Here is a 50,748-nt window from a genome sequence, read left to right as displayed (position 1 = left end):
AGTGAGCCGCCCATTTTAGAGCATCTTTCGTTTCTGTCAACACCCTCGTCAATCTTTTTTTCGAGGTGGCTGGTGAAGCAAGAGACTGTCGCGTGGGCTGTGTTCTTCGCGACCAGAAGGAAAGTATAGGCTCGCTTCCCGATTCTGTGAAGGGGTTTTCGACATATTTTTGAAAAAAAGTGACGAGGTACACTCGGCACTTCTCCTCACACTAATAAGGTATGGCGATGATCAAGCGTTTCCTTCCCGTGGCGCTGTTCTTCCTGGCGGCCGGCGCCCATGCGGGCACGGATCCTTCGGTATCCCTGCACGGGAAGCGGTTCTCCACTGAATTCGCCACCACCGACGACCAGCGCGAGCTCGGGCTGATGAACCGCAAGGCCATGGACGCCGATCACAGCATGCTGTTCGTGTTCACCGACGACGAGCCGCGCGCGTTCTGGATGAAGAACACGCTCATCCCGCTGGACATTCTCTACTTCGACAAGGATCGCAAGCTGGTGGCGATGCAGCTGAACGCCCAGCCATGCCAGGCCGATCCCTGCGCGATCTATCCCAGCGGCAACCGCAGCGCGCGCTACGTGCTCGAACTCAATGGAGGCATGGCCGGCAAGCTCGGGCTCAAGCTCGGTGACGAGCTCACGGTCGACGGCAACTGGGGCAAGGTGCAGTAGTCGTCCGAGAGCGCGTGTTCGCAAGGCACGCCGACGTGATACGGGACGAGCGCGACTGGATCGAGCCGGGCGAGTTCGTCCCACTGGTCGTCGAAGGGAATGAATCGCTGCATGGCTGCTTCCTCCACGAATCGGCACGCGTTGCGCGGCCACGAGATCATGGAAGCAGACATTTGTGCCCTGGATCGGGCGAAATGGGGCCGAACCCTGTCAGCCCCCTGCCAGCCCGGCGGTCAGTCCATCTCGACCATTTCGAAGTCGTCCTTGGTCACGCCGCAGTCCGGGCAGGTCCAGGTATCCGGGATGTCCTCCCAGCGGGTGCCGGGCTCGATGCCTTCGTCCGGCAGGCCCAGGGCCTCGTCGTAAATGAAGCCGCAAACGACGCACATCCATTTGCGGGCGGTGGTTTCGGTGCTCTGGCTCATGATCGCGCGTACTGTGGTCTGACAGGAAAGTCACTCATTCTGTCACCCCCCGCCTCGGCGGCGCCACCGCGCGCCGTCACGCACCCAAGAGAGACCCCATGAATCCCCTCCCCCGATTTCCTTCCGCAGGCAAAGGCGTATACGCCATCACCGACGGCCCCCGCGACGACCTCTTCGCCGCCGTCGAAGCGGCCCTGGCCGGCGGCGCGCGGATGCTCCAGTACCGGGACAAGACCGACGACACGGCACGCCGCCGCATCGAGGCCGACGAACTCTCGCGGCTATGCGCCCTGCACGGCGCCACGTTCATCGTCAACGACGATGTCCCCCTGGCCAAAGCCACCGGCGCGGGCGTGCACCTGGGCCGGGAGGATGTCTCGATCGCCCAGGCCCGCGACGCACTGGGGCCGGACGCGATCATCGGCGTCTCCTGTTACGGCTCGGTCGACCGCGCCCGGCAGCTCGCCGCGGAGGGTGCCGACTACCTCGCCTTCGGCGCGATGTACCCCTCCCCGACCAAGCCGCACGCCCCCGTGGTGCCGCATGACGTGTTGACGCAGGTGGCATCGCTGGGGCGTCCGGTCGTGGCGATCGGCGGGCTCACCCCCGACAATGCGGGGGCCGTGATCGACGCGGGCGCCGACTACATCGCGGTCGTCTCCGCGATCTTCGCGGCCGACGACATCCAGAGCGCCACGCGCCGATTCGCCGACCTCTTCGAACCCCGCCCCGGAAGCCCTCGATGACCACCAACCACGAACTCTTCGCCCGCGCCCGCCAGCTGATGCCCGGCGGCGTGAACTCGCCGGTACGTGCCTTCAAGTCGGTGGGCGGCGAGCCGTTCTTCACCGCCCGCGCCGATGGCGCCTGGCTGTGGGACGTGGAAGGCAAGCGCTATATCGATTACGTGGGCTCCTGGGGGCCGATGATCGTCGGCCACAACCATCCGGCGGTGCGTGAGGCCGTAGAGCGCGCGGTACGCGACGGCCTTTCGTTCGGCACGCCTTGCCCGGCCGAGATCACGATGGCCGAGACCATCGTGACACTGGTGCCCTCGGTCGACAGCGTGCGCATGGTCAATTCGGGCACGGAGGCCACGATGTCAGCCATCCGTGTCGCTCGCGGCGCGACGGGCCGGAGCAAGATCGTGAAGTTCGAGGGCTGCTACCACGGCCATGGCGACAGCTTTCTCGTGAAAGCCGGCTCGGGCGCCCTGACCTTCGGCGTGCCGACATCGCCCGGCGTGCCCAAGGCCGCCGCCGACCTGACCCTCACCCTGCCCTACAACGACCTGGACGCCGCCCGCGCCTTGTTCGCCGAACACGGCAAGGACATCGCCGGCCTGATCATCGAGCCGGTGGCGGGCAACATGAACTGCATTCCGCCGGACGACGGTTATCTCCAGGCCCTGCGGACGCTGTGCACCGAACACGGCGCCCTGCTCATCTTCGACGAGGTGATGACGGGTTTTCGCGTGGCCCTCGGCGGCGCGCAGGCCCACTACGGCATCACCCCGGACCTGACCTGCTTCGGAAAGATCATCGGTGGCGGCATGCCGGTGGGCGCCTACGGCGGCCGACGCGAGCTTATGGAACAGGTGGCTCCGGCCGGCCCGATCTACCAGGCCGGCACGCTGTCGGGCAATCCCGTGGCGATGGCGGCCGGCCTGGCCATGCTCAGGCTCATCCAGGCGCCCGGCTTCCATGATGACCTGACCGCTCGCACCGAACGCCTCACCGACGGCATCGCCGCCGCTGCGACGAAGCACGGCATCCCGTTCAGCGTGAACCGGGTCGGCGCGATGTTTGGCCTGTTTTTCACCAACCAGACCGTGCGCAGCTATGCGCAGGCCACCGCCGCGGACGTCGCCGCGTTCAACCGGTTCTTCCACGGCATGCTCGAACACGGCGTCTATCTCGCGCCGTCGGCGTTCGAGGCCGGGTTCGTGTCCAGCGCGCACTCGGACGAGGTCCTCGACGAGACCATCGCCGCCGCGGACGCGGTCTTCGCCCGGCTATGACACGCGCCCCGGCGTCGGCCGGGGCGCACACGCCTTACCCGCGAGTCAGGCGACCTTGGCCTGCCGGGCCGCGAACTCGGCCAGGGTCGCCTGCAGGCGCTCGAGGCCTTCGGCGACCTCGGCGTCGGTGATGGTCAACGGCGGCACGAGGCGCAGCACGTCAGGCCCGGCCTGGAGCAACAGCAGCCCGTGGGCGGCGGCGATATCCAGGATCTCACCGGCCCTTCCGGCGTAGGTGGGCGCCAGCACCGCACCGAGCATCAAACCGCGGCCACGCACCTCCGAGAACAGCTCGAATGCGTGGTTGCATTTGTCGAGGCCCTTGCGGATGTCGTTGCCCTGGCGCTCCACATTGAGCAGCACCTCGGGCGAGGCGATCTTGCGCAAGGCCACCCGGGCCACCGCGGCGGCCATGGGGTTGCCGCCAAAGGTGGTGCCGTGCGCGCCGAACTGCATCGTCTCGGCCACTTTCGGCCCGGCCAGCATCGCGCCGATGGGAAAACCCGCGCCAAGCGCCTTCGCGACGGTGACGATATCCGGCGTGACGTGGTCGTGCGCGTGGGCGAAAAGCATGCCCGTGCGCCCCATGCCGCTCTGAATCTCGTCAAGCACCATCAACGCGCCATGCGTGTCGCACCGTTCGCGCACGGCCTGGAGGAAGCCCGGCGCCGCAGGCATCACGCCGCCCTCGCCCTGCACCGGCTCGAGCATGACGGCGGCCACGCCACCCTGGGCGAACGCGTCGTCGAGCGCGGCTACGTCGTTGAAGGGCACGTAGCGGAATCCACCCGGCAGGGGCTCGTAGCCCTCCTGGTATTTCGGCTGCGCGGTGGCGGTGACCGCCGCGAGGGTGCGGCCGTGGAACGAGCCCTTGAAGGTGACGATGACGCGCTGCTCGGGCGGCCGACCCTGGCCGGCCGCCCACTTGCGCACCAGCTTGATCGCGGCTTCGTTGGCTTCGGCGCCGGAGTTGCAGAGGAACACGCGCTCGGCGAACGGCGCGTGGGCGATGAGTTCTTCGGCCAGGCGCAACGGCGGCTCGGTGTAGAACACGTTACTCGCGTGCCAGAGCTTGTGGGCCTGGGCAACGAGCGCCTCGACGAGATCGGGATCCTGGTGGCCCAGCGCGTTCACCGCGATGCCGGCACCGAAATCGACGTAGTCGCGGCCTTCCGTATCCCATACGCGCGCGCCCTTGCCATGATCGAGCACGACGTCGCGGGGGCGATAGACGGACAGCCAGTAGCGCTTGCCCAGACCGATGAGGTCGGAGGAATCGGCGGGATGCGACGGGGACATGTGCTCACTCCAGGCCTCGGCCGCAGCGCCGGAACCCACGCTTGGGGACGGATGGAATCGCACGGTACGCTCTGCGGTCCGACATCGATCCGGGCCCGCGCCGGGCGCGGGGACGTCCATCCTATAAGGCGGGCGCGGCGCCGACAACGCGCCTGTAGCGCTCCTGCAACGCGTGATGAGCGGCCGCTACAGCCCGAAGCCGCGCTTGACCCGGCAGCTTGACCGGAAACCCTTTGCAAATCAGGCCCGCGCGGGCATGGCACGGCGATTGCTGTTTCTGGATCGAGGCTCTACGGAGCCCACGGCGTTCGCTCGTTCGACCACCCTGCCAGGCCGGACGGACGAACGGAATGCCCGGCGCCCCCGAGGCGCCGGGCGTTTCTCTCGATCGTGGGACTCAGCGGAGCTGGTCGATGGCGAGCTGGTGCTTCTTGCAGAGGCGATAGACCGTGACCCGGGACACACGCAGGCGCCGCGCGCACTCACTGATGTTGAACGCGCTGGCCCGCAGGCAATCCATGATCGCCTCGCGCTCGGCCGACGTGCGCGCGCTGCCGAGGCTGTCCCGGTCGGCACCGTGGGTATCGGCGTTGAGCTCCAGGTCGTCGGGAGTGATCAGCGCATCGTCGGCGATGACCGCCGCACGCTGCACCCGGTTCATCAGTTCGCGAACGTTGCCTGGCCAGGGAAACGCGTTCATCGCCCGCCGGGCGGCGCTGCTGAACGCGCGGGCCCGGGTGCCGTAGCTCTCGCGGAAGGCATCGAGGAAATGCTGCGCCAGAAGCTCCACGTCACCGGTGCGCTCCCGGAGCGGCGGCATGCGCAGGCGCAGCACGTTGAGCCGGTAGAAAAGATCTTCGCGGAAGCGCCCCTGGGCTACGGCTTTCTCCAGGTCGACGTGCGTCGCCGCGAGCACGCGCACGTCGACTCTGATCGATTGGCAACTGCCGATGCGTTCCACCGTGCCTTCCTGGAGCACGCGCAGCAGGTTGGTCTGGGCGTCCAGCGGCAGGTCGCCGATCTCGTCGAGGAAGACGGTGCCACCGTCGGCCGACTCGAAGTGCCCGATGCGGCGCGCGGTGGCACCGGTGAACGCGCCGCGCTCATGGCCGAACAACTCCGACTGCACCAGGCTCGCGGGCAGCGCGCCGCAATTGATCGCCGCGAACGGCTTGTCGCGCCGGGGCGACAACTGGTGCAACGCACGCGCGGCCATTTCCTTGCCGGTGCCGGTTTCACCGGTGATAAGCAGGGGCAGTTCCACCGGTGCGAACTTGCGCAGGTTCTGCGACAGCGTCCGGATAGCCGGACTGTTGCCGGTAAGCAGCGAGGGCGGGTCGGCCTCGACATCCGTCGTGCAGCCGGTGGCGCGGCGCAGCGCCTGGCGCAACGCACCCAAGGGCGCCTGACCCTCGATCACGTGGAATGCCTGGCTCAGCAGCCGCTTCAGGGCGACGTCGTCCGCCGACGCCCGCACACCGGTGAGCCCGATCCACGGAAGATCGGGATGCTGGGCCTTCAGTTCGAACAGCATTCGCGCGGCGGGTTCGGTGTCCTGACGCAGGTCGAGCACCGCGATGGCGCGTTGCCCGCAGGGGGGCGGGTCGCCGGCATCACGCGAGGGGTCCGCTACCACGGTGCGCCAGCCTGCCCGGATCAGCCCGAAATGCTCTTCGACGCTGGGCCGTCCTACCCACACGACGCAACGCCCTGCTGTTTCCCCGCGCGACATGCCCGTTCCTCATGTGTGTCAGTGGCCTGCTGCGGCCTTTCGCGGGCGATCCGGACCCGCCACCGACACCCCCTGCCGTCGGCAAGCCCCACGTTTCCACCGCGCCTTCGGGCGGCGGCGACTTCTTGCGAACTTATAACGGCGTGCCGAAAGCGGCCATACGCCAAACGGGCTAGCCGTCGTCACCTGCAACGGCTGGGGATGCCGGGGCGGCGGCGGACGCCGCCGCGACTCAACCGCGCTGGAAACGCGGGAGGATGTCGCGCAACTCGGCCAGGCGCTGCAGCGGATCGTCGAGCTCGAGCATGTGCTGGCACTCATTGGCGTCCAGCGGCAGCAATTCGCACAGGCGAAACCCCACCCAACTGGCGTCGTCGGCGCGCGCGGCCACGTCGTGGCGCCACGACGGCATCATCTGCTCGGCCAGGCGCTCGAGGATGGTGGCGAGCAGACCGAACTCGGGCGGTACCGGGAGGGTGTCTTCCGGTGCCCAGCGCTGGATGTCCCCACGCACCTGCCCGTCGGAGCGGACCCGGGTTCGCAGCACGCGGAAGCGCTCTTCGCCCTTGGCCACGATACCGAGCAAGCCGTCGTCGCGGGTATGGAAATCGGTGATGGTGGCGAGCGTGCCGACCGCGGCGGGAATCGCCGGCTGCCCTGCCTCGCGACCGTCGAGAATCATGCACACGCCGAACGGACGCCCGGTACGCGTGCATTCGCGCACCAGGTCGAGGTAACGCGGTTCGAAGATGCGCAGCTGGAGGTGACCGTCCGGGAAGAGGACGTTCGACAGGGGAAACAGCGGCAAATCGTGGGCGGGCGTGCTCGCGGCCATGCCCGCCAGTCTAACCCGCGTCGAGCGCGGCAAAGAAGCGCCGCGGCGCATTTTCGAAACCGCCGTTGGACATGAACACCACATGGTCGCCGTCGCGCGCCTCGTGCGCGAGCCAGGCCACGAGGTCGTCCACCGCGGGCACGGTGTCGCCGCGCCCGTCGAGTGCGTCGGTCACCTTGCCGGCGTCCCAGGGCAGTTCAGGTCGGTGCAGGAACACCACGCGATCGGCATCGGTCAGCGACGGTGCCAGCGCGTCGGCGTGCGCGCCCAGCCGCATCGAATTCGACCGGGGTTCGAGCGCCACCAGGATGCGACCGGCGCCCACCTTCGCGCGCAACCCCGCAAGGGTGGTGGCGATGGCGGTCGGATGGTGGGCGAAGTCGTCGTAGACCGTCACGCCACGCGCCTGGCCGATCACCTCCATGCGACGGCGGGCGCTGGCGAAACCGGCGAACGCGGGCAGCAACGCGACGGGATCCGCGCCCGCGGCGTGCGCGGCCGCGAGCGCCGCGAGCGCATTCATCACGTTGTGCCGGCCCAGGGCGTTCCAGCGCACCTCACCCAGCACCGTGCCATGGTGAGACACGCGGAAGTGCGAGCCGTCCGCGGCGAGCAGTTCGGCACGCCAGTCGCCGGTCGCGATGCCGAAGGTTTCCACCGGTGTCCACGCGCCCATCGCCAGCACCTGCGCGAGGTAGCGGTCCTCGGCGTTGACGATGAGCCGGCCGTTACCCGGCACCGTACGCACCAGGTGGTGGAACTGGCGCTGGATGGCGGCCACGTCGGGGAAGATGTCGGCGTGGTCGTATTCGAGGTTGTTGAGGATGGCGATGCGCGGCCGGTAGTGGACGAACTTCGAGCGCTTGTCGAAGAACGCCGAATCGTATTCGTCGGCCTCGATCACGAACGGCTTGCCCTGCCCGCGCCGCGCGGATACCTCGAAGTTGCCGGGCACGCCGCCGATGAGGAAACCCGGCGACTGCCCGGCCTGCTCGAGAAGATAGGCCAGCAGGCTCGTGGTGGTGGTTTTGCCGTGCGTGCCGGCCACCGCGAGCACCTCGCGGCCGCCCAGCAGCGTTTCGCCCAGCCACTGCGGGCCGGACACGTAGCGCATGCCTTCGTCGAGCATGTATTCCACGGCCGGGTTGCCGCGGGTCATCGCGTTGCCGACCACGACCAGGTCGGGCGCGGGCTGCAGGTGCGCCGCGTGGTAGCCCTGCATCAGCTGGATGCCGAGCCGTTCGAGCTGGGTGCTCATCGGCGGATAGACGTTGGCGTCGGAGCCTTCGACGGTCAGGCCCAGTTCGCGCGCGAGCGCGGCCACGCCGCCCATGAAGGTGCCGGAGATACCAAGGATATGGACGCGCATGGTTGGGCTCGTCGGGGCGCTCAGGCGCCGTGCGGCAGGCCCGCCGGAGACGGCGGGCCGGGAGGGTCAGGCGCTGGCGGCGGTGGCCTGCGGCAGCGCCGCCTTGATGCGGGCGGTGACGTCGTCGAGTTCGCCGACGCCGTCGACGACCTTGAGCTTGCCGCGCTTCTCGTAGAAGCCGGCGACCGGCGCGGTCTGGTCGGCGTAGATGCCCAGGCGCTTCTTGACGGTATCCGGGTTGTCGTCGGGACGTCCTTCGTTTTCGAACCGGACCACGCAGCGGTCGAGGATGGCCTGGTCGGGCACCTCGAGCTTGATGACCACGTCGAGCGGCTGGCCGATGCGCGCCAGCACGCCGTCGAGGGCATCGGCCTGGGCAAGATTGCGCGGGTAGCCGTCGAGGATGAACCCGGGTTTGGCGTCCGGCTGGCTCAGGCGGTCTTCGATGATGCCGAGCATGATGTCGTCGGGCAGCAACTGGCCGGCGTCCATGAGCGACTTGGCCTTTCTGCCCAGTTCGGACTCGGCTTTGATTTCCGCGCGCAGGAGATCACCGGTGGAAATGTGCGGAATGCCCAGGTCTTCCTTGAGGCGGGCGGCCTGGGTGCCCTTGCCCGAACCGGGCGCGCCGAATAGCACGAGTCGCATGAAAGCTCCGTTTCGCCGGGCGCGGGTTCCTAGGAACCGCCACCGGGCACGAGAAAATGGGTCTCAAGGTAGCGGCCGGGGGGCCACCCCGTCAAACCATCATGACAGGAGCGTGGCAAGGCGCCGCAGGCACCGCGTCGACGTGGCAGGGGTTACGCTGGGCCACCCTCACGCAGAAGGAGCCAAGCATGGCCGCCGGCAAGATCCTCTACGCCCAGTCGGGCGGCGTCTCCGCCGTTATCAACGCCACCGCCGCCGGCGTGATCGAAACCGCGCGCGACAAAGGCATGGTGGTGTATGCCGCCCGCAACGGCATCCTCGGCGCGTTGCGCGAGGACTTGATCGACACCACCAAGGAGGCGAAGGCGTCCATCGCCGCGCTCAGGCACACGCCGGGTGGCGCCTTCGGCTCGTGCCGCTACAAGCTGAAGTCGCTGGAGGAGAACCGCGCCGAATACGAGCGGCTCATCGAGGTGTTCCGGGCGCACGACATCCGTACCTTCCTCTACAACGGCGGCAACGACTCGGCCGACACCGCGAACAAGGTGTCGAAGATCGGCCATGCCCTCGGCTACGACGTGAACTGCATCGGCGTGCCGAAGACGATCGACAACGACCTCGTGGTCACCGACACCTGCCCCGGCTTCGGCTCGGTGGCCAAGTACACCGCCCTGTCGGTGCGCGAGGCGAGCCTCGACGTGGCGTCGATGGCGGATACCTCGACCAAGGTGTTCGTCATCGAAGTGATGGGACGCCACGCCGGCTGGATCGCCGCGGCCGCCGGCCTGGCCGGCAGCAAGGCGGGCGATCCGCCGCATGTGATCCTGTTCCCCGAGAATGTGTTCGATCCCGAGGCATTCCTCGCCCGCGTGCAGACAACGGTCGACAAGGTCGGCTACTGCACCGTGGTGGCGTCGGAGGGCGTGAAGGATGCCCAGGGGCGCTTTCTCGCCGAATCGGGCGCCCGCGACGCCTTCGGGCATGCGCAGCTGGGCGGCGTTGCGCCCGTGCTGGTCGCCCTGGTGCGCGAGAAGCTGGGCTTCAAGTGTCACTGGGCCCTGCCCGACTACCTGCAGCGCTCGGCACGGCACATCGCGTCACGGACCGACGTCGACCAGGCCTACGCGGTCGGCAAGAAGGCCGTGGAATACGCCGCCGAAGGCCTCAACGCGGTGATGCCGGTGATCGTGCGGGTGTCCGACGAGCCCTACAAATGGACGATCGAAGCGGCGCCGCTGGACAAGATCGCCAACCACGAGAAGAAGATGCCGAAGAACTTCATGTCCAAGGACGGCTTCGGCATCACCGCGGCGGCACGACGCTACCTGGCACCGCTGATCCAGGGCGAGCTGCCGCCGCCGTTCGGCGAGGATGGCCTGCCGGTGTACGTGAGCCTGAGGAACACCGCGGTGCCGAAGAAGCTGAAGAAGTTCAAGGCGGCGTCCTAGGGCAGCGGGCACCCGACGTTCGGTCGCGCGCGGTGCCCTCCTACAGGGCCTCGCGCATGAGGGTGAGATCGCGGACGAACTGCGCGTAGGCCTGCTCGCGTTCGTCGGGATCGGGCACGCGCAGCAGGTAGGACGGATGCACGGTCGCCATCGCGCGGCGGCCGTCGGGAAGGTCGATCCAGGCGCCACGTTGTGCCATCAGCCGGAACGATGCCCCGAACACGGCTTGGGCGGCCATCGCGCCCAGGCAGACCAGCGCCGCGGGCTGGATACGGTCGATCTCCGCCGCCAGCCACGGACGGCAGGCGGCCTGCTGTTCGGCGCTGGCACGCTTGTGCAGGCGCACCTTGCCACGGGGTTCGAAGCGGAAATGCTTCACCGTGTTGGTCACGTAGAGCTGGTCGCGTTCGATCCCGGCCTCGCCCAGCGCCTTGTCGAACAGCTTGCCCGCCGGGCCGACGAACGGCTTGCCGGCAAGGTCTTCCTGGTCGCCGGGCTGCTCGCCGATCACCACCACGCGCGCATGCGCCGGCCCCTCGCCGAAGACCGTCTGCGTGGCGGGCTTCCACAGCTCGCACGCACGGCAGTCGCGCGCCTGCCTGCGCAAGGCAGTGAGGCTCCCCTCGGGCGCGTCGTCCACCGCCTTCTGCAACGGCGTGATCTTTTTCTTCGGGACCGTGGGTTGCTTCTCGACCATGGCCTGCATCCTCGGCAGCGCATCGCGCACCAGTTCGGGGATGAGCCGCGCTTCCGGGAGGTTTTTCCAGTAGCGCACCGGCATCTCGCGGCGCATCGCGTCCACTTTCAGGCGGGCCGGGTTGAAGATGCTGGCGTAGTAGGTTCGCCACAGGTCTTCGAGCGCGTCGTCCGACGGCGCGTCCGCGCGTTGCGCCCCGGGCCCGAACGAGAGCGTGGCGCCGTCCCAGTGGGCGGTGCGTGACGGGGTGAGCAACGACCAGCGCATGCCGGTGAACCGGCGCACGAAGAACGGCGCGACCCGCGTGACGATGTCGTGCGTCGGCTCGAACCATGCGACATACACGCTTTCGTTGTCCAGGCGCACTTCGCGGAAGCGGACAAACGCCTTCATCTTGTGCATGTCGCGGGTGACCTGCTTGGCGCAGGTGTAGGCCCAGCGCACGTCATCGTCGGTCGCCAGGTCGAGCAGGCTTTTCTCTCCGTCGGCAAGCCGCCACAGCATGCGATACAGCACCGCATGCCGACGCGGATCGGTGTGCGCGAGCACCACGCCGGCCAGCGCGAGAAAGCGACGGGGCACGGCGGGTACACGGGTCGCGCGCGGCGGCGGCAGGGTGTCGCCGGCCTCGCCGAACAGGCTGTCGCCGGCGCTTTGCCAGGCGACGTCCGCGGGCGCGACGCCCGCCAGCAGCAGGGCGCGCGCGGTGTTCCGCCAGGCGTCGAGGTCGGACGCGTCGTCGAGCGTGACGCGGTACATCAACCGAACAGGTCGGGCTGCGCCGGTTCGCGCAGGTCACGCCGCAATGCGAGGCTCTCGCGGTCGCCGCGGGGGCGGTGGTCCACCGTCTCGACAAACGGCGCGACCTTGCGCACCGGCACGCGCAGGCGCACGAGGTCGTCGTAGCGGATGCGCTTGTGCGCGCGCATCGCGATCATCTTGTCGACCGTCTTCACGCCCAGCCCCGGCACGCGCAGGAGCATGTCGCGCGACGCGCGGTTCACGTCGACGGGAAACCGGTCGCGATGGCGCAGTGCCCAGCCGAGCTTCGGATCGATGTCCAACGGCAGCATGCCGCTGTCGCCGGGCGGAGCGATCTCGTCCGCGGCGAAGCCGTAGAACCGCATCAGCCAGTCGGCCTGGTAAAGGCGATGCTCGCGCACCAGCGGCGGCGGCTTCAGGGGCAGGATCTTCGACGCGTCCGGGATCGGACTGAAGGCCGAGTAGTAGACGCGGCGGAGCTGATAGTTGGTGTAGAGATTGGTGCTGGTCGCCAGCACGTCGCGGTCGCTCGCGGCATCCGCGCCCACGATCATCTGCGTGCTCTGCCCCGCCGGGGCGAAGCGCGGCGCTTTCTTCTCGGCCTTGGCTTCGTCGATCGCCAGGCGCAGACGTCCCATGGCGCCACGGATGTCGCCCAGGTGCTTCTCCGGCGCCAGCGACTTGAGCCCGGTTTCGGTCGGCATCTCCACGTTGATGCTGAGACGGTCGGCCCAGCGACCGGCGGCATCGATCAATTCGGGTGAGGCGTCGGGAATCGTCTTGAGGTGGATGTAGCCGCCGAAGCGATGCTCGGTGCGCAGCGAGCGCGCCACGCGGACCAGTTGCTCCATCGTGTAGTCCGGCGAGCGGATGATGCCCGAGGAAAGGAACAGGCCTTCGATGTAGTTGCGCCGGTAGAACTCCAGCGTGAGTTCGACCACGTCTTCCGGCGTGAAACGGGCACGGCGCACGTTGCTCGACCGGCGATTGACACAGTACGCGCAATCGTAGATGCAGAAATTGGTCAGCAGGATCTTCAGCAGCGAGATGCAACGGCCATCGGGTGCGTAGGCATGGCAGATGCCCATGCCTTCGGTCGAGCCGATGCCGCCCGTGCCGAGGGAGTTGCGGCCCTTGCCGCCACTGGACGAGCACGAGGCGTCGTACTTGGCGGCATCCGCGAGGATGGCGAGTTTTTCTTGCAGGTCCATGGGACGGTCTATGGTGCCGCAGGATGCGTCCGCCCGCGTGAAGGGACCCGCCCGCGCCCCTTTCCCGGCGCGATCGGCGATCATGGGCCATCGATCGACCGGAGTTATCCATGGACCTCATCCTCCGCCACGCGTGCCTGCCCGATGGCCGTCGGGACATCGACATCGGCATCCGCGACGGCCGCTTCGCCGCCATTCGCCCCGCCCTCGACGCCACGGGCGCCGAGGAAATCGACGTGGCCGGCCGGCTGGTGTCGCCGCCGTTCGTCGATGCGCATTTCCACATGGATGCCACGCTCTCGCTCGGCCTGCCCCGGCTCAACGCGTCGGGCACCCTGCTCGAGGGCATCGCCCTTTGGGGCGAGCTCAAGCCACGCCTCACGATGGACGCCCTGGTGGCCCGGGCCATGGCCTACTGCGACATGGCCGTGGCCCAGGGCCTGCTGGCCATCCGCAGCCACGTGGACGTCTGCGACGACCGCCTGCTCGCCGTCGACGCCTTGCTCGAGGTCAAACGGCGCGTGGCGCCCTACCTGCACCTGGAGCTGGTGGCGTTTCCGCAGGACGGCCTGCTGCGCTCGGCGAACGCGAAGGCGAACCTCGTTCGCGCGCTGGACCGGGGCGTGGACGTAATCGGCGGCATTCCCCACTTCGAACGCACGACGGCCGACGGGGCGGCATCCATCCGCTGGCTGTGCGAGCTGGCGGCCGAACGCGGGCTGCGCGTGGACATGCACTGCGACGAGTCCGACGACCCGATGTCCCGCCACATCGAGACGTTGGCCGCCGAGACGCTACGCACGGGCCTGCAGGGCCGGGTCGCCGGATCGCACCTGACCTCGATGCACTCGATGGACAACTACTACGTGTCCAAGCTGTTGCCGCTCATCGCGGAGGCCGGCGTGCACGCCATCGCCAACCCGCTGATCAACATCACCTTGCAGGGCCGCCACGACACGTATCCGAAGCGGCGCGGCATGACCCGCGTGCCCGAGCTGCTCGACGCGGGCGTCAACGTCGCTTTCGGCCACGACTGCGCGATGGATCCCTGGTATGGCATGGGCTCGGGCGACATGCTCGAGGTGGCGCACATGGGCCTGCACGTGGCGCAGATGACCTCGATGGCCGGCGTGGCCCGGTGTTTCGATGCGGTCACCGCCGGCGGCGCGCGCGTGCTGGGGCTCGACGAGTACGGCCTCGTCGAGGGTCGGCGCGCCGACCTCGTGCTGCTGCAGGCAGGCGACGTGCACGAAGCGATCCGGCTGCGGGCGGGCCGTCTGCTGGTGATGCGCGAAGGGCGCGTGCTGGCCCGCTCGCCTGAGCGCCGCGCCGCACTCTTCCTCGACGGGCGCCCCGAGACCGCCGGGCTGGAATTCCGACCCGGTTCGATCACCTGAACGAACGGCAGCGGCGGCCCGGTGGCCCGCCTTTCGTGAACCTTTCGGTTCAGCCATAAGTTCTTACGATGACCCCTGTCGACCGGCCGCAAGGCATGACGGTCGTCACCGGAGACTCGCATGAACACGCTTTTCCGTGCCGCCCTTGCCGCGCTGGCCCTTTCAACCGCCACGGCGGCCTTCGCCGCGCCCGACCACGACCGCTGGCACGACCGCGGCCCCCCGGGGCCGCCGCACCACCACGACCGGGGTTGGCACGGGCATCGTCCGCCGCCGCCCCCGCCGCGCCCGCACGACGGATATGGCCGCTATCCCCACCATGTGCCGCCGCCCTACTACGGCCCGCGCCATCACGGGTATTGGGAGCGCGGCCACCGCTACTACGGCCAGCGCGTGGTGATCAACGATTACGGCTACTACCGCCTGCGTCCGCCGCCGCGCGGCTCCTACTGGGTGCGCGACAACAGCGACTTCCTGCTCGTGGCGATCGCCACCGGCGTCATCCTCGACGTCGCGTCGCGCTAGGCCCCTCGCGCGGCCGCTCGCCTGAGGGCGTAGCGGCCGCGCGTCGAGGTTGCGCAGCGCACAACAGGTTTCCCCGTCGTCCCTGCCTATACTCGGGACGAGCCCTGCCGGGCTCCTACAATTCGGGGAGGCTTCGATGCTGCAACAGTACGGTTTATGGATCGCGCTGGCATGTGCGGTCGTGGCGATTCTGTACGGCGCGTTTTCGGTCAGTTGGGTATTGGCCAGATCGCCGGGCAACGAACGAATGCAGGCGATCGCGACGGCCATCCAGGAAGGCGCACGCGCTTACCTCAACCGCCAGTACGCCACCATCGGCGTCGTCGGCATCGTGCTCCTCCTGCTCATCGGCGTCTTCCTCGACTGGGGCACGGCCATCGGCTTCGCGCTCGGGGCGATTCTTTCGGGCGCCGCCGGCTACATCGGCATGAACGTGTCCGTTCGCGCCAACGTCCGTACCGCCGAGGCCGCCCGCAGCGGCCTTTCTTCTGCCCTGGCGGTCGCATTCCGCGGGGGCGCGGTCACCGGCATGCTCGTGGTCGGACTGGGCCTGCTCGGCGTGGCGGGGTACTACGGCGCGCTCATGCACCTGGGCTACGAACGGAGTCACGCCCTGCACGCGCTGGTCGGGCTGGCGTTCGGCTCGTCGCTGATCTCGATCTTCGCCCGCCTGGGTGGCGGCATCTTCACCAAAGGGGCCGACGTGGGCGCCGACCTGGTGGGCAAGGTGGAAGCAGGGATTCCCGAGGACGACCCGCGCAACCCCGCCGTGATCGCCGACAACGTGGGCGACAACGTCGGCGACTGCGCCGGCATGGCGGCCGACCTGTTCGAGACCTACGCGGTGACGCTGATCGCCACGATGCTGCTTGGCGGCGTGATGGCGACGGAGACCGGCCCCTCCGGCGTGCTTTACCCGCTCGTGCTGGGCGGGGCGTCGATCGTGGCCTCGGTCATCGGCACCTTCTTCGTGAAGACCCGGGGCGGCAAGATCATGAACGCGCTCTACGCGGGCGTGTTCGTTTCGGCGCTGCTCGCGGCGATCGCGTTCTGGCCGATCACGCAATCGCTGATGGCCGACTCGGCCTATGGTAGCGGGCGCATCTACGGCTGCGCCCTCATCGGCCTGGTGCTGACCGGCGCCATGGTGGTGATCACCGAGTACTACACCGCCACCGAGTATGGCCCCGTGCGCCACGTGGCGCAGTCGTCCACCACCGGTCATGCGACCAACATCATCGCGGGCCTTGGCGTGTCGATGAAAGCCACGGCGTTGCCGGTGCTCGCGGTCTGCGCCGCGATCTGGGGCGCGTTCGCGCTCGCCGGCCTCTACGGCATCGCCATCGCCGCCACGGCCATGCTCAGCATGACGGGCATGGTGGTGGCGCTGGACGCGTACGGCCCGATCACGGACAACGCCGGCGGCATCGCCGAAATGGCGGAACTGCCGGCGGACGTGCGTGGCGTGACCGATCCCCTGGACGCCGTGGGCAACACCACCAAGGCGGTGACCAAGGGCTATGCCATCGGGTCGGCGGGCCTGGCCGCGCTGGTGCTGTTCGCCGATTACACGCACAACCTGAGCCTGCACTTCGGCGGCGCGGAGGTGCGCTTCGACCTGTCCAACCACTACGTGATCATCGGCCTGCTGATCGGCGGCCTGATTCCGTACCTCTTTGCCGCGATGGCGATGGAGGCCGTCGGCCGCGCCGCTGGCGCGGTGGTGGAGGAAGTGCGACGGCAGTTCCGTGAGATCGCCGGCATCATGCAGGGGACCACGCGACCGGATTACTCCCGCGCGGTGGACATGCTCACCCGCTCGGCAATCCGCGAAATGCTGGTGCCGTCGCTGCTGCCGGTGCTCGTGCCGGTGGTGGTGATCTTCGGCTTCAAGTGGCTCGGCGGCCCCGAAGCCGGGGCGCAGGCGCTGGGCGGCGTGTTGATCGGCACCATCGTCACCGGGCTGTTCGTGGCCATCTCGATGACGACCGGCGGCGGCGCCTGGGACAACGCCAAGAAATTCATCGAGGACGGCCACTTCGGCGGCAAGGGCTCGGACGCGCACAAGGCGGCGGTGACCGGCGACACCGTGGGCGATCCCTACAAGGACACCGCGGGCCCGGCGGTCAATCCGCTGATCAAGATCATCAATATCGTGGCGCTGCTGCTGATTCCCCTGCTGTAGACAGGGTGCGCCCGGCATGACGAAAAAAACCCGCCGATCGCTCGGCGGGTTTTTCATGGAGCGATGTCGACCTGGCTTACTTCGAGGCCTTGTAGCGCTCGATGCCCGCGAGGATCTCGGCCTTCGCCTCGACCGCGCCGACCCAGCCTTCGACCTTCACCCACTTGCCCTTCTCCAGATCCTTGTAGTGCTCGAAGAAGTGGCCGATGCGCTCGAGCCAGTGGCCCGACACCTGCTTGATGTCGTCGATGTGGGCATAGCCGGCGAAGATTTTGCCGACCGGCACGACCACGAGCTTCTCGTCCGAACCGGCTTCGTCGGTCATCTTGAGCATGCCCACCGGATGGCACCGGATCACCGAGCCCGGCACGAGCGGCAGGGGCAGGATCACCAGGGCATCCAGCGGGTCGCCATCGCCGCCCAGCGTGCCCGGCACGTAGCCGTAGTTGCACGGGTAGCGCATCGGGGTGGACAGGATGCGGTCGACGAAGATCGCCCCGCTGTCCTTGTCGACCTCGTACTTGACGGGCTCGGCGTCCTTGGGAATCTCGATGATGACGTTGATGTCGTCCGGCACATTCTTGCCGGCGGGGACGAGGTGCAGGCCCATGGGGGTTCCTTGGTGTTTTAGGGGTGAGCAGCCGTCAAGGATACGGCCTCCCCATGGGGTGAGGCAAAGCGGCAGACGGGCGATGGACCAGGGGCGCGTGGCGTGGCGCCTCCAGCCCCCCGGGGTCCCGAACGAGCGCCCCGGTTTCGCGTCCGCCTACGCGCTTACTTCAGATGCTCCCAGAGATACGTATACGCCAGAGCACTCATGAACGCCGATTGCTTGTTGTCCGCCGCCGCTCCGTGGCCGCCCTCGATGTTCTCGTAGAAGCTGGCGTCCAGGCCCATCGCCTGCATGCGCGCGGCCATCTTGCGTGCGTGCACCGGGCCCACGCGGTCGTCGCGGGTGGAGGTGGTGAACAGCACCGGCGGGTAGCGGGTGCCCTTGTGCAGGTTGTGATACGGCGAGAAGGTCTGGATGTATTTCCATTCCTCGGGCTTGTCGGGGTTGCCGTACTCGGCCATCCACGAGGCGCCGGCGGACATGTGCGGGTAGCGCTTCATGTCGAGCAGGGCCACCTGGCTGACCACGGCACCGTAGAGCTGCGGGTAGGTCGTCAGCATGTTGCCCGCGAGCAGGCCGCCGTTGCTGCCGCCCATCATGCCCATGTGCCGGGGGGTGGTGATCTTGCGGTCGATGAGGTCTTGCGACACGGCCGCGAAGTCTTCGTAGGCGCGAGGACGGTTGGCCTTCATCGCCGCCTGGTGCCAGCGCGGGCCGTATTCGCCGCCACCGCGGATGTTGGCGATCACGTAGACGCCGCCCTTCTCCAGCCAGGCGCGGCCGGCGCTGGCCGCATAGGCCGGTTGCAGCGAAATCTCGAAACCGCCGTAACCGTAGACCAGGGTCGGGTTGCTCCCATCGGCCTTGAGGGCCTTCGGCGCGATTTCGAAGTAAGGCACCTTCGTGCCGTCCTTCGACGTGGCGAAGTGCTGGCTCACCACGAATTTCGACGCGTCGAAGAACGAGGGCGTGTGCTTGAGCGCCTCGCGCTCACCCTGGCCGAGCACGCCGTAGTAGAGCGTGGTGGGCTGGATGAATCCCGAGACCGTGAGGAAATACTCGTCGGTATCGTCCGCATCGATGCCGTAAGCCTCCATGGCGCTCAGTTCCGGTGCGCCGCCCAGCGGTTCGCTCGTCCACGGGCCAGTGTCCGTCGGCGTGAGCACGCGGATCTGGCTGGAGACGTCGTGCATCAGGTTGAGGAACAGGTGATGGCGGGTCCACGAATGGCCCGCGAGCGAGGTGTGCTCGTCGGGGGTGAACAGCGCGACGAGGTCACGCTTGCCCGCCATGTAGTCGTCGAACTTCGCCGCCAGCAACGAACCGGAGGGATACGTATGTCCGCCGACGGTCCAGTCGCTGCGCAGTTCGAGCAGCATCCATTCGCGTTCGACGTCGACTTCGGCGTCGTTCGGCTTGTCGATGCGAGTCAGCTTGCCGTCTTTGCCACGCACGAACGTTTCGCTGTTGTAGAACTCGAGAGCGCGCTGGACGAAATCGCGCTCGAAGCCCGGCGTGAGATCACGGTAGGCCGAGATCGACATATCCGTCGGCTTGCCTTCGTAGACGACCTTGGCCGAGGCGAGCGGCGTGCCGCGCGTCCACTCTTTCACGATGCGCGGGTAGCTCGACTCGGTCATCGAGCCCGGACCGAAGTCGGTCGCCACGAACAGGTGGTCGTCGTCGATCCAGGCGACCTGGGTCTTGGCTTCGGGCAGGGTGAAGCCGTCCTTGACGAACGAACGCGTGGTCAGGTCGAACTCGCGGATGACGTCGGCGTCGGCACCGCCGCGCGACAGGGAGACCAGGCAGCGGCGGTTGGCGGGACGAAGGCACTGCACGCCGTGCCATACCCAGTTTTCTTTCTCGGCGGCCGACAGCGCGTCGACGTCGATGATGGTTTCCCACGCCGGGGCGTCCTTGCGGTATTCAGCCAGCGTGGTGCGGCGCCAGATGCCCTTGGGGTGGGCCTTGTCGCGCCAGAGGTTGTAGTAGTGGTCGCCGATCTTGGTGACGGCGGGGATGCGCGCCTCCGAATCGAGCATCTCCAGCAGGCGGGCGTCGAGCGTCTTGAACGCGGGGCTCTGCGCGTAGGCGGCCACGGTCTTGGCATTCTCGGCTTTCACCCAGGCCATGGGCTTTGCGCCGTCGATGTCGTCGAGCCAGAGGTTGTCGTCGTCGCCGGCGGCCTGGACGGCGGGGGCGGGGGTCTTCGTCACGTCGTGGGCTTGGGTCATGTCCGTCAAGGTGAGGGCGATGGCCAGCGCAATCCAGCGGTATGGCATGGGAAATCCCTGGAGAAGAATCGGTGCCTGTGACCTTAGCCCAGGCCGTTGGCCGATAGGCCCATGACTTTCGTCCTAGGAGCCGACCTCGGGACGTCCAGGGCACCGATAAGCGGGGTGGTACTGGCTCGACGGCCCACGCGCGTGGCCTTGGACACCGGCCTGCGCCGGTGCGGCGGTATCGCGTGGATCCCGTCTGCGTACGTGCCGCCGTCGCACCGGCTTGGGCCGATCCCTGCCGCCGGGCGGTCGGGAAGGTCCAGCCGCCGACCGGCTTCCCGACCCGCGAGGCGAACACGCCGGCGAGCCCTCGGCGCCCCTACGCGCGCCGACGTCGGTCCGTACCCGGCTCAGCCACGGCCCAACAGCGTGCGCAGATCGATGATCGCCGCGTTGGCCCGCGAGATGTAATTGGCCATCACCAATGAGTGATTGGCGAAGAACCCGAAGGGCGCACCGTTGAGCACCACCGGGCTGCCCAGCGACTTCTGGGACTCCTCCAGTTCGCGGATCACCTGCTGCAGGCTAGCGTCGGCGTTCTTCGAGCGAAGGATCGGGGCGAAATCATGGCGGATCGCCTTGAGCTGCTCCAGCAGCGCCCAGGTATAACCGCGCGCTTCGTAGAAGTTGTCGTCGATCTTGTTCCAGGGCGTCTTCACGTACACCGCTTTCGCCGGTGCGACGTTCGCGCCCACATCGGCGTTGGGCGCGGCGTCGACCTTCAACTGGCCCACGCTGGCGGAGAGACGCTGAGACAGCGAGCCCAGTCGCGTGGACACCGTCTGCAGGTAATCGGCGAGGTTGTCGGCCCGCGCGTAGAAATGCGCATTACCATCGGGTGCGTCACTGAGGCGGCCAAGGTAGTCCTGCAGGTCATCGACGGCCTTGCCGTACTGCGACTCCGAACTGGGGAAAAGCCAGCGATCGTTCGGGCTGTTGAGCAGGGGATCGGCCTCGCCCAGCGCCTTGTCTTCGGTGGACTGCGTCTGCGAGCGGCTGAAGTCATTGCGCAAGGCACGTACGAGGTCGCGCGACGCGGTCAGCGAGCCGAATTCCCAGTTGGGGATATTGTCCATGAACACGCCCGGCGGCAGCCGGTCGTTGCTCAGATAGCCGCCGCGCTTGTCCATCAGCGTCTGCACCGAGCGGATCAGCGTGTAGGTGGTCACCGCGCCGGTCGCAATCGGCCGATCGACCGACTTCATGTGAGCGGTGGTGACCGCCACCGGGTCGAACTGCTCCGGCTCGGTGTCCCACCACCACATGAAGAAAAGCACCAGCAACACGATCAACGCGATCGGCAAGGCGATCGCAAGGGTCAACGGGTGGCGCCGGCGCCGGGGCGCTGGGGCAGCGGTCGCGTTCATCGTGGTTCTCCTTGGTGAGTGAACGTTGCCCCAGCTTACAGGCTCAGTGCTTCGAGGGCGCGGCGGACTCGCCCTTCTTGCCGAGGTTTTCCAGCAGGGTGGCCATGTCTTCGGCGTGCTCTTCTTCCTGCGCGAGGATGTCTTCCATGATGCGACGCGTGGTCGGGTCATCGTCGCCGATGTACTTGACGATGTCGCGATAGCTGTCGATCGCGATGCGCTCGGCGACGAGGTCCTCCTTGATCATGTCGACGAGGTCGACGCCTTCGACGTAGTCGGCGTGGCTACGCGAAAGCAGGCCTTCCGGGTTGAAATTGGGCGTGCCGTCGAGCTGGGTGATGCGCTCGGCGATGCGGTCGGCGTGCTCCTGCTCCTGTGTGGCGTGTTCCAGGAATTCGGCCTTGACGCTCTGCGAGTGGATGCCCGGCGCCATGTAGTAGTGATACTTGTAGCGCAGCGTGCAGACGATCTCCGTGGCCAGCGCTTCGTTAAGCAGCTTGATCACGGTTTCGCGGTCGGCGCGGTAGCCCTCTGTCACGGCACCCTTGTCGATGTGCTCGCGAGCGCGCTTACGGATGTTCTCAATATCGCTGATGAAAGGCTTCGTGCTGGACATGGCCTGGGTCTCCTGGGGGATGGGACGTGGGTTCAGGCGACGACGTTAGGACCGGGGTCGGGAAATCCGGGTGAAGGGTTTTCGAATGCGAATCAGGTGCGTTTTGCTGTCGTAAGCCGCCGCCCCGGCACATGCGGGGCGGCGGGCCGTTCAGGCCTTGCGGTAGACCTCGCTACCCTGCTCGCGGAACTCCAGCGCCTTGTCTTCCATGCCCTGGGCGTAATCGCGCACGTCCTGGGTGATTTTCATCGAGCAGAACTTCGGGCCGCACATCGAGCAGAAGTGCGCCGACTTGTGCGCGTCTTTCGGCATCGTCTCGTCGTGGCATTCGCGCGCGCGGTCCGGATCGAGGCCGAGGTTGAACTGGTCATCCCAGCGGAACTCGAAACGCGCCTTCGACAGGGCGTTGTCGCGCACCTGCGCGCCCGGATGCCCCTTGGCGAGATCGGCCGCGTGGGCGGCGATCTTGTACGCGATGATGCCGTCGCGCACGTCCTGGCGGTTGGGCAGGCCCAGGTGTTCCTTGGGCGTGACGTAGCAGAGCATCGCGGTGCCGAACCAGCCGATCATCGCCGCGCCGATCGCGCTGGTGATGTGGTCGTAACCCGGCGCGATGTCGGTGGTCAGCGGCCCGAGCGTATAGAACGGCGCTTCGTGGCACACCGCCAGCTGGCGTTCCATGTTTTCCTTGATCAGGTGCATGGGCACGTGGCCGGGGCCCTCGATCATGCACTGGACGTCGTGCTTCCAAGCGACCTGGGTCAGCTCACCGAGCGTGTCCAGTTCGCCGAACTGCGCCGCGTCGTTGGCGTCGGCGATGCTGCCCGGACGCAGGCCGTCACCGAGGCTGAAGGACACGTCGTAGGCCTTCATGATCTCGCAGATGTCCTCGAAATGCGTATAGAGGAAGTTTTCCCGATGATGCGCCAGGCACCACTTGGCCATGATCGAGCCGCCTCGAGAGACGATGCCCGTGACACGCTTGGCCGTCAGCGGCACGAAGCGCAGCAGCACGCCGGCGTGGATGGTGAAGTAATCCACGCCCTGCTCCGCCTGTTCGATGAGCGTGTCGCGGAAGATCTCCCAGGTGAGTTCCTCGGCGACGCCGCCGACCTTCTCCAGCGCCTGATAGATGGGCACGGTGCCGATGGGCACGGGCGAATTGCGCAGGATCCACTCGCGCGTCTCATGGATGTGCTTGCCGGTGGACAGGTCCATCACCGTGTCGCCGCCCCAGCGGATCGCCCAGACGAGTTTTTCCACTTCCTCCGCGATGCCCGAACTCACCGCGCTGTTGCCGATATTGGCGTTGACCTTGGTGAGGAAGTGTCGGCCGATGATCATCGGCTCGGCTTCGGGATGGTTGATGTTGGCGGGGATGATCGCCCGGCCGCGGGCGACCTCGTCACGCACGAATTCGGGCGTGATGAGCCGCGGCATGCGCGCACCGAACGACTCGCCGGGATGCTGGGCCCGCAGCGCGCCGTCGGCCAGCGCATCGATCCGCTGGTTCTCGCGCAGGGCGATGTATTCCATTTCCGGCGTGACGATGCCGCGCCGGGCGTAATGCATCTGCGTGACGTTCGCACCGGGACGGGCGCGCAGCGGCGTGCGCGGGTGGGCGAAGCGGATCGCGTCGAGGCGGACGTCGTCGGCGCGCGAACGGCCGAACGCCGATGACAGCCCGGGCAACGACTCGACGTCCCCGCGTTCGTGGATCCACCCGGCGCGCAGCGGCGGCAGGCCCCGCGCCAGGTCCACCGCATGGCTGGGGTCGGTGTATGGCCCGGACGTATCGTAGACCACGATGGGCGGGTTGGCCTCGCCACCGAATAACGTCGGCGTGTCGGCCTGGCGGATCTCGCGCATGGGCACGCGCAGGTCGGGCCGGCTGCCGGTGACGTGGATCTTGCGGGAACCGGCGATAGGCTCGGTGACGGAGGCGGACAGCTCGCGCGCGGCGCGGGCCAGATCAGAGGGCATGGCATTCATCGGCGTCTCGACTCTCGCTCGGGAAAGGGAGAAGCGGACGTGCGCCGACGCGGGCCGGAGGCACCAGGGGCACCACGGCTCACGATCGAAGCTTCCTACGCCGGTATGATCCGGATCAGGTTCTAAGGGACTCTCTCAGCCCGTGCATCGCATGGGCACCCCCGCTTCGCCGACCATTCAAGCAGAAGCGGGACGAGGATGCGAGCGTCAGGCGCCCGCGCTGCGCGGCGCATAGGCGCGCATGAACACGTCGACCGCGGCCTGGGCGTTGGCGCGCACTTCTTCGGCGAACTGCACGGCGCAGTCTTCGCAGCCGAAGAGACGGCGCAGCAGGAGGTCGCCCTTGAGCAAGGCCAGGAACTGGGTGGTCGCCCGGGAGACGTCGTCGATCTCGAGTTGGCCGCGATCCACGGCGTCTTCGAGCAGGCGCTGCATGAGTTTATGCATGCGCATGGGGCCTTCTTCCCACACCAGCCGGCCGAAACGGGGGTTACCCGTGGCCTGGCAGTCGGAAAGGATGGCGCGGAAGGCGCCGACCGATTCGCTGTTGGTTTCCATCGCGGCGTGGCGACTGGCGATGTTGCTGAGGGTCACCCGGATGTCCGCGCCCGGGGGCACCTCGAACAGGTCGTCGGGCAGGCGCTCCTGCACGTGGGCGCGGATCACCTCACGGAAGAGGTTGTCCTTGTCGCCGAAATGGCTGTAGACGGTGAGCTTGGAGACCCCGGCGGACGCGGCGACCGCGTCCATGCTGGTACCGGCGAAGCCGCCCTGGGCAAACAGGGCCCTCGCCGAGTCGAGGATGGCCGCACGCTTCTCCATGTCCTTCGGACGCCCGGGACCCTGGGTTTTGAGTTTCGGGCTGGCGTTCATGGCTGCACCTTCACAAACAATGGCTATGACTTTATTATACGCGGCGGTTCAGTTATTTCCAGCGCGTGTTCACGTCGTTCACGACGCCGGAAAAACCGAGCATCGTCGTTCGTCTACCTTAGAATGAGGTGGGGCCGCCCCAGGGCGGTTCCCAAGGCTCCGCAAGCGTCGCCGAACCGGCCGTTCAGGCGCGGGCCGGTGCCGCAGGGGACATGACTTCCGTCAGTCCCGTCCGGTGACTTCCGGCACTTCGTCGGGCGGCACCGGCACCGCAGCCTTGTCTCAATGGGAAAACGGGCGTCCAGCGCTTATCCTTCCGAACCTTTTGCAGCTTTTCGTACGGGAAAGAACACCATGGCGATGAATTTCGAGCAGGCCCGGCAGAACATGGTCGAGAACCAGGTTCGCCCCTGGGAAGTCCTCGACTTCGACGTCCTCGATACCCTCAAGGCCGTGCGTCGCGAAGATTTCGTCGCACCCGCCCACCGCAACGTGGCCTTCGCCGACCTCAACCTGCCCCTGGGCCACGGCGAGGTCATGATGAAGCCGGTGATCGAGGGTCGCGTGCTCCAGGCGCTCGAACTGAAGAAGACCGACAAGGTGCTGGAGATCGGCACCGGTTCGGGCTACCTCACCGCCTGCCTCGCCCGTCTGGCCGGCACGGTCACCAGCATCGACATGCACGCCGACTTCGTCGAGGCCGCCCGCGAGCGCCTGGTGTCGGCGGGCGTCACCAACGCCACCCTGGCCACGGCCGAGGCGGTCAACGGTTATACCCCCGCGGGCGTTTTCGACGTCGTCGTGGTCACGGGTGCGGTGCATACGGTGCCGGCGACCTTCGTGCGCTGGCTGACGACGGGTGGCCGCATGTTCGTCATCCACGGCGACTCCCCCGCGCAGAAGGCGGTGCTCCTCACCCACGAGGGCGAGGGCCGTTATCGCGAGGAGGCACTCTTCGAAACGGACCTTCCCTACCTGGCGCATGCCGCGCCGGTGAAGCGCTTCGTACTCTGAACGATACCCCGCTTTTCCTTTATTCACGAGGCGAATCCATGCGCTTGAAGCTGCTCACCGTCGCATTCGCACTGGCCGCGATGCCCTTCGCGAGCCACGCGGAAGACCTGATGGAGGCCTACCGTCTGGCCCGGGCCAACGACCCGACCCTGTCGCAGGCCGATTCCACCCGCCTGGCCACCGGCGAAGGCGTGGCGCAGGCGCGGTCGGCCCTGCTCCCACAGGTCAACGGCTCGCTCAGCCTCAATCAGTCGAACCCGTCCGGGGCCTCGCGTGACGTGCTCACCGACGCCACCGGTACGCCGCTGCGCGATGCCAACGGCAACGTGCTGCTCACCAACGACGTCGGCCACACCCGAACCCGCACGCTCGGCGCCCAGGTCAGCCAGTCGGTGGTCGATCTCAGCAAGTGGGCTGACCTCAAGGCGGCGCGCTCGTCGGCCGAAGCGCAGAACGCCACCTACGACGCCGCCGCCCAGCAGTTGTTCACCCGCGTGGCCACCGCCTATTTCCAGGTGCTGACCAACGACGACGCGCTCACCTTCGCCAAGGCGAACGAACAGGCCCTCGCCCGCCAGCTTGAACAGGCCCAGCAGCGCTTCGACGTCGGCCTGGCCGCCATCACCGACGTGCAGGACGCCAAAGCCCAGCACGACTCAGCCGTGGCCCAGGTGATCACCGCCGAGAACACGCTGGCCGATTCGCGCGAAGCGCTCACCCAGATCACCGGCAAACCGTCGACCAACCTGAAGAAGCTGCGTGAGCAGTTGCCGATGGATCCGCCCTCGCCGAACGACCCGAACGCGTGGGTCGCCCAGGCGGTGAAGAACAACCCGACGGTGCTTGCCTCGCAGTACAACGTCGAATCGGCCGAGGACAGTATCTCGGCGGCGCGCGCCGGTCACCTGCCGACCATCAGCGCCACCGCGAGCTACAACAAGTCGAACACCTGGACGCAGAACGACGCCGGCGTGGGCGGATCGAGCAACGTCGGCACCAACGGCCGCGGCACCACCACGGTGGGCCTGACCCTGAACGTGCCGATCTTCTCCGGCGGCTACACCCAGTCGCGCGTGCGCCAGTCGATCTACCAGCGCGACGCCGCGCAGGATTCGCTCGAAGTTACCCGTCGCCAGGTCGTGCGCGACACGCTCAACTACTACCGCTCGGTGGTCGCCGGCATCAGCGAGGTCGAAGCGACCAAGGCAGCCGTGGAGTCGGCGCAAAGCGCCCGCGACGCGACGCAGGCCGGTTTCGAGGTGGGCACGCGCACCATCGTCGACGTGCTCCTGTCGCAGCAGAACCTCACCCAGGCCCTGAGCAACTACTCGCAGTCGCGCCACCAGTTCATCCTCAACAAGCTGTTGCTCAAGCAGAGCGCCGGCACGGTGGACATCAAGGACATGGAAGCGATCAACGCGCTGCTGCAGTAACGGCGACGCATCGGCAAAACGAAACGAGGCGGGCCCAGGCCCGCCTCGTTTCGTTTTACAGGCGGCGAACGGGGCGTCACTCCTGCAGGAGATCGTCCACCAGCGTCATCACCTTGCCCACCGAGCCGCGCTCGCTTTCGAAGACCTGGCGCGCGGCCCGGCCCATGGCAAGACGGCGCGGCTCGTCGCGCAGGATCGACAGCACCGCCGTGCCGAGTCCGTCGCCGTCGGCCACGCGCTCGCCGCCCTCGGCGCCCAGGAGCGCCTCGGTGATCTCTTCGAAGTTGAAGGTATGCGGCCCGACCAGCACCGGCTTGTAAAGCGCGGCGGGCTCGAGCACGTTGTGGCCGCCGATGGGGATGAGGCTGCCCCCGACGAAGGCGACGTCGGCCGCGGCGTAGAAGCGCAACAACTCGCCCATCGAATCGATGACGAAGCATTGCGTGGTGTGCCCGGGTGCGCCGTGGGCGCTGCGCGTGGCCACGGTGAAGCCCAGGCTACGCACCGAGGTTTCCACGGCACGGAAGCGCTCCGGATGGCGGGGAGCGATCAGCAGCAGGGCGTCGGGCAGGCGCCGCATCACGTCGAGGTGCGCCTCGAGCACGCACATCTCTTCGCCCTCATGGGTGCTGGCGGCGATCCACACGGGACGCCCGTCGCCCCAGGCCTCGCGCATCGTGCGCCCGCCTTCGAGCGCCGCCTGCGGCACGGGCATGTCGAACTTGAGGTTGCCGCACACGGTGAGCTGGCTGGGCTCGGCACCGAGCAGGCGATAGCGCGCGGCGTCGGTGCGCGACTGCGCGGCGATGTGGCTCACGCAGCGCAGCGCGCGGCGCACGAGCGAACTCATCCGCGCATAGCCTCGCAGGGACCGCTCGGACAATCGCGCGTTGGCGATGAGCAAGGGAATGCCATGGCGACGGCAGGCGAAATAGAGGTTCGGCCAGATTTCGGTCTCGACGATCACCGCCAGCCGTGGCCGCGTGTTGCGCAGGAACCGACGCACGGCGAACGGCAGGTCGTAGGGGAGGTAGAGGTTGTGTACGCGATCGCCGAAAAGCTGGCGCACGCGCTCGGACCCCGTGGGCGTCACCGTGGTGACCAGCAGGGGGGCGTGCGGGTAAGCCTCCATCAAGGCCTTGACCAGGGGCTCCGCGGCGTTCACCTCGCCCACCGAGACGGCGTGCACCCAGAGGCACCCGCTCAGGCGCGGGGTCGGGAAGCTGCCGAAACGCTCGCGCCAGCGCACGTGGTAGTCGCCGTAGCGCATGCCCCGCGCCATCAGCCGCAACATCACCAGCGGCGTGAACAGGTACATGGCGAGGTTGTAGAGCAGGCGCAGCAGCACGGATACCCCGGCGGGTGAGGTGATCGGGGAGTATAGCCGCCCCCCAGCCGCTACAATGGGCGGACATGCCCGGAATGCCCCGTCCCACCCTGTCGCTTCGCCTGCTCGCCCCCCGCCACTGGCCGGCGTGGGTCGGCGTCGGCGTGATCTGGCTGATCGCCCGTCTGCCCTTCCGCTGGCTGATGCGCCTGGGCCGCCTGGCCGGGCGCCTTGCCCTGCACCTGAACCGGGAGCGGCGGCGCATCGCCGCCACCAACATCGCGCTTTGCTTTCCCGAACTCGACCCGGCCTCCCAGCAGGCCCTGGTACGGGCCAACCTCTGCGACGTGGGCATGATGCTGGTGGAGTTCGCCCTGGGCTGGATGGGCTCCCGACGCGCGATCGGTCGCGTACCGGTGACCGTCGAAGGCCTCGAACATCTCCAGGCCGCGCGGGACGCCGGGCGCGGCGTGCTGCTGGTCGGCGGTCATTTCTCGCACCTGGAACTGTGCGCGCGACTGGTCTCGCAGCGCATCCGCATCGCCGGCATGTATCGCCGGATGGATTCGGACGTCTTCGAATTCGCCGTGCTGCGTGCCCGCCTGGACTACGCCGACGCCATGTTCGACAAGGACGACATCCGGGGCACCGTCAAGTACATGAAAGCCGGCGGCACGGTCTGGTATGCACCCGATCAGGACATGCGCAGCAAGGACAACGTGTTCGTGCCCTTTTTCGGCGTGCCCGCCGCGACCATCACGGCCACGCACCACCTCGCCCGATTGTCCAACGCGGTGGTGATCCCCTTCTTCCATCGCCGCCTGCCGGGCGATACCGGCTACGCGTTGCGACTGGGCGCGCCGCTGGAGGGCATCCCCTCGAAGGACGCCGCGGCCGACACCGCCCGCGTCAACGCCCAGATCGAGCAGATGGTGCGCGAAGCGCCCGAGCAATACCTGTGGGTGCACAAGCGGTTCAAGACGCGTCCGCCGGGCGAACCGAAACTCTACTGACACGACAGCTTCTTTTTCGTCGGCGATGACGAAAGCTTCGTGAAATTCTACGAGCGTAGAACGACGACCACCCCCGACACCATGGATGTTCGTCCCCCATGCAATCGTTCCTCCGATTCGCACGTTCGCTGCGCGGCCGCGCCGGCTGGCATAGCAAACGCACGCGCGCGATCGGTGCGGTGGCCAACTACATCGGCCGCTCGCTCGTGCGTTTCCGTGCCCACGACGCATGGCTGACGCAACTGGAAACGCCGGGCATGCAGGGAATCGCGCAGATCGACGCCACGCTGATCGAGCGCTACCAGCACCGCTACCTGTGTAGCCGCTGGCCGCTCGACCGCCGGCTCGAGGCGTTGCGCTCGCATTATGCCTTCGCCCTGGAACGCTTCCCCCGCCCCCTGTTCGACCAGCTCTACCGCGCGCGCCGGGTGGATCTGGGCCGGGTAGCGTTGCGCGACGGCAAGGGGCTTCATGTGATCCTCAAGGCACCGCGCCTGCGCGATCGCGAGGGCGAGTTGAGCCTGTCGATCACCGACGACGACGGCCTGCAGATTTCCTATGCCGCGGTCAGCTTCATCGACGGCGGTCGTAGCCTCGTCATTGGCTGCCTCCAGGGCGCCGCGCACGAATCCGGCCGCGACGCCGTGCGCGAGTTCACCCGCCAGTGCCACGGCCTGCGGCCGAAGAACCTTCTGCTGTCGATGGTTCGCTCGCTCGCCGAGGCGATGGGTGCCGAGCGTGTGCTGGGCATCGGCAATGCCGCGCATCCGCGTCCGGACAAGATCAAGGCCGACTACGACACCTTCTGGCTCGAGGCCGGTGCAGTGCCCGCCGAGGACGGCTTCTTCGCCATGCCGCCGCACGAACCGGTGCGCGACGCGGCGGAGGTCGAAAGCAAGCGGCGGGCCGAGTTCCGCCGTCGCGAAGCGCTTCGTAGCGAGGTGTGCGGGTTACTCGTCGCCGCGTTCGGCGCCACCCACGATGTCGCGCTGGCCGCCTGACCGCTCGCGTTCGTAGAGCTTGGCGTATTTGAGAAACGCGTAGAACGCGTGCACGCGGGCAGCGACGAAGCCCGCCCAGCCGCCGCGCCAATGGCCACGCCACAGGTAATAACGCAGGAACGCGACGGTGGGATACACCACCATGCGCGCCTTCAGGAAGGACGGCCGCCGCGTGCGGCGGTCGCGTACCTGCAACGACGAATAGCGATTGGCCTTGTCGACCCGGCCGGCGATGTCGCGCTCGCCGTAGTGGTCGAGCACCGCGTCGAGCCGACGGACGGGGCCATCCACCACCACGCTCTCGTGCACCTCGTGGCCGCTCATGCGCGCACGCGAACGGTCGAACAGGCGCACGTAGTGGTTCAGGCGGGCGCGCCGGGGCTGCCAGCGCCAGAACACCCACTCGCGTCGCAACAGGACGAAGCCAGCCACGGCGGGCGTGTCCAGGGCGCGCGCCACCGCATCGGCGGCGGCGGCCGGCAGGGCCTCGTCCGAGTCCAGCAAGAGCACCCAACGGTGGGTCGCGAGGTCGATGGCCGCCTGTTTCTGCGCGCTGTAGCCGGCGAACGGCTGCTCATGCACACGCGCGCCCTTGGCCGACGCGAGCTCGCGCGTGCCATCGGTGGAACCCGAATCGAGCACCACGATCTCGTCGGCGAACCGCACCGAGTCGAGGCAGGCACCGAGGGTGTCCACGTTGTTGAAGGTGGTCACCACCACCGACAGGGGTTCACGCGCCACGCGGCGTCTCCGCGTCGGGAAGGTCGGCATAGAGCGCCGCGCACCAGACCGACAGCAGCCACGCCGCGAGCAGGCCCCACCATGCCGAATAGAACGCCATGTGCGTGTTCAACGGAAAGAGGATCGCGAACAACGCCACGCCCGGCGGAAACGCGCGAGCACGCGCCGCCGGACCGGCAACCCACCCCTGGCGGACGGCGAAGACGACGGCGGCCAGCCACGCCAGCAGGCCGATCGTGCCTGTTTCGGTCGCCACCTCCAGCAGCACCTGGTGCGCATGGCAGGCACCCTCGCCCTCCCCGCATTTCTCCATGGTGAGGAAGTGGTCGCCGGGTGGCGCCACCGAGGGATAGGCCACGCGGAAGCCACGCACGCCTACGCCGTTGACCGGATGGGCGGCATAAAGGCGCAGCGCGGTGGTCCAGATGTCGAGACGGCCGGTCAGCGCGCTGTCCAGGCCGGCGCTGGTGCCGCTCAGGGCGGGAAGGGTGTGCGCGACCCGGTCGCGGAAGCGCGGCGACACCTGCCAGGCAAGCGCACCGACCAGGGCCAGGATCACTCCCGTCCCCGCGCAGGCAGCCGCGAAACGACGAAACGAGCCGGCCTCACGCCACAGGAACGCCAAGGCCACCAGGCCGTAACAGAGCCACGACGCCCGCGATCCGGACAGCAACACCGGCCCGAGTGCCAGGAGAAAGGCGACACCGAGGCCACGCCGCCCCCATCGTTCCCGAGCGGCCCACAGCAGGAAGGGCGCACACGCCGACAAGGCCGGGCCGAGCTTGAGATTGGTGGCACCGAAGATGCCCGACAGCCGTTCGGCATTGGACACGCCCGCGAGGCCATATCCGGTGAGCGCCTGCACCCAGGCGTCGATCACCCAGATCGCCACGACCGCGGCGGTCGCCATGTACAGCGCCCGCACCTTGGCCGGGCGACGCATCGCGAAGCAGGTGTAGATCCCCAGCGGCAGGAAGCGGAGGAGGCCGGCGACGGTGCCCCAGGTCTTGCCGGGCGCGACCGCGTCGACGGCGGAGACCAGCGCCGCGCCCGCGTAGGCGGCAAACAGCCACAGGAAAAGCCTCGCGCCCGGATGATGCGCCAGCGAACGGGGCTCGCGCACGAGCAGCAGCACCGCGCCGACCAGACACAGGAACACGCCCAGTTCGGCGCTGCGGCCGAACGGCAGCAGCGCCGGCACGAGCCAGATGGGCAGCAGCGGCGAAGCCAGACCGGCGCGGAGCCGGGTCGACAGCGCGGTACTCACGCGACCGGCACGCCTTCCACCACGTCGCCGTAGAGGGACAGGGTGGCCGACTGCATGTCGACGAGGCGGTAACTGCGCGGCGGCGGGATGGGCGGCGCGAAGCGAAGCAGTTCGGCGGCCCGCTCGACCAGCTTCTCGCGATCGCCCGGCGGCACCCGGCCGGCGGGATAAAGCTCGGCCAGCAGTTCGCCGACGCCGCCATGGGCATAGCCAAGCACCGGACGGCACAGCGCCAGCGCCTCGACCACGGTGCGACCGAACGACTCGGGCCGGTTGGACAACTGCAGCACCAGGGCGGACAGGGCGTAGACATCGCGGACGTCCGCGCGCGCCGGCGAGATCACCACTTTGTCCTCGAGACCGCGCGCCCGGACGAGCTGGCGCAGCTCCTCGACGTAGGCCTCGCGCCCCGGTTCGTCGGCACCGAGCAGGATCAGGCGGGCGTCGATGGCGCGCTGGGCGAGGTCACCGATCAGTTCGATGGCGTCGGCATGGCCTTTCAGGCGGGTGCCGCGCCCGGGCAGAGTCAGCAGCGGCGCGCCGGCCAGCTGCGGATATTGCTCAAAGAAGGCGCGCGTCCACGCGTCGTCGGGGCGGTAACCGTAGGGAAACGCCTCGGTATCGATCCCCCGGGGGATCACCGAGATGCGCGCGGCTTCGATGTCGTCCGGGTAGTGGCGCAGCACGTAGTCGCGCAGCGTCTGGGAGACCACGATGACGCGCTCGCCACGCAGCAGGATGGCGCTGTAGCGCCCCGGGGTGTTGAGGCCATGCACGGTGGTGACGAAGTGCGGGCGGGGTTTCAGGCCCCGCAGCGCCCACCAGCCGATCCAGCCCGGCAGGCGCGAACGCGCGTGGACGATGTCGGGCCGGAGGTCGCGCAACACGCGACGCAGCTTGCCCACCGTGAACAGCGTCGACAGCGCCTTGCGACCGATCGGCAGGGTCACGTGCCGACTGCCTTCGGCCTCCAGCTGCGCCACGAGACGTCCGCCTGCCGAGACCACGACCGAACGGTGCCCCGCCTGGACCAGGGCCCGGGCGATCTCGAGCGTCGAGCGCTCGGCGCCGCCCGAGTGAAGGGCTGGCACCAGTTGCACGACGGTCATCGTCCGGTTCGCAAAGACGGTGGCCATGGGTGATCCGAGGAGGGGTTGAGCAGAAAGGCAAGCAGGAAACGTGCCTGCCCGGGGGCGCCGTCAGTCTTTCAGGACGTAGGTGGCCCCGCAGTACGAGCATTTCGAGGTGCCGCCGTCGTCTTCGATCGGCAGGTAGACCTTCGGATGCGAGTTCCAGAGGTACATGCCGGGCATCGGGCAGGACAGCGGCAGGTCGGCGCGCGTCACATCGTAACGATTTTCGGCATTCGCCGGGATCAGCGGCGCGGCAGCGGGGTTGGGGCGCATGGGGAAACTCCGGCGATGCGATGGATCAGAAAAGGCGATGGTAACAAGAAGCGCCCCCGGACATCGCCCTGTCTACGCGCCGCCCGAGGCACCGCATGCCCCGCCCATGCACCCTCGTTCCCCCTGCCCTTTTTCAAAGGAAAGGCCCGCGCCGTCGCCGGCGCGGGCCCACCCAAGCCGCCCAGGCGCGCGACTTACTTCTTCTCGGCGTGACCTTCGGTGGTGATGCGCACCTTGATCTCGTCGGAGACGTTCGGCACGTAGGCACCGACGCCGAAGTCCGAGCGCTTGAGGGTGGCCGTGGCGTCGAAGCCGACCGCCGGCACCTTCAGCATCGGGTGGTCGCCGACCTTGTTGACGGTGACGTCGAGGGTGACCGGCTTGGTGACGCCGTGGACGGTGAGGTCACCGGTGACCTTGAGCTTGCCCTTGCCCGCGGCGGACACCTTGGTGCTCTTGAAGGTGATGTTCGGGTACTTGGTGGCATCGAGGAAATCGGCCGACTTCAGGTGCTCGTCGAGCTTGGGCACGAAGGTGTCCAGGCCGGACAGCGGCAGCGTGACGTCGACGCTCGACTTGCTTGGATCTTTCTCGTCGTAGACCAGCGTGCCCTGCACGTTGTTGAGGTCGGCCGACGGGTTGGAGAAGCCGAAGTGGTTCCAGCTGAACAGCACCATCGTGTGGGTCGGGTCGAGCTGATAGGTGGCCGGGGCGGCGACGGCGGTGCCGGCGGTGGCGAGCAGGCCCGCGAGGGCGAGGTAACGGAGGGCGCGCATGGTGTGTCTCCAGCGGTGAGGGTGGGTACTGCGTTGGCAGCGGGACCGGACGGTCGCCGCGGGAAATCAGAGGATGGCGGCCGCCTCGTCGAAATCCAGGCGAGGGTTGCGGGGATGCAGGCCGCGCTCGGCATCGCCGTAGCCGAGGTTGATCAGGAAGTTCGAGCGGATCTGCGTGCCGGCGAAGAACTCCGCATCCAGGCCCGCCTGGTCATAGCCGGACATCGGGCCGCAGTCGAGGCCGAGCGCGCGGGCCGCGAGCATCAGGTAGGCGCCCTGGAGCGAGCTGTTGCGAAAGCCGGTCGCCTGCACCAGCGGGTCGTTGCCGACGAACCAGCTGCGCGCGTCGGCATGCGGGAACAGCTTGGGCAGCTTCTCGTAGAAAGCGAAGTCCGTCGCGACGATGGCGGTGACCGGGGCGGCCATGGTCTTCTCCAGGTTGCCTTCGGACAGGAACGGCTTGAGGCGCTCCTTGGCATCCTTCGACTTGATGAAACGCACTCGCATGGGCGAAGCGTTGGCCGAGGTGGGGGCCATCTTCGCTAGGTCGTAGATCCGCCGCAGCTGCTCGTCGGTCACTTCTTTGTCCTGCCACGCGTTGAACGTGCGGGCGGTGAGGAAGATCTGATCAAGCGAAGCATCGGGCAGCGGAGCGCTCATGGGAATCCTTGTACGGTGGACGTGGCCGGGTGTGACCGGATTGTAGAATCTACCCGTAGCCGGTGGATCGGCCAATCGACGAACGAGGAACGAACTGTGCCGAATTCGACAACAATCGCTTCCCGCGGACGCCCGTGAGCGGCCGTGCCACGCCCTCGTGCTGGGTGCTGACCGATGGCGCGGCCGGCAATCGCCGCCAGGCGCTCGCCCTGGCCGAGGCCCTGACACCGTCGATCCGAGAGGTCGTGGTCGAACTGCGTCCGCCGTGGTCATGGGTCGCGCCGCGCCTGCTGGCGGGGGGCCAACGGGCGCTCGGCGGCCGTGACGACAGCCTGCTGCCCCCCTGGCCCACGCTGGCGATCGGTTGTGGGCGCGCGGCCGCCTGGGCCACGCGCCAGCTTCGCCGCTGGTCCGGCGGGCGGACGCTCGCCGTGCAGATCCTGGACCCGCGCATCGACACCCGCCACTGGGATCTCGTGATCGCGCCCCGGCACGACGGACTCGTCGGCCCCAACGTGCTCACGCCGTTGGGCTCGCTCCATCCGATCGACGGCGCCTGGCTTGCCGACGCACGTGCCGGTTTTGCGGGTTTCGCCGAACTGCCCTCGCCCCGGCTGGGTGTGTTGATCGGCGGCGACATGCACGGGCGACCGGTAGACGCCGCCGCCACCGCCGGCTTCCTCGAGGCGGTCAAAGCACGCCACGCGCACGACGGCGGGTCGGTGCTGGCGGTGACCTCACGGCGCACCCCGGCCGATCATTGGCCGATGATTCGCGCGGCGTTCGCCGGCGTGCCGGGCTTCGTGTGGACGTCGTCCGCCGACGGGGCCAACCCCTACCCGGGCATACTCGGCTGGGCCGATCGGCTCGCGGTGACACCCGACTCGGTCAATATGCTGTCCGAGGCGTGCGCCACGGGGCGCCCGGTGCATACGCATCTGGACCACGCCCTGCCGGCGAAGCTGGCGCGCTTCCACGCCGAACTACGTGCGACACGACGGCTGCACGACATGGACGCGATCACGCCGGAGCAGCAGGAGCCGCTGCGCGAGGCGGTGGCCATCGCGGAAAAGGTGCGGATGCACCTGGGACTGGGCAGTTAAGCGCGCTGGGTCTGCGCACCGTGGCGGCAACGGTCTCCCTCGCTCCCTCCAGGCCTGAGGGTTCGCGCGCAGGGCGCGCTCCTGCACCCGGGTCGTGGGGCTCACGCGTCGACGTAGCGTGCGGCGTCGCCGACCCATCGCGCGATCAGTCGCTCGCAACGCGCGGGGTGGTCGCGCATCATCGCCTCGGCGACGCGCTGCACTTCAGGCATCAGGTGGCCATCGCGCGCAAGGTCGGCGATGCGGAACTGCAGCTGCCCCGTCTGCCGCGTGCCCAGTACTTCGCCCGGCCCCCGTAGTTCGAGGTCTTTCTCCGCGATGCGAAACCCGTCGTTGGTCTGGCGCATCACCTGGAGGCGCTCTTTGGCCAATCGCGACAGCGGCGTCTGGTAAAGCAGCACGCACGTGGACGCGATCGAACCGCGACCCACGCGGCCGCGCAACTGATGCAACTGGGCCAGACCCAGGCGCTCGCTGTTCTCGATGACCATCAGGCTGGCGTTGGGCACGTCGACCCCCACCTCGATGACGGTCGTGGCGACCAGCACGGCCAGCTCACCCTGCTTGAACGCGTCCATCACCGACTGCTTTTCCTTCGGTTTCATCCGCCCGTGGATGAGCCCGACGGCGAGATCGGGAAGGCCCGCAGTGAGTTCGGCATGCGCCACCTCGGCGGCCTGGGCATTGAGCTGCTCGGATTCCTCGATGAGGGTGCACACCCAGTAGACCTGTCGTCCTTCCATGCAGGCCGCATGGATGCGCTCCATGACGTCGTAGCGCCGCTCGCTGGAAATGGCCACGGTCTGCACCGGCGTGCGCCCCGGGGGCAGCTCGTCGATGGACGAGACGTCCAGGTCGGCGTAGGCGCTCATGGCGAGCGTGCGCGGGATCGGCGTGGCGGTGAGCACCAACTGGTGCGGAATGCTGTCGCCCTCCGCGCCCTTGTCGCGCAGCGCGAGCCGCTGATGCACGCCGAAGCGATGTTGCTCGTCGACGATGACGAGGCCGAGCCTCGCGAAGGCGACGCCCTCCTGCATGAGCGCGTGCGTGCCGACCACCACGTGCGCGGCACCGTCGGCCACGCGCGCCAGCGCACTCTTGCGCGCCCTGCCCTGCACCTTGCCCGCCAGCCACTCCACGTCGAGACCGAGCGGTTCGAGCCATGCGCGGAAATTGCGCAGGTGCTGTTCCGCCAGCAGCTCCGTGGGCGCCATCAGGGCGACCTGGTAGCCACTTTCGACGGCGGCCACGGCCGCCAGCGCCGCGACCACGGTCTTGCCGCTACCGACGTCACCCTGCACGAGGCGCAACATGGGATGCGCTCGCGCGACGTCGCGCGCCACCTCCGCCGACACGCGCGCCTGCGCTTTGGTCAACGCGAAGGGCAGCGAGCCGAGCAATCGCTCACGCAGCGTGCCGGCGCTCTTCAGCACCGGCGCGCTGCGTTTCTTCACCGCCGCGCGCATGCGCCGCAGAGTGAGGTGCTGGGTGAGCAATTCTTCGAAAGCCAGCCGCTGCTGTGCCGGATGACGCCCTTGCTCAAGCTGGCGCAGGTCGACGTCCGGGGGCGGGCGATGCACGTAAAGCAAGGCGTCTCGCAACGACGCCAGCCCGAGCGGCCGCCCGACGTCGTCGGGAATGAGCTCCAGCCGGTCGTCGACGGGAAGATGGGCGAGCGCCCGGGCGATCACGGAAGCGAGCCGCCGGGGGCCCAGTCCTTCGGTGGTGGGATAGACCGGCGTGAGCCGCTCCTCGACCACCAGCGGCACGTCGCCCTCCACCCGCTGGTACTGCGGGTGGACCATCTCCAGGCCCTGCGGTCCCTGGCGCACCTCGCCGAAGCAGAGCAGGCGCGTGCCCTTCTGCAACTGGTCGACCTGCGCCTTGCGGAAATGAAAAAAGCGCAGCAACAGCGCGCGCCCGGCCTCGTCGCCGACGATGACCTTCAGCTGCGGTCGAAAGCGGAATCCGCGCTCGACGAACTCCACCACGCCTTCGACCTGGGCGCGATCGCCCGGACGCAGGTCGCCGATGGCGACGACGGTCGTACGATCCTCATAGCGCAGCGGAAGGTGGAACCAGAGATCCTGCACCTCGCGCAGCCCGAGTTTCGCCAACGTCTGGGCGAGCGCCGGCCCAACGCCGCCGAGCGTGGTCAGCGACGCGCGGCCCGGATCGACCGGGGCGACGGAGGAAACGCTCGCGCGCGATGCCACGGGCGAAACGGGCGCCTTACGGCAGCACGAGGATCGCGTCCACCTCGACCTGGGCACCCTTGGGCAGCGCCGAGACCTCGATGGTGGAGCGCGCCGGGTACGGTGGCTGGAAATACTCCGCCATCACCGCGTTGACGGCGGCGAAGTGGCCGAGGTCGGTGACGTAGATGCCGACGCGGACGATGTCCGCGAGCTTGCCGCCGGCGGCGTCGGCGACGGCCACGAGGTTGTCGAACACACGACGCGTCTGCGCGGTGATGTCACCGTCGACCAGGTCGCCCGTGGCAGGATCGAGCGGTATCTGCCCGGAGAAATACACGCTGTTGCCGGCGCGCACGGCCTGCGAATACGGTCCGATGGCCGACGGGGCCTTGTCGGTGGCGATGGTGCTGCGGGTCACGGGCGATTCCTCGCGAAAGGGGATCGGCAGAGTCTAGCCGGGACGCGCGCCCGGTTGTAGGAGCGCGCCCCGCACGCGACCGCACGGAGCGCGACAGCGGCTACAGCGGATGTCGGTAGACGCCGCTCACCACGCCCGTGCGACGCACGCGGCGCATCACGTCGGCCAGGTGCTTGCGCCCCTTCACTTCGATCGCGAAAAGCAACGTGGCCGCCGTACTGTCGCGTTCGATGTACTCGACGTTCTCGATGTTCGAGCCGGCATCGGCGATGGCGGCCGCCACCGTGGCGAGCACGCCCGGCCGATTGAGCACTTCGATGCGCAGTTCGGCGCGGTAGTCGCCGCTGACGTCGCGATCCCACTCGATGGCGACGATCCGCTCGGGCGTCTTGCGGAACTCGCCGACATTGGGGCATTCGACGCGATGGACGACAATGCCCTTGCCCGACGAGAGGAAACCGATGATCTCGTCGCCCGGCAACGGATGGCAGCAATTGCCGAAGCTCAGGACCCCGCGTTCGGCACCGCTGATGCGGATCTTCTCAACGATGTGTTCGTTCAGCGCCGCCGGCTGACGTTCGTCATCCGGCCCGAGCAGGGCCACGAGTTGACCCGCGACCTGGTCGGCGAAACGGTTGCCCAGCGCGATCTCGGCGAGCAGTTCTTCCAGGCGCTTGAGCTTGGCCTCGTCGAGGAAACGATCGAGGGTGGCCGCGGGCACCGCATCGAGGCTCAGGCCACGCGCGTCGAGGGCACGGTCGAGCATGCGGTGCCCGAAGTCGACGGCATCCTCGTGCTGGAGATGCTTGAGGTATTGCCGGATCGCCGTGCGCGCCTTGCCGGTCACCACCGCTTCGAGCCACGCCGGGTTGGGCACGGCCGACGGGGCGGTGATGACTTCCACCACCTGGCCCGAAACCAGGCGCGTGCGCAGGGGCACCAGCTTCTTGTCGACGCGGGCCGCTACGGCGTGGTCACCCACGTCGGTGTGCACCGCGTAGGCGAAATCGAGCGCGGTGGCGTTGCGGGGCAGCGAGAAGATGTCCCCGCGCGGCGTGAAGAGATAGACCTCGTCGGGAAAGAGGTCGATCTTCACGTTTTCGAGGAACTCCGACGCCGAGGGCGTGTGCGCCTGGCTGTCCGCCAGCGCCGACAACCACTCGCGCGCGCGCAGCTGCGCGCTGTTGGCCGGACCGGAGTCGGTCTTGTAGGCCCAGTGCGCGGCGACGCCGCGCTCGGCCACCGATTCCATTTCGGACGTGCGGATCTGGATCTCGATCGGCGCGCCGAAGGGGCCGAGCAGCACGGTGTGCAACGACTGGTAGCCGTTGCCCTTCGGGATCGCGATGAAATCCTTGAAGCGCCCGTCCACCGGCTTGTAGAGACCATGCACGGCGCCCAGCGCCTGGTAACAGTGCATCGCCGAGTCGGTGATCACGCGGAAACCGTACACATCCATCAGCTGCGCGAACGACTTGTGCTCGTTGCGCATCTTCGAATAGATGCTCCACGGTGACTTGATCCGGCTGACCGCCCGGCCGGGAATCTTCTCCGCGGCGAGACGGCCCTCGAGCGCCATCTCGATCTTGCCCATCGCCTCGCGGCGATTGCCCAGCGCGGCGCGGATACGCTCGGCGATGATGCGGTGGCGATCGGGATACAGGGCCCGGAAGCCGAGATCCTGCAGCTCGGCCTTAAACTTGTTCATGCCCAGCCGCTGCGCGATGGGCGCGTAGATCTCGAGCGTCTCGCGCGCGATGCGCCGACGGGACGCCGACTCCTTCGCGCCAAGCGTGCGCATGTTGTGCAGGCGGTCGGAGAGCTTGATGAGAATGACGCGCAGGTCGCGGGCCATCGCGAGGAGCATCTTGCGGAAGCTTTCCGCATCGGCCTCGGCGCGGCTGGAGAACCGCATCTTGTCGAGCTTGGTTACCCCGTCGACGAGTTCCGCCACCGTCTCGCCGAACTCCCCTGCCAGCTCGTCGCGACTGAGCCGGGTGTCTTCGAGGGTGTCGTGCAGGATCGCCGCGATGATGGTCTCGGCGTCGAGGCCGAGTTCGGCCAGCACCTGGGCCACCGCCACCGGATGGGTGATGTAGGGCTCGCCGGACTTGCGGGTCTGGCCTTCGTGCGCGGCGGCGCCGACGAGGAAGGCGCGCCGGATACGGCGGACCTGCTCCGGCGGCAGGTAGACGCCCACGCGATCTTCCAGCGCCTGCACATAGGGCGGCACGGGGGTGTCGTCGGCGACGTCGGTGAGTTTTTTTTCAGGAATGACGTTCATGGGAGAACCCTCGCGCCCTCAGGCGTCGAAGCCTCCCGCGCGCGGCGGGACCCGCCGCGCCTCAGCGTGCGCAGGATACGGATGACGGCAGGGTCGACAGCGACCCGGCGTCATCAGTCATCTCCGCCCTTCGAGAGGTCGTCGTCCACTTCGGTGGCGGCCCACTCGAGGGCTTCGCGCTCGGCGCGCTCGCGGGCGGCGCGGTCGATCTCGTCGATCATCTCGTCGTTGACGCGGCGATCGGCGATCTCGCGCAGGGCGAGCACGGTCGGCTTGTCGTTGTGCGGATCGAGCGTGGGCTCGGCACCCTTCGACAGCTGGCGGGCGCGCTTGGTCGCCATGAGCACGAGCTCAAAGCGATTGTCGACTACCTCGAGGCAGTCTTCGACGGTAATACGGGCCATTTCAAATCCTTGACGATAAAGATACTTCTGACCGTGCAGTTTACTGGCCTGCCCGGTTGGCTGGCAATCCGGGGTAGGGGTATCATGCCCGGTTCCGGCCAGACTGCGCCCTGCCGGGTGCAAATAATAAAACCAAACGGTACACTAAGTACTGCTCACCCGAAGCGACCCCCATGCCCCGCAGATTCCTCACCCGGTTCGTTCGCCCCGCGGTCGGCCTGATCGCCGTCGGCCTCCTGGCCGCGTGCCAGATCGCCCCGCCGCGCACCGACGACCCGAACGAGCACCTCAACCGCAAGGTCTACGCCTTCAACGACAAGCTCGACAAGGCGGCGATCCGCCCGGTCGCGGTGGCGTACCGAAAGGTGACCAGCCCGGGCGTGCGCACGGCGGTCAGCGACTTCTACACCAACATCCGCCTGCCGATCACGGTGGCGAACGACCTGCTCCAGGCGCGTCCGAAGGATGCCGTGGTCACCACCGGCCGATTCATCGTGAACCTCACGATCGGTTTCCTGGGCTTCAAGGACCCGGCCAGCCTGCTCGGCATGCCGATCCACGAGAACGACTTCGGCATCACCCTGGCCCGCTGGGGCGTGCCCGAAGGCGACTACCTCGTGCTGCCCTTCGTCGGACCGACCACCGTGCGCGACGTCTGGCGCCTGCCCGTCGACGGCTACTTTTTCGATCCGCTCAGCATCTATGCGCGCAACCACGACTTCAAGGACGGCCAGTACTACCTGCCGCAGGTGCTTTACCTCGTGACGCTGCGGGCCCGCGCCATCGACGCGGAGAGTTTCCTGGCGTCGGCGTACGACCCGTATGTCTTCATGCGTGACGCCTACCGCCAGCAGCGCCTCTACCAGATCTATGACGGCAACCCGCCGGCCGACGTGATCGAGCGCATGCAGGGTATCTCGGGCGGCAGTGGGGCGGACTTCAACCCCGAAGAACTGCTCGACGAACAGCACAAGTGGGAAAAGCAGAACGGCCAGAAGCCGCTGTGACAAAAAGGGCCCCGCGGGGCCCTTTTTCTTGGGGCGAACCCCACTTTCCTGATCCTGTCGGCGCCCCGGCGGCACGACATCGCTCATGGCTTCCCTTGCCTCGGGCAGCCTGAGGACTCGCGCGCAGGGCACGCTCCCTACCGGGAAAGCCGACGGTTCGGCATCGAAGGGGTGGGAGCCGACTGTGTCGGCGATCCGGCGGCAGCCGGCCCGGTGCGAGGGACGCGGGAGCATCGCACTGTCGAGTTAGCGGCCTCACTTGGCCGAGCCGCCTTGAGGGTTCGCGCATACGATCCGCTCCCACCGGGGCAGGGCTTCTTTCGTTTTAGCTATCCGAAGGATTCGCCCGCATAAAAAAGGGCCCGAGGGCCCTTTCGTTTCGGCAGCTCAGAACGCTCAGAGCAGACTATCGACGCCGGAGACGCGCGCCAGCGCCTGAAGACCGGCGGGGGCATGGGCCACGGTTACGTCGCGCCCTTTGGCACGACCGTGCGCCAGCAACGCCAGCACGGTGGCGAGCCCGGCGCTGTCGGCCTGGGTGACACCGGCCAGATCGAGTACGTGTTGCGCACCGCGATCCAGCTCGTTACGACCGGCATCCAACGCACGCGACGCCGTGTCGAAGGTGAGCGCACCGGATACCGCGAGGGTATCCGGTGCGGGAGTGCTCAGCTGGAAGGCCGGCTGGCTCACTTCTTGGCGCCCGTATCCTGCTTCATCTCGTCGATGGCGGCGGCGCCCTTCTGCTCGAGATCGGCGGTGAGCTTGTCGAGGCCCTCCTTCTTGATCTCGGCGTCGACCTGGTTACGGTAGTTGGTGATGTAGGAAATGCCTTCGATGATCACATCGTAGGCCTTCCAATCGCCGCTCTTGCTCTGGCGGAACGCGTAATCCACCGACACCGACTTGCCGTCGTCAAGCATGACCTGCGTACGCACCACGGTACGTGTCTTGTTGAGGTCGCCCGTGAACGGCATAACTTTCACGCGACCACGCGTGTAGTTGAGCAGACCTTCGGCGTAGCGATGCGTGATGGAGTTGTAGAACGCCTTCGCGAAGCGCTCGCGCTGCTGCGGCGACGCTTCGCGGGCGTGCTGGCCCAGCACCAGGATGGACGCGTAGTCGATGTCGAAGTGCGGCAGGAAGGTGTCGTCGATAACCGCGATCAGCTTCTCCTTGTCGTTTTTCAGCTCCTGCTGGTGTCCTTCGATCGCCTTGGCCAGGTCATCGGAGATGGTCTGCACGATCTGCTGGGGCGACTGGCCCTGGGTCGCCGCGGCGGGCGCGGCGTCCTGGGCGAAAACGGGAGCAGCGATCACCGCACCCAGGGAAAGCGCGATGGTGAAAGAAAGCTGGCGCAGCATGAGGTCTCCTGATCCGGGCTTATTTCTTGCCGGCGTTGTCGGGCTGGGTGCCGCCTTGGGCGCCACCGTTCTTGTTGTCGCTCGGCGAACCGTTCACCAGGAACTTACCGATCAGGTCTTCCAGCTGCAGCGCGGACTGCGTGAGTACGAACTGGTCGCCTTCGGACAGGTATTCCGGGGACCCGCCAGGCTGGATGGCAACATACTGGCTGCCGATCAAACCGCTAGTGAACACCGCGGCCGAGGAATCATTCGGGATCTGGGAGTAGCGCTTGTCGATGGCAAGGGTGACCGTGGCCTGTACCGCACCGGGCTTGACCACCACCGACTCGACGCTGCCGATCGGCACGCCGGCCATCTTCACCGCGGCGCCGGCCTGGAGGCCACCGATGTTGGTGAAATCACCGCTCACGTGATAGGTGCCGCCCAGGCGATCCGGGGCGCTGCCGCCGCCGAAGAACTTGCCGATCATCTCTTCGAGCTGCTGCGCCGGACGCGTCAGGCCGATCTCGCCGCCGGCCTTCACCGGCGTCTTCGACTGGCCGAACTGGATGCCGACGTATTGATCGCCGAGCAGGCCGCTCGTGTAGATCGTGGCCACGGAATCCTGCGGGATGTCCTTGTGGCTCTCGTCGATGGCGAGCGTGACCCTGGCTTCTTCCTTGCCCGGCACGAGGTCGATGGATTCGACCGAACCGACGCGCACGCCGGCGACCTTCACCGGGGCACGCACCTTGAGCTGGCCCACGTTGGCGAAGCGGGTGGTCACGTCATAGGTGTCGCCCCGCGTGGTGTTGGCCACCGAGGTGGTCTGGGTGGCCAGGTAAGCGAGGGCGGCGAAGCCCAGCACGATGAAAAGGCCGGTGCCGACGGCATAGGAACGTCTCTGGGTCACGGCACGATCCTCGTGTGGAATGCGGAAAGGGAAGAAGTCATGGCGTCCTCAGATCAGGAACGAGGTAAGGACAAAGTCGAGCGCCAGGATGGCGATGGAGGACGCCACCACCGTGCGCGTGGTCGCGTAGGCGACGCCTTCGCTGGTGGGGGGCGTGGTGTAGCCCTGGAACACGGCGATGAGCGACACAACGATGCCGAAGGCGATCGACTTCAGCAGCACGCCGTCGATGATGTCTTTGTGGACATCGACCGCGGCGGTCATGTTGGACCAGAACGTGCCGTTGTCGATGCCCAGCCAGGTCACGCCCACGAGGTGGCCGCCGAACACGCCCATCGCGCAGAACACGATCGCGAGCAGCGGCAAGGCGACGACACCCGCAAGAAAACGCGGCGCGGCCACGTAAGCGACCGGGTCGACGGCCATCATTTCCATGGCATCGAGCTGGTCGGTGGCGCGCATCAGGCCGATCTCGGCGGTAACCGAGGTGCCCGCACGGCCGGCGAACAGCAACGCGGTGACCACCGGGCCCAGTTCGCGGTAGATCGCGATGGCCACCACGGTGCCCGTGGCCGAGGTGCCGCCGAAGATCGACAGCACGTCGTAGAGCTGCAGGCCCAGCACCATGCCCACGAACAGGCCGCAGGTCATGACGATGGTCAGGCTCATCGCACCGACGAACCAGATCTGGCGGATCGTCTCGCGGCCGTGGCGCATGCTGCGCGGGATGGCACGCAGCAACGTGACGAGGAACAGGCCACAGGCGCCGATCTGCGCGAGGCTGCGGGTGACGACGTTGTCGTCCCGGGTGGTCATGCCTTGCCTCCGGGAAAGCCCAGCGCGGTGGCGTAGTCGCCCGCGGGGTATTGGAAGGGAACGGGGCCGTCGGCCTGGCCGCCGAAGAACTGCGCCGTCCACGGCGAGCCATCGGTGGCGAGGGTGTCGGGCGAGCCCTGGGCCACCACCTTGCCGTTGGCGATGAGGTAGACGTGGTCGGCCACTTTCTGCACCGCCGCCAGTTCATGGGCCACTAGCACGCTGGTGATGCCGAGCGTCTCGTTGAGCGTGCGGATGAGCAGCAGCACCTGATTGAGCGCGATCGGGTCGAGGCCGACGAAGGGCTCGTCATAGAGGATCAGCGCCGGGTCGAAGACGATCGCCCGTGCCAGCGCCACGCGCCGGGCCATGCCGCCGGAGAGTTCCGTCGGCATCAGCCGCGCCGCGCCGCGCAGGCCCACGGCCTGCAACTTGTTGAGCACGATGTTGCGGATGAGCTCCTCCGGCAACCGGGTGTGCTGGCGCAGGGGGAAGGCGACGTTCTCGAAGACGTCGAAATCAGTAAGCAACGCGGAGTTCTGGAACAGGTAGCCGATGCGCTCGCGCAGCGCGAACAGCCGCTCGCGCGACAGCGCCGGCACGTTTTCGCCGTCGACCTCCACGCTGCCCGCATCGCCGCGCATCTGCCCGGTGATGTGCTTGAGCAGGGTCGTCTTGCCCGTGCCGCTGGGGCCCATGATGGCCGTGACCTTGCCGCGCGGGATGTCGAGGTCGAGCGAGTCGAAGATGGTCTTGCCGTTGAGGACCGTGGTCAGTCCGCGCACGCGGACGATGGCGTCGTCGGTCATGGGGCGATCAGCTCCTGGATCAGCTCGTGGTGACGCAGGGCCTCGAGGGGCGCGCGCAGGCGCACGGCCCGGACGATCGCCTGGAGGTCGGCGAGGGCATCCTCGAAGCGGTCGTTGACGATGATGTAGTCGAATTCATGCGCATGGGCGATTTCCTCGCGCGAATTGAACAGGCGGCGTTCGATGACGTCGGGCGCATCGGAATTGCGACCGCGCAGGCGGCGTTCGAGTTCCGTGCGCGACGGCGGCAGGATGAATACGCTGACGCAGTCGGGCTTGCCCTGGCGCACCTGGCGCGCGCCCTGCCAGTCGATCTCCAGCAACACGTCGGCGCCCGCGACGAGTTTTTCCTCGACCACCGTGCGCGAGGTGCCGTAGAGGTTGCCGTGCACCTCGGCGTGCTCGAGGAAGATGCCCTCGGCGATTTCGTTCTCGAAGTCGGGCCGTTCCACGAAGAAGTAGTGCCGGCCGTATTGCTCGCCCGGCCGGGGCGGCCGTGTGGTGTGCGAGATGGACAGCGAGATCTGCGGCTCGCGCTCGAGCAGGGCGTTGACCAGCGTCGACTTACCCGCGCCCGACGGCGCGGCGACCACGAAAAGGGTGCCCGGCGTCATCCGCGGTGGTCTCGGTGGAGGGTCATGGCAGTTTCGCGCGCAAAACGGAATTGTAGCCGATTCGCCCGGCTAGAACTTTACGCCGCCCGACGAGTACAGCATGCCGAAGACCGTAAGGAGCATCAGCAGGCCCAGCACGAACGGAATGCAGCCGAGTATCCAGAACACTACCTTCGGTGCCGAAGGCTGGGTCTGGCCGGTCTGGCGCCACTGCGCGATCCAGGTGAGTTGGCCCTGGAAATAGAGCATGGTGAAGAAGAACAACGTAACGCCGCCGATCTGCGGCACGAGGCCGTAGCGGGGCAATTCGCGGCGCAGCGACCCGGCCATGCTGAAATACGCCAGCACCATGAAGGCGAACTGGAGCAGGCTGAGGGTGGTGCCCAGCGACATCATCGGGCCCCACATGACCGCATCCGTGTTGCCGGCGAACGCGCCGGCGATGCCCGACGCCAGGGCGACCGCCCAATACGCGAGGGTCGCCACCAGCGCCGCGACGAGCCAGGGGATCGCCTTGCTCCGCGGATCGACCCGCCGCACCCATGCCGCCTGGATGAAGGGCCAGACGATGCCGAACACGCCAAGAGTGAGAAAACACAGCACCAGCACCAGGAACCAGTGCATCGACGGCGGTTCGGGGAGGCTCGCGCGGGCCGGATCGATCGCCGGGCGCAGGTCGGGTGGGCCCGGCGGCAACGGCGGCCGGGCTGGCGTGGGCGCTTCGACGCCAAGCAGTTCGCCCAGCGGACGCCACGCCGGCATGCCTTCGCACCAGGCCAAGGTGGTGTAGGTCACCTGCCCCGCCGCGACCCATTGCCTCACGAGGGATTCCGCATAAGGCCCGAACTCCTGCCCTTCGCGTCCCAGCCAGATCTGCCGTTCCTCGGTCATCGCCTCGCCCTTCGCCTTTCGTGGTGGCCGAGTATGCCCAAGCCGACGGCTTCATGACACGGCCCATCGCCCCCGCTACCCGCGTGCGCGCAGCGAAGGCGCGTTCCGCAGCGAAGCCCGGCGCGGGGTGGCAACACCGCCAGCGGTACGCTGGCCGTGCACAGGCGCGGAACGGCGCGCGAGCGCCTTCAACGGCGTTTCGCCGATGCGCCGCCGAGCGGGCCGTCGCCCCCGTGCGACGTGCCCCTCGCCGACGCCGGTTACTGGCGGATCACCCACATGGGCGGTTGCGCAGCCGCGCGCCGCGCGGGTCCGAAGACGGCGACGAGGCCGATCGCCCAGAGCAACAGCGCGCCGATGCCGAGCCATGACAACGGCAACCGGGGCACCTCGTAGCGCTCGCCCAGCCAGTGGTTGAGCCACATCGCCACGCACGTACCGATCGCCAGGCCCAGGCCCACCACGAGCATGTTCTCCGCGAGGAAATACGTGAGGATGGAGCGCCGGGTCGCACCCAGCGCACGGCGGACGCCGATGTGGCGGCGCCGCTGGTGCACCCAGTAGCTCGACAGGCCCAGGATGCCCAGCGCGGTCACCAGCAGAAGGCTGCCCACGACCGTGACCAGCAACCAGACCATGGCCCGGTCGTCGTGGAAATAGCGGTGCACCGTATCGACGAACGCCTCGCGGTCGGTGACGATCCGGTCGGCATCCTGCGCGATGAGGGCGGCGGACAGCGTGCGCAGCACCTCGTCGCGGTGCGTGGGATCGACACGCAGGGCATAGGGCCCGGCCACCGTGCGGACAGGCAGGAACAGCACGTCGTGGTCGTTCGTGCCGCCGGAAATCGCCGAGCGCGCCACGTCGGCCACGACACCCACCACCAGCGCGCCCTGGGAGGATCCTGCGCCGATATAGACCCGCTGCCCCAAGGCCGGCTGGCCGGGCCACAGGTGGGCGGCGAGCTGCCGGGTGACGATCGCCGTGGGCGGGGCGGGCGTGTCGTCGAACGGGGAATAGTCGACATATTCGTCGGCGTGGAAATCGCGCCCTTCCACCAGGCGCACGCCGAGGGTGCCCAGGAACGACGGCGTGCCGAGAAAGAGCGCCGCGCCGTTCACCGCCGGCTGGGCGTCGCCGGCGGTCACGCCCAGGTCGGCCGACCAGTCGTTGCCCATCAGCGGCAGCGTGTTCACCTGGGCCACGGCGGTAACGCCGGGCAGATGGCGCAAGGCGTCCAGGTCCGCGCGTGCACGCGCGTCGGCGCCGTCGCCGCGGCGCAGGCCGCTGCTCCGCGCCCAGACCAGCGCGTCGTCCTCGATGCCGGAGGACACGTGCAGCCGCTGCGCGTGCGAGGCGATGAGGAAGATCGCGTTGCAGACGATCGCACAGGTCAGGGCGACCTGGAGGGCGATGAGCGTGACGGCCGCCTTGTGGTGCCTGAGCGCGGCGATCATGGGCGGAAGGTTCATCGGGTGCCTCACTGGAGCTTGAGTACGTGGGCGGGCGCGATCGTGCACGCGCGCCAGGCCGGGAAGACACCTGCCAGGATGGTCAGCACCGTGGCCGCCAGCGGTGTCGCGATCAGCAGGCCGACGTCCAGCGACGCGAGGTGCGCATAGTCCGCCGGCTGGCTGCGGACCAGCCACAGGCCGGCCACGGCGAGCAGGATGCCGGCGGCACCGCCGCACGCGCCGACGAGGCCGGACTCGACGATCAACTGCGCGAAGATCGCCCGGCGCGGCGCACCGAGGGCGCGGCGCACGCCGTATTCCTCGCGACGGCGCTGGTACCTCACCAGCATCAGCGTCACGGTGTTGACCAGGCAGACCATCAGGAACCCGAGCGCAAGCAGGGTCTGCAGGCGCACATCGCCGGGCACGACGCGGTTGTAGGCCAGCCATTCGGGCAGGTTGCGCAGGCGCACGTTCGGCTCCCTCTCAAAGCGGCCCGCCGCTTTCTGTTCCAGCGAGTAGCGACGCAGGAAATCGAGGTAGTCGCGTCGTTCGCCCGCATCGCGCAGGCCCACCCATAACTGGGTCCACGTACACGTGGTGGTTTCCAGGTGGTCGAGGTCGGGGCTGCCCCAGCACGCGATGCTTCCCTCGGTGGGCAACGCGCGCTGCCGCGCGGTGCCCAACGGCACGAACACCTCGTCCGCGTGCCGGTACCCTCCCGGCGCCAGGTCGTAGAACTGCACCGACGGCTGCCATGTGTCCATGACGCCGACGATGCGCAGGCTCGTATCCTCCAGGCGCAGGCTCCGCCCCACGGGGTCGGCGTCGCCGAAGAGCCGGTCCGCCAGCGTGCGGCTGATGACCGCTACCGGCGCAC

The 50,748-nt window shown here is 67.9% G+C and carries 47 protein-coding genes and 1 riboswitch (1 of these 48 cut by a window edge); of the genes, 13 read left to right on the top strand and 34 right to left on the bottom strand.

Features of this window, described 5'->3' with window-relative positions; all coding sequences use genetic code 11:
* Positions 1 to 221 precede the first annotated feature (221 nt).
* A complete protein-coding gene (locus PI246_RS12900; protein ID WP_407069811.1) occupies positions 222 to 674 on the top strand; it encodes a DUF192 domain-containing protein in 453 nt (150 codons plus the stop codon).
* A gap of 233 nt (positions 675 to 907) precedes the next feature.
* On the opposite strand, the gene PI246_RS12895 is transcribed toward PI246_RS12900, so the two are convergent.
* On the bottom strand, positions 908 to 1,099 hold the full coding sequence (locus PI246_RS12895) for a rubredoxin (protein ID WP_320551697.1): 192 nt from the start codon (positions 1,097 to 1,099) through the stop codon (positions 908 to 910).
* 98 nt (positions 1,100 to 1,197) lie between these two features.
* Here PI246_RS12895 and thiE point away from each other — a divergent pair, with 98 nt between their 5' ends.
* Together thiE and hemL are read left to right on the top strand one after the other, a co-directional pair.
* Complete coding sequence (gene thiE / locus PI246_RS12890; RefSeq protein ID WP_320551696.1) at positions 1,198 to 1,845, top strand: thiamine phosphate synthase; 648 nt, start codon at positions 1,198 to 1,200, stop codon at positions 1,843 to 1,845.
* On the top strand, positions 1,842 to 3,119 hold the full coding sequence (gene hemL / locus PI246_RS12885) for a glutamate-1-semialdehyde 2,1-aminomutase (RefSeq protein WP_320551695.1): 1,278 nt from the start codon (positions 1,842 to 1,844) through the stop codon (positions 3,117 to 3,119). The genes thiE and hemL overlap by 4 nt, the downstream gene beginning before the upstream one ends.
* A gap of 45 nt (positions 3,120 to 3,164) precedes the next feature.
* On the opposite strand, the gene PI246_RS12880 is transcribed toward hemL, so the two are convergent.
* From PI246_RS12880 to PI246_RS12860, 5 genes are all read right to left on the bottom strand, one after another.
* Positions 3,165 to 4,418 (bottom strand): acetylornithine/succinylornithine family transaminase, encoded by a 1,254-nt coding sequence (locus tag PI246_RS12880; RefSeq protein ID WP_320551694.1) that lies wholly within the window; start codon positions 4,416 to 4,418, stop codon positions 3,165 to 3,167.
* Positions 4,419 to 4,815: 397 nt separating this feature from the next.
* Positions 4,816 to 6,150, bottom strand: a complete 1,335-nt coding sequence (locus PI246_RS12875; protein WP_320551693.1) for a sigma-54 interaction domain-containing protein — start codon at positions 6,148 to 6,150, stop codon at positions 4,816 to 4,818.
* Positions 6,151 to 6,382: 232 nt separating this feature from the next.
* On the bottom strand, positions 6,383 to 6,985 hold the full coding sequence (locus PI246_RS12870) for an LON peptidase substrate-binding domain-containing protein (RefSeq protein ID WP_320551692.1): 603 nt from the start codon (positions 6,983 to 6,985) through the stop codon (positions 6,383 to 6,385).
* A gap of 10 nt (positions 6,986 to 6,995) precedes the next feature.
* Positions 6,996 to 8,354 (bottom strand): UDP-N-acetylmuramate:L-alanyl-gamma-D-glutamyl-meso-diaminopimelate ligase, encoded by a 1,359-nt coding sequence (gene mpl / locus PI246_RS12865; protein ID WP_320551691.1) that lies wholly within the window; start codon positions 8,352 to 8,354, stop codon positions 6,996 to 6,998.
* Positions 8,355 to 8,420: 66 nt separating this feature from the next.
* The gene (locus PI246_RS12860) at positions 8,421 to 9,002 is read right to left on the bottom strand and encodes an adenylate kinase (RefSeq protein ID WP_320551690.1); all 582 of its coding nucleotides are present in this window, start codon (positions 9,000 to 9,002) and stop codon (positions 8,421 to 8,423) included.
* Between the two features lie 188 nt (positions 9,003 to 9,190).
* On the opposite strand from PI246_RS12860, the gene PI246_RS12855 reads away from it, so the two are divergent.
* Entirely contained in the window at positions 9,191 to 10,450 is a 1,260-nt protein-coding gene (locus PI246_RS12855; RefSeq protein ID WP_320551689.1) for a 6-phosphofructokinase, read from the top strand.
* 40 nt (positions 10,451 to 10,490) lie between these two features.
* Here the strand turns inward: PI246_RS12855 and PI246_RS12850 are convergent, their stop codons facing one another.
* Together PI246_RS12850 and PI246_RS12845 are read right to left on the bottom strand one after the other, a co-directional pair.
* Positions 10,491 to 11,906: a UdgX family uracil-DNA binding protein gene (locus PI246_RS12850; protein ID WP_320551688.1), complete on the bottom strand. Its 1,416-nt coding sequence runs from the start codon at positions 11,904 to 11,906 to the stop codon at positions 10,491 to 10,493.
* Complete coding sequence (locus tag PI246_RS12845; RefSeq protein ID WP_407069810.1) at positions 11,906 to 13,120, bottom strand: putative DNA modification/repair radical SAM protein; 1,215 nt, start codon at positions 13,118 to 13,120, stop codon at positions 11,906 to 11,908. The genes PI246_RS12850 and PI246_RS12845 overlap by 1 nt, the downstream gene beginning before the upstream one ends.
* Before the next feature lie 110 nt (positions 13,121 to 13,230).
* Between PI246_RS12845 and PI246_RS12840 the strand changes: the two genes are divergently transcribed.
* The 3 genes from PI246_RS12840 (at position 13,231) to PI246_RS12830 (ending at position 17,227) form a co-directional block, all read left to right on the top strand.
* The gene (locus tag PI246_RS12840; RefSeq protein ID WP_320551687.1) at positions 13,231 to 14,517 is read left to right on the top strand and encodes an amidohydrolase family protein; all 1,287 of its coding nucleotides are present in this window, start codon (positions 13,231 to 13,233) and stop codon (positions 14,515 to 14,517) included.
* 120 nt (positions 14,518 to 14,637) lie between these two features.
* Positions 14,638 to 15,042, top strand: a complete 405-nt coding sequence (locus tag PI246_RS12835; protein ID WP_320551686.1) for an RcnB family protein — start codon at positions 14,638 to 14,640, stop codon at positions 15,040 to 15,042.
* Positions 15,043 to 15,178: 136 nt separating this feature from the next.
* Entirely contained in the window at positions 15,179 to 17,227 is a 2,049-nt protein-coding gene (locus tag PI246_RS12830; protein ID WP_320551685.1) for a sodium-translocating pyrophosphatase, read from the top strand.
* A 76-nt stretch (positions 17,228 to 17,303) separates the two neighbouring features.
* Here PI246_RS12830 and ppa read toward each other — a convergent pair whose 3' ends face one another.
* The 6 genes from ppa to PI246_RS12800 form a co-directional block, all read right to left on the bottom strand.
* Positions 17,304 to 17,837, bottom strand: a complete 534-nt coding sequence (gene ppa / locus PI246_RS12825; RefSeq protein ID WP_320551684.1) for an inorganic diphosphatase — start codon at positions 17,835 to 17,837, stop codon at positions 17,304 to 17,306.
* A gap of 164 nt (positions 17,838 to 18,001) precedes the next feature.
* Complete coding sequence (locus PI246_RS12820; protein ID WP_320551683.1) at positions 18,002 to 20,125, bottom strand: prolyl oligopeptidase family serine peptidase; 2,124 nt, start codon at positions 20,123 to 20,125, stop codon at positions 18,002 to 18,004.
* A gap of 350 nt (positions 20,126 to 20,475) precedes the next feature.
* Positions 20,476 to 21,492, bottom strand: a complete 1,017-nt coding sequence (locus tag PI246_RS12815; RefSeq protein ID WP_320551682.1) for a DUF2333 family protein — start codon at positions 21,490 to 21,492, stop codon at positions 20,476 to 20,478.
* A gap of 43 nt (positions 21,493 to 21,535) precedes the next feature.
* A complete protein-coding gene (locus PI246_RS12810) occupies positions 21,536 to 22,108 on the bottom strand; it encodes a ferritin-like domain-containing protein (RefSeq protein ID WP_320551681.1) in 573 nt (190 codons plus the stop codon).
* A 150-nt stretch (positions 22,109 to 22,258) separates the two neighbouring features.
* The gene (thiC, locus tag PI246_RS12805; protein ID WP_320551680.1) at positions 22,259 to 24,100 is read right to left on the bottom strand and encodes a phosphomethylpyrimidine synthase ThiC; all 1,842 of its coding nucleotides are present in this window, start codon (positions 24,098 to 24,100) and stop codon (positions 22,259 to 22,261) included.
* Between the two features lie 75 nt (positions 24,101 to 24,175).
* A riboswitch (TPP riboswitch) is annotated at positions 24,176 to 24,273 on the bottom strand.
* 34 nt (positions 24,274 to 24,307) lie between these two features.
* Positions 24,308 to 24,973 (bottom strand): TetR/AcrR family transcriptional regulator, encoded by a 666-nt coding sequence (locus PI246_RS12800; RefSeq protein ID WP_320551679.1) that lies wholly within the window; start codon positions 24,971 to 24,973, stop codon positions 24,308 to 24,310.
* A 354-nt stretch (positions 24,974 to 25,327) separates the two neighbouring features.
* Between PI246_RS12800 and PI246_RS12795 the strand changes: the two genes are divergently transcribed.
* Positions 25,328 to 25,987: a protein-L-isoaspartate O-methyltransferase family protein gene (locus PI246_RS12795; protein WP_320551678.1), complete on the top strand. Its 660-nt coding sequence runs from the start codon at positions 25,328 to 25,330 to the stop codon at positions 25,985 to 25,987.
* Positions 25,988 to 26,025: 38 nt separating this feature from the next.
* Positions 26,026 to 27,420 carry a TolC family outer membrane protein gene (locus PI246_RS12790; protein ID WP_320551677.1) on the top strand — a complete coding sequence of 465 codons (1,395 nt, stop codon included), beginning with the start codon at positions 26,026 to 26,028 and terminating at the stop codon, positions 27,418 to 27,420.
* 76 nt (positions 27,421 to 27,496) lie between these two features.
* On the opposite strand, the gene waaA is transcribed toward PI246_RS12790, so the two are convergent.
* Positions 27,497 to 28,762: a lipid IV(A) 3-deoxy-D-manno-octulosonic acid transferase gene (gene waaA / locus PI246_RS12785; protein ID WP_320551713.1), complete on the bottom strand. Its 1,266-nt coding sequence runs from the start codon at positions 28,760 to 28,762 to the stop codon at positions 27,497 to 27,499.
* 80 nt (positions 28,763 to 28,842) lie between these two features.
* Between waaA and lpxL the strand changes: the two genes are divergently transcribed.
* Positions 28,843 to 29,760 (top strand): LpxL/LpxP family Kdo(2)-lipid IV(A) lauroyl/palmitoleoyl acyltransferase, encoded by a 918-nt coding sequence (lpxL, locus tag PI246_RS12780; RefSeq protein WP_320551676.1) that lies wholly within the window; start codon positions 28,843 to 28,845, stop codon positions 29,758 to 29,760.
* A gap of 98 nt (positions 29,761 to 29,858) precedes the next feature.
* Positions 29,859 to 30,761 (top strand): DUF535 family protein, encoded by a 903-nt coding sequence (locus tag PI246_RS12775; protein WP_320551675.1) that lies wholly within the window; start codon positions 29,859 to 29,861, stop codon positions 30,759 to 30,761.
* Here PI246_RS12775 and PI246_RS12770 read toward each other — a convergent pair.
* The 6 genes from PI246_RS12770 to PI246_RS12745 form a co-directional block, all read right to left on the bottom strand.
* A complete protein-coding gene (locus tag PI246_RS12770; RefSeq protein WP_320551674.1) occupies positions 30,711 to 31,502 on the bottom strand; it encodes a glycosyltransferase family 2 protein in 792 nt (263 codons plus the stop codon). The two genes, PI246_RS12775 and PI246_RS12770, sit on opposite strands and share 51 nt — an antisense overlap.
* Positions 31,492 to 32,769, bottom strand: coding sequence for an O-antigen ligase family protein (locus PI246_RS12765; protein ID WP_320551673.1), 1,278 nt, complete (start codon positions 32,767 to 32,769; stop codon positions 31,492 to 31,494). Before PI246_RS12765 ends, PI246_RS12770 begins: the two co-directional genes overlap by 11 nt.
* Positions 32,766 to 33,905: a glycosyltransferase gene (locus PI246_RS12760; protein WP_320551672.1), complete on the bottom strand. Its 1,140-nt coding sequence runs from the start codon at positions 33,903 to 33,905 to the stop codon at positions 32,766 to 32,768. The genes PI246_RS12765 and PI246_RS12760 overlap by 4 nt, the downstream gene beginning before the upstream one ends.
* A gap of 63 nt (positions 33,906 to 33,968) precedes the next feature.
* On the bottom strand, positions 33,969 to 34,175 hold the full coding sequence (locus PI246_RS12755; RefSeq protein WP_320551671.1) for a zinc-finger domain-containing protein: 207 nt from the start codon (positions 34,173 to 34,175) through the stop codon (positions 33,969 to 33,971).
* Positions 34,176 to 34,369: 194 nt separating this feature from the next.
* Positions 34,370 to 34,951, bottom strand: coding sequence for a YceI family protein (locus tag PI246_RS12750; protein WP_320551670.1), 582 nt, complete (start codon positions 34,949 to 34,951; stop codon positions 34,370 to 34,372).
* Positions 34,952 to 35,017: 66 nt separating this feature from the next.
* A complete protein-coding gene (locus tag PI246_RS12745) occupies positions 35,018 to 35,611 on the bottom strand; it encodes a malonic semialdehyde reductase (RefSeq protein ID WP_320551669.1) in 594 nt (197 codons plus the stop codon).
* Positions 35,612 to 35,745: 134 nt separating this feature from the next.
* On the opposite strand from PI246_RS12745, the gene PI246_RS12740 reads away from it, so the two are divergent.
* A complete protein-coding gene (locus PI246_RS12740) occupies positions 35,746 to 36,714 on the top strand; it encodes a mitochondrial fission ELM1 family protein (protein ID WP_320551668.1) in 969 nt (322 codons plus the stop codon).
* Between the two features lie 101 nt (positions 36,715 to 36,815).
* On the opposite strand, the gene recG is transcribed toward PI246_RS12740, so the two are convergent.
* From recG to rpoZ, 4 genes are all read right to left on the bottom strand, one after another.
* A complete protein-coding gene (recG, locus tag PI246_RS12735) occupies positions 36,816 to 38,930 on the bottom strand; it encodes an ATP-dependent DNA helicase RecG (RefSeq protein WP_320551667.1) in 2,115 nt (704 codons plus the stop codon).
* A 16-nt stretch (positions 38,931 to 38,946) separates the two neighbouring features.
* Entirely contained in the window at positions 38,947 to 39,330 is a 384-nt protein-coding gene (locus PI246_RS12730) for a RidA family protein (RefSeq protein WP_320551666.1), read from the bottom strand.
* Positions 39,331 to 39,430: 100 nt separating this feature from the next.
* Positions 39,431 to 41,614: a RelA/SpoT family protein gene (locus PI246_RS12725; protein ID WP_320551665.1), complete on the bottom strand. Its 2,184-nt coding sequence runs from the start codon at positions 41,612 to 41,614 to the stop codon at positions 39,431 to 39,433.
* 113 nt (positions 41,615 to 41,727) lie between these two features.
* Positions 41,728 to 42,018: a DNA-directed RNA polymerase subunit omega gene (gene rpoZ / locus PI246_RS12720; RefSeq protein ID WP_320551664.1), complete on the bottom strand. Its 291-nt coding sequence runs from the start codon at positions 42,016 to 42,018 to the stop codon at positions 41,728 to 41,730.
* Between the two features lie 173 nt (positions 42,019 to 42,191).
* Between rpoZ and PI246_RS12715 the strand changes: the two genes are divergently transcribed.
* Positions 42,192 to 43,025, top strand: coding sequence for an MlaA family lipoprotein (locus PI246_RS12715; RefSeq protein WP_320551663.1), 834 nt, complete (start codon positions 42,192 to 42,194; stop codon positions 43,023 to 43,025).
* A 396-nt stretch (positions 43,026 to 43,421) separates the two neighbouring features.
* Here the strand turns inward: PI246_RS12715 and PI246_RS12710 are convergent, their stop codons facing one another.
* The 9 genes from PI246_RS12710 to PI246_RS12670 all read right to left on the bottom strand — a co-directional run.
* A complete protein-coding gene (locus PI246_RS12710; RefSeq protein ID WP_320551662.1) occupies positions 43,422 to 43,718 on the bottom strand; it encodes an STAS domain-containing protein in 297 nt (98 codons plus the stop codon).
* Complete coding sequence (locus tag PI246_RS12705; protein WP_320551661.1) at positions 43,715 to 44,389, bottom strand: MlaC/ttg2D family ABC transporter substrate-binding protein; 675 nt, start codon at positions 44,387 to 44,389, stop codon at positions 43,715 to 43,717. The genes PI246_RS12710 and PI246_RS12705 overlap by 4 nt, the downstream gene beginning before the upstream one ends.
* A 19-nt stretch (positions 44,390 to 44,408) precedes the next feature.
* On the bottom strand, positions 44,409 to 45,284 hold the full coding sequence (gene mlaD / locus PI246_RS12700) for an outer membrane lipid asymmetry maintenance protein MlaD (protein ID WP_320551660.1): 876 nt from the start codon (positions 45,282 to 45,284) through the stop codon (positions 44,409 to 44,411).
* A 48-nt stretch (positions 45,285 to 45,332) separates the two neighbouring features.
* Positions 45,333 to 46,100, bottom strand: coding sequence for a lipid asymmetry maintenance ABC transporter permease subunit MlaE (gene mlaE / locus PI246_RS12695; protein ID WP_320551659.1), 768 nt, complete (start codon positions 46,098 to 46,100; stop codon positions 45,333 to 45,335).
* On the bottom strand, positions 46,097 to 46,909 hold the full coding sequence (locus PI246_RS12690; RefSeq protein WP_320551658.1) for an ABC transporter ATP-binding protein: 813 nt from the start codon (positions 46,907 to 46,909) through the stop codon (positions 46,097 to 46,099). The genes mlaE and PI246_RS12690 overlap by 4 nt, the downstream gene beginning before the upstream one ends.
* A complete protein-coding gene (gmk, locus tag PI246_RS12685) occupies positions 46,906 to 47,523 on the bottom strand; it encodes a guanylate kinase (RefSeq protein WP_320551657.1) in 618 nt (205 codons plus the stop codon). Before gmk ends, PI246_RS12690 begins: the two co-directional genes overlap by 4 nt.
* Positions 47,524 to 47,592: 69 nt before the next feature.
* Positions 47,593 to 48,414 carry a DUF4339 domain-containing protein gene (locus PI246_RS12680; protein WP_320551656.1) on the bottom strand — a complete coding sequence of 274 codons (822 nt, stop codon included), beginning with the start codon at positions 48,412 to 48,414 and terminating at the stop codon, positions 47,593 to 47,595.
* 260 nt (positions 48,415 to 48,674) lie between these two features.
* The gene (locus PI246_RS12675) at positions 48,675 to 49,886 is read right to left on the bottom strand and encodes an FtsX-like permease family protein (protein WP_320551655.1); all 1,212 of its coding nucleotides are present in this window, start codon (positions 49,884 to 49,886) and stop codon (positions 48,675 to 48,677) included.
* An 8-nt stretch (positions 49,887 to 49,894) separates the two neighbouring features.
* On the bottom strand, positions 49,895 to 50,748 hold the 3' portion of the coding sequence (locus tag PI246_RS12670; RefSeq protein WP_320551654.1) for an ABC transporter permease. Its footprint extends 445 nt past the window's final position; only the last 854 of its 1,299 coding nucleotides appear in the window; its start codon lies off the right edge, out of view; the stop codon is at positions 49,895 to 49,897.

It is taken from the genome of Luteibacter sahnii, from assembly GCF_034063545.1.
Lineage (GTDB): Bacteria > Pseudomonadota > Gammaproteobacteria > Xanthomonadales > Rhodanobacteraceae > Luteibacter > Luteibacter sahnii.
This window is presented reverse-complemented; position numbering and strand designations above follow the sequence as displayed.

What these genes read in the sequence shown, in the direction of transcription:
- PI246_RS12775 (WP_320551675.1), top strand. Translation starts at nt 29,859, where the DNA reads ATGCAATCGTTCCTCCGATTCGCACGTTCGCTGCGCGGCCGCGCCGGC.
- PI246_RS12895 (WP_320551697.1), bottom strand. Translation starts at nt 1,099, where the DNA reads ATGAGCCAGAGCACCGAAACCACCGCCCGCAAATGGATGTGCGTCGTT.
- gmk (WP_320551657.1), bottom strand. Translation starts at nt 47,523, where the DNA reads ATGACGCCGGGCACCCTTTTCGTGGTCGCCGCGCCGTCGGGCGCGGGT.
- ppa (WP_320551684.1), bottom strand. Translation starts at nt 17,837, where the DNA reads ATGGGCCTGCACCTCGTCCCCGCCGGCAAGAATGTGCCGGACGACATC.
- PI246_RS12880 (WP_320551694.1), bottom strand. Translation starts at nt 4,418, where the DNA reads ATGTCCCCGTCGCATCCCGCCGATTCCTCCGACCTCATCGGTCTGGGC.
- PI246_RS12745 (WP_320551669.1), bottom strand. Translation starts at nt 35,611, where the DNA reads ATGAGCGCTCCGCTGCCCGATGCTTCGCTTGATCAGATCTTCCTCACC.
- PI246_RS12835 (WP_320551686.1), top strand. Translation starts at nt 14,638, where the DNA reads ATGAACACGCTTTTCCGTGCCGCCCTTGCCGCGCTGGCCCTTTCAACC.
- thiC (WP_320551680.1), bottom strand. Translation starts at nt 24,100, where the DNA reads ATGAATGCCATGCCCTCTGATCTGGCCCGCGCCGCGCGCGAGCTGTCC.
- PI246_RS12760 (WP_320551672.1), bottom strand. Translation starts at nt 33,905, where the DNA reads ATGGCCACCGTCTTTGCGAACCGGACGATGACCGTCGTGCAACTGGTG.
- PI246_RS12715 (WP_320551663.1), top strand. Translation starts at nt 42,192, where the DNA reads ATGCCCCGCAGATTCCTCACCCGGTTCGTTCGCCCCGCGGTCGGCCTG.
- PI246_RS12750 (WP_320551670.1), bottom strand. Translation starts at nt 34,951, where the DNA reads ATGCGCGCCCTCCGTTACCTCGCCCTCGCGGGCCTGCTCGCCACCGCC.
- PI246_RS12690 (WP_320551658.1), bottom strand. Translation starts at nt 46,909, where the DNA reads ATGACCGACGACGCCATCGTCCGCGTGCGCGGACTGACCACGGTCCTC.
- lpxL (WP_320551676.1), top strand. Translation starts at nt 28,843, where the DNA reads ATGCCCCGTCCCACCCTGTCGCTTCGCCTGCTCGCCCCCCGCCACTGG.
- PI246_RS12680 (WP_320551656.1), bottom strand. Translation starts at nt 48,414, where the DNA reads ATGACCGAGGAACGGCAGATCTGGCTGGGACGCGAAGGGCAGGAGTTC.
- PI246_RS12795 (WP_320551678.1), top strand. Translation starts at nt 25,328, where the DNA reads ATGGCGATGAATTTCGAGCAGGCCCGGCAGAACATGGTCGAGAACCAG.
- PI246_RS12815 (WP_320551682.1), bottom strand. Translation starts at nt 21,492, where the DNA reads ATGAACGCGACCGCTGCCCCAGCGCCCCGGCGCCGGCGCCACCCGTTG.
- PI246_RS12820 (WP_320551683.1), bottom strand. Translation starts at nt 20,125, where the DNA reads ATGCCATACCGCTGGATTGCGCTGGCCATCGCCCTCACCTTGACGGAC.
- mpl (WP_320551691.1), bottom strand. Translation starts at nt 8,354, where the DNA reads ATGCGCGTCCATATCCTTGGTATCTCCGGCACCTTCATGGGCGGCGTG.
- thiE (WP_320551696.1), top strand. Translation starts at nt 1,198, where the DNA reads ATGAATCCCCTCCCCCGATTTCCTTCCGCAGGCAAAGGCGTATACGCC.
- PI246_RS12755 (WP_320551671.1), bottom strand. Translation starts at nt 34,175, where the DNA reads ATGCGCCCCAACCCCGCTGCCGCGCCGCTGATCCCGGCGAATGCCGAA.
- PI246_RS12840 (WP_320551687.1), top strand. Translation starts at nt 13,231, where the DNA reads ATGGACCTCATCCTCCGCCACGCGTGCCTGCCCGATGGCCGTCGGGAC.
- PI246_RS12790 (WP_320551677.1), top strand. Translation starts at nt 26,026, where the DNA reads ATGCGCTTGAAGCTGCTCACCGTCGCATTCGCACTGGCCGCGATGCCC.
- PI246_RS12830 (WP_320551685.1), top strand. Translation starts at nt 15,179, where the DNA reads ATGCTGCAACAGTACGGTTTATGGATCGCGCTGGCATGTGCGGTCGTG.
- PI246_RS12675 (WP_320551655.1), bottom strand. Translation starts at nt 49,886, where the DNA reads ATGAACCTTCCGCCCATGATCGCCGCGCTCAGGCACCACAAGGCGGCC.
- PI246_RS12855 (WP_320551689.1), top strand. Translation starts at nt 9,191, where the DNA reads ATGGCCGCCGGCAAGATCCTCTACGCCCAGTCGGGCGGCGTCTCCGCC.
- mlaE (WP_320551659.1), bottom strand. Translation starts at nt 46,100, where the DNA reads ATGACCACCCGGGACGACAACGTCGTCACCCGCAGCCTCGCGCAGATC.
- hemL (WP_320551695.1), top strand. Translation starts at nt 1,842, where the DNA reads ATGACCACCAACCACGAACTCTTCGCCCGCGCCCGCCAGCTGATGCCC.
- PI246_RS12705 (WP_320551661.1), bottom strand. Translation starts at nt 44,389, where the DNA reads ATGCTGCGCCAGCTTTCTTTCACCATCGCGCTTTCCCTGGGTGCGGTG.
- PI246_RS12800 (WP_320551679.1), bottom strand. Translation starts at nt 24,973, where the DNA reads ATGAACGCCAGCCCGAAACTCAAAACCCAGGGTCCCGGGCGTCCGAAG.
- PI246_RS12725 (WP_320551665.1), bottom strand. Translation starts at nt 41,614, where the DNA reads ATGAACGTCATTCCTGAAAAAAAACTCACCGACGTCGCCGACGACACC.
- PI246_RS12860 (WP_320551690.1), bottom strand. Translation starts at nt 9,002, where the DNA reads ATGCGACTCGTGCTATTCGGCGCGCCCGGTTCGGGCAAGGGCACCCAG.
- PI246_RS12875 (WP_320551693.1), bottom strand. Translation starts at nt 6,150, where the DNA reads ATGTCGCGCGGGGAAACAGCAGGGCGTTGCGTCGTGTGGGTAGGACGG.
- rpoZ (WP_320551664.1), bottom strand. Translation starts at nt 42,018, where the DNA reads ATGGCCCGTATTACCGTCGAAGACTGCCTCGAGGTAGTCGACAATCGC.
- PI246_RS12810 (WP_320551681.1), bottom strand. Translation starts at nt 22,108, where the DNA reads ATGTCCAGCACGAAGCCTTTCATCAGCGATATTGAGAACATCCGTAAG.
- PI246_RS12870 (WP_320551692.1), bottom strand. Translation starts at nt 6,985, where the DNA reads ATGGCCGCGAGCACGCCCGCCCACGATTTGCCGCTGTTTCCCCTGTCG.
- PI246_RS12900 (WP_407069811.1), top strand. Translation starts at nt 222, where the DNA reads ATGGCGATGATCAAGCGTTTCCTTCCCGTGGCGCTGTTCTTCCTGGCG.
- PI246_RS12850 (WP_320551688.1), bottom strand. Translation starts at nt 11,906, where the DNA reads ATGTACCGCGTCACGCTCGACGACGCGTCCGACCTCGACGCCTGGCGG.
- PI246_RS12845 (WP_407069810.1), bottom strand. Translation starts at nt 13,120, where the DNA reads ATGGACCTGCAAGAAAAACTCGCCATCCTCGCGGATGCCGCCAAGTAC.